The following is a 48,015-nucleotide window of genomic DNA, read 5'->3' on the forward strand; positions in this document are numbered from 1 at the left end:
CCCGGAACGGCGATGCCGCGTTCCGTCAGTCCGGCGATGAGCCCGAGCGCCATCTGGTCGTTCGCGACGACGACGCCCGTCGGCGCGGCGGGCGCGGCGAGCGCTGCCGAGATCTCCGCCGCGAGGGCGTGACCCGACGCGGCCGTCCAGTCCCCCTCCCACCGGGCGACGACAGCGACCCCCGACCGCTCGGCCGCCGCCGCGATCCCCTCACTCCGCACGGACGACTCGAGCCAATCGGATGGGCCGGCGATCTCGGCGATCCGCACGTGTCCGAGCTCCGCGAGGTGGGCGACGGCGAGACCCGCACCGTCCGCCTGGCGCGCCCCCGGCTCGGCGTGAAGCGAGACGATCGGGATCGTGATCGCCGCGCGTTCGACGGCGGCTCGCGTCCCCACGTGCGGGGCGACGAGGACGATGCCGTCGACGCCCTGGGCCAGCAGGTGGCCGACCGCGGCGAGCACCGAGTCCGCGTCGTCCGCGTCGGCGTAGGCGGTCGCGACCCAGCGCCCCCGCTCGCGAGCCGCAGCTTCGAGCGCGGCGATCCCGGCCGACGGCCCGTAGAGAGCGGTGTCCGACGCGACGACGCCGATGATGCGCGACCGCCGCGTGCCGAGCGCTCGCGCGGCGTTGTTCATCCGGTAGTCGAGCGCGGCGACGGCATCGAGAACGCGTTGCCGCGTCTCGTCGCGGATGCCCGGGTAGTCGTTGAGCACGCGCGACACCGTTTGCGTCGAGACGCCGGCGCGGCGCGCGACATCGCGGACGCCCACCGGCCGACGCGCTTCGCTCTCGCTCATCACCGCTCAGCGTAGCGGCGGGAATCCGGCACCCGATCCCCGGAGCGACGCGTCGTCCGCTCAGCGGTCCTTCGTCGAGAACGCCGCATCGAATGCGGCGGTCGGCGGTTGGATGGCGGCGAGCCTCTGCACGAACGCGAGCGCCTCTGGCGCACCGTCGAGCCGATCCATTCCGGCGTCCTCCCACTCGACGCTCGTGGGGCCGGCGTACCCGATCGAGTTGAGTGCACGGAAGAGCGGCTCCCACGGCACGGCGCCGTGCCCCGTGGACACGAACGTCCACCCACGGCGGGGATCGGCCCACGGCCGGTGCGAGCCGAGGATGCCGTTGCGGCCGTCGAGGTTCGTGACCGACTCCTTCACGTGCACGTGGAAGATGTGATCGGCGAAGTCGAGCACGAAGGCGATGGGGTCGAGCTGCTGCCACACGAAGTGCGACGGGTCGAAGTTGAACCCGAAGCTCTTCCGGTGGCCGATGGCCTGGAGCGTGTCCTTCGCCGTCCAGTAGTCGTAGGCGATCTCGCTCGGGTGCACCTCGAGCGCGAAACGCACGCCGACCTCCTCGAAGACGTCGAGGATCGGGTTCCAGCGGTCCGCGAAGTCCTGGTAGCCGCGCGCGATGAAATCGTCGGAGGCGGGAGGGAACATCGCGACGGCCTTCCAGATGGACGATCCGCTGAAGCCGTTGACGGTCGTCACACCGAGCTTCGCCGCGAACCGGGCCGTGTCCTTGAGATCCTCGGCCGCGCGCTGCCGCACACCCTCGGGATCGCCGTCGCCCCACACCCGGTCGGAGAGGATGTCGCGGTGGCGCTCGTCGATCGGGTCGTCGCACACGGCCTGGCCGGTGAGGTGGTTCGAGATCGCGAAGACCTCGAGCCCGTTGCGCTCGAGGATCTCGCGCCGCGAGCGGACGTACTCGGCGTCGTCCCATCGCGAGACGTCGATGTGGTCGCCCCAGCAGGCGATCTCGAGTCCGTCGTAGCCCCACTCGCCGGCGAGGCGGGCGACCTCTTCGAACGGGAGGTCGGCCCATTGGCCCGTGAACAGCGTGATCGGTCGTGCCATAGGAGTGCTCGCTTTCCGTCAGTGTGCGTCGTACGCGTGCTGGTGCTCGTGCGGGTCGTGCGGGTGGACGGGCGTCCAGACGCCGTCGGCGTTGGAACTGCGCCCGACGGCGTCGAGCACCCGTTGGACGTGGAGTCCGTCTCCGAAGGAGGGCGAGGCCTCGCCCGTGCCCGCGATGGCGTCGATGAGGTCGACGACCTGGTGGCTGAAGCCGTGCTCGTAACCGAGCATGTGACCGGCCGGCCACCACGGCGCGAGGTAGGGGTGCTCGGGCTCGGTGACGAAGATCGTGCGGAAGCCCTGCTCGGTCGCCGGGACCGTCGCATCGAAGAATTGCAGTTCGTTGAGCCGCTCGAGGTCGAAGGCGATCGCACCGGTCTCGCCGGAGATCTCGATCGTGAGCGCGTTCTTGCGCCCCGTCGCGAAGCGGGTGGCCTCGAACGAGCCGAGCGGGGCGAAACCACCACCATCGGGCGCGGTGAAGCGGCCCTGGAAGAGTGCGACGTCGTCGACCGTCACCTGGCCGCGCTCGGTCGACGCGGTCCCCGACAGCCCGATGCCCTCACCGAGCAACGGTCGCTCGGACACGATCGTCTCGAGGGTTCCGGCCACCCGCTCGAGCCGGAGTCCCGTGATGAACTCCGCGAGGTCGATCGCGTGTGCGCCGATGTCCCCGAGGGCGCCGGAACCGGCGCGTTCCTTGTCGAGGCGCCAGGTCATCGGCCCGTCGGAGTCGGCGAGCCAGTCCTGTCGATAGGCCGCCCGGATCTGTCGGATCGCGCCGAGCCGTCCCGCCGCGACGAGGTCGCGCGCGAACGTGGCGGCGGGCACACGGCGGTAGGTGAATCCCACCATCGCGACGACGCCGTTCGCCGCCGCCTGCTCGGCGGCGTCCGCCATGGCCTCGGCCTCGGCGACCGTGTTCGCGAGCGGCTTCTCGCAGAGGACGTGCTTGCCCGCCCTGAGTGCGGCGATCGCGATCTCCGCGTGCGAATCGCCGGGGGTGACGATGTCGATGATGTCGACGTCGTCGCGCTCCACCGTGGACCGCCAGTCGGTCGACGTCTCCGCCCACCCCCACTTCGACGCCGCGGCCTCCGCCCGACCGGCATCCCGGCCGACGAGCACCGCCATCTCCGGGGAACGTGGGAGATCGAAGAAGCGGGGCGCGACGCGCCACCCTTGCGAGTGCGCGGATCCCATGAATCCGGACCCGATCATGGCCACACGGAGGTTGTCGGTCATTCTGGTCGGCCCTTTCGCGGCTCGGGCGTATGGAGCGGACGGGTGGATCGGGGCGCCGGCCTCGACCGGCGCCCCGACTCGGCTTTCATGCGTGGGTGGGTGTGCGTACTCAGGAGGCGAACGCGAGATCGATGAACTCGGACACGTTGTCCTTCGTCACGACGGGCGCGTCGAGCACGATGCGGGTCGGGACGCTCGGCGTGATGAGGTCGCTCGCGGTCTTTTCCTGAGCGATGAGCCGCGCGAGCGCGATGCCGTCTGCCGCTTGCGTCGACGGGTAGATGATCGTCGCCTTGAGAACGGAGTCGTCGGCCTCGATGAGGTCCATGGCGTCGCGGCTGCCCGCGCCGCCGACCATGAAGAACTCGTCGCGACCGGCCGAGTTGATCGCCGCGAGGACGCCGGTGCCCTGGTCGTCATCGTGGTTCCAGATGGCGTCGATCTGCGGGTTGGCGGACAGCAGCTGCGATGCCGCGGACTCGCCTCCCGCGACGGTGAAGTCGGCGGCGACGCGAGCGGACACCTCGAGACCGCAGTCCTCGAGCGCATCGGCGAAGCCTTGCGAGCGGTCCTGCGTCAGCGGGAGCGAGTCGATACCGGCGATCTCCGCGACGACGGCGTCGGACTGGCCGTCGAGCTGCTCGCAGATGTACGTCCCCGCACTCACACCCATGCCGTAGTTGTCGCCGAGGATCGTGGTCCGCGCGGCGAAGGGGCTCGAGAACTCCCGGTCGACGTTGATCACCGGGATGCCCGCCTCCATGGCTTTGATGGCCACCTCGGTGAGAGCGGCTCCGTCGGTCGGAAGCAGGACGATCGCGTCGACCCCCTCGTTGATGAAGGTCTCGACGGCCGCGATCTGGGCGTTCGGGTCGTTCGTGCCCTCGGCGGTCTGGAGTTCGACGTCGGGGAAGCTCTCGGCGGCGTCGAGAGCGCCGGAGTTGATGGCGCCGAGCCAGCCGTGGTCCGATGCCGGGCCGGAGAAGCCGATCGTGACCGTGTCGCCCTCCGCCGCGTTCTCCTCGGTGGTCGTGCCCTGGTCGACGACGCTCTCCTCGTCCGCGCCGCTCCCGGTGCAGGCGGTGAGCAGGCCGAGGGCCACCACCGACGCGCCAGCGCCGGCGAGAGCCCGATGGAGAATGGTTCGCTTGCGTGCCATGAGATTCTCTCCTTTGAGATCCGTATGCGATCGGCGTCGTTTGTTGGTGCAGACAGCAAATGACGCGCTCGCAATCTAACAGGGCGTTCACAGGGCGCACCAGAGCTCTCGAGAAAACGATCTCGCCCCTGTTGTGGGGCGATCGAACGCTGGAGGCGACCGGCCATCGCGTCCCTCGTCGCATCGGCGGAACGCCTCGGGAACGGGGCCCGTAAGTCCCCTTCTTCACGGCGAGACCGTCTGATATGTTGCGCCCATGGTCAATGTCGACTCAGGGCTCCTTCTCGACGCCCGTGGACTCCAGAAGTCGTTCGCCGGTGTGCGGGCGCTCCGGGACGTCAGCCTCGAGGTCCGACCCGGCGAGGTGCACTGCGTCCTCGGTCAGAACGGCGCGGGGAAGAGCACGCTCATCAAGACGCTCGCCGGCGTGCATCGCCCCGATGCCGGTGAGATCGTGTGGCTCGGCGAGCGCGTGGAGATCGCCGACCCGCAAGCGGCGATCGAACTCGGTATCGCCACCATGTACCAGGAGCTCGACGTCGTCGACGGTCTCACGGTGGCCGAGAACATCTTCCTCGGCCACGAACTCGCAACGGGCGGTTTCACGCGACGGTCGGAGGCCGCGAAGCAGACCCGCGCGCTCATGGAACGCCTCGGTCACGCGTCGATCTCGCCGCACGCCGAGGTGGGTTCGCTGAGCGCCGCGAACAAGCAGATCGTGAGCATGGCGCGCGCGCTGTCCCACGACATCAGACTCGTGATCATGGACGAGCCGTCCGCCGTGCTCGACTCGGAGGAGGTGAAGAACCTCTTCGGCGTCGTCCGCGAGCTCACCTCGGAGGGCATCGCCGTCGTCTACATCACGCACCGATTGGAGGAGATCCGTCAGATCGGCGACCGTATCACCGTCATCAAGGATGGGCGCACGATGGCGTCGGGGGTGGCCCTCGCCGACGCTCCGACGTCTGAGCTCATCAAGCTCATGACCGGACGCGAGGTCGCGAGCGTCTTCCCACCGCCCGTGCCCGTTCCCGCGGATGGCGAACCGGTCCTCGAGGTCGAGGGGCTGTCGCTCCACGGGGTGTTCTCCGACGTGTCCTTCCGGGTCCGCGCCGGTGAGATCGTGGGACTCGCGGGACTCGTGGGTTCTGGCCGGTCCGAGATCCTCGAGACCGTCTACGGTGCGCGCAAGGCGTCGAGCGGCACGGTGAGCGTCTCGGGCAAGCGCCTGCCGCGAGGGTCCGTCACGGCGGCGGTGCGCGCGGGCGTCGGCCTCTCGCCGGAGGAGCGGAAGAGCCAGGGCCTCGTGCTCAGCGAGTCGATCTTCGTGAATGTGACGCTGTCGTCGATGGCGCGGTTCGCGCGCGGCGGTTGGTTGAACGAGCGTGGCGAGCGAGCGGCGGCCCGGGAGCAGATCGAGGCTCTCGACCTGCGCCCGTCCGACCCCGATCGCCCGGCTTCGACGCTCTCGGGGGGCAACCAGCAGAAGATCCTGCTCGCGCGCTGGCTCGTGCACGGAGCGGGTGTGCTCCTCCTCGACGAGCCGACGCGTGGCGTCGACGTCGGCGCCCGCGCGGAGATCTACGCCCTCATCCGCCGCCTCGCCGCGGCGGGCAACGCGATCGTCATCGTTTCGAGCGAGATCGAGGAGGTCCTCGGGCTCGCGGACGTCGTCCTCGTCGTCTCCGACGGCCGCATCCTCGCAACGCTCCCCGCCCACGACATCGACGAGCACGGTGTGCTCGAACTCGTCATGAAAGGAACTGCCGCATGAGCGAGCAGCAGAACACCCGGATCGGCGAGGCCCGGACGCCCGGTGAATCCCAGACTCCCGGCGGTCCTCGGACTCCCGGCGATCACCAGACGCCCGGCGGTTCTCCCGGTGCCCGCTCCAGCGGAGCGGACACCGCCGCGTCGCCGTCCCTCTGGCGGCGGATCCTCAGCGGATCCGCCGGCCGCAACGCCGGCCTCGTGATCGCGTTGCTCGTGATCGTGATCGTCGGTGCGGTGACGGCGGGCGACACCTTCACGTCGGTGCCGAACGTGCTCACGATCCTGCGGCAGGCGTCGATCATCGGCGTCATCAGCATCGGGATGACGCTCGTGATCATCGGCGGGGGGATCGACCTGTCGGTCGGTTCGGTCATGGGTCTCGCCTCCGTCGTGGCGACGCTCGCGGCGATCCAGGACCTCGCGAGCAGTCTGCACTGGAGCGTCATCGCGGTCATCGCGATCGCGGTGGGAGTGGCAGCGGGATTCGTGAACGGCATCGTGGTCGCCTACGGAAAGGTCGCGGCGTTCATGGCGACGCTCGCGATGCTCGTCGCGGCTCGCGGCCTCGCGGAGATCCTCGCCAACCGCCGGACACTGACCGTGAAGTCGCGCGATTTCGTCGACGCCCTCAACGCGGACATCCTCGGCGTCGACATCCTCATCTGGATCTTCATCCTCGTGGCCGTCGCCGGTTGGCTCGTGCTCAACCGGACGACTTTCGGCCGCCGCACGGTCGCGATCGGCGGCAACCGCGAGGCCTCGCGCCTCGCCGGCATCGACGTCCGCCGGCACACCATGTACCTCTACGCGATCACGGGCCTCACCGCCGGCATCGCCGCCGTGATGATCCTCGGACGCACGACGGCCGGCACCTCGACGCACGGTCAGCTGTACGAGCTCGACGCGATCGCGGCGGTCGTGGTCGGTGGCACGCTACTCGTCGGCGGTCGTGGAACCATCACCGGCACCGTCTTCGGCGTGCTGATCTTCGCGACGCTCACGAACGTGTTCGTGCAGAACGATCTGCTCTCGTCCGTCCAGGCGGTGACGAAGGGCGTCATCATCGTCGTGGCGGTGCTGCTCCAGCAGCGCTTCGCGGCCCCGACCTCGCGGTAGCGCGCCAGGGCGTTCGGAGCACACAGGGATAACCGGACTCATCCCGTCGCGGGGAGCGGGGGCCGCCACCTTCGGGCCTTCGTCACGTACGTCCACTCGTGATGGCCGGGCCCACGGACGTGCGGGACGCCCCCAGGCATGCTGATTCGCCACGGGCCCGAATCGATCTTCTGATGGTGACCCCAGCAGAGGAGCACTCCGTTGTCGACGTGGGTCGGCCCGCCGGCTCGATGCGGGATGACGTGATGGACCTCGCACCACCCGGCCGGGATGCCGCAGCCCGGGATGATGCAGCCACCGTCTCTCGCCGTGATGACGCGCCGCTGACTGGCGATGAAGCACCGCTGCACGGATCCCAGGGAGAGGATGCGGCCCGCGGGGCTCAGTGTCGCGATCTGATGGCCGCGCGTGTCCATGAGCCGCTCGATCGAGGCGACGGGTACGGGAGTCGCGAGACCGTCGATGACGCCGAAGCCGTTCGGCTCCTCGAGGGCCTCCGCGGTGACCGTGACGATGACGGCGGGAGCCGCTCCGCCGAGGTCGGGAGCGTCGACGGCGCGTGATGCCGCGCCGACGATCGCTGCGAGAGCATCGTGCCGCTTCTCGTCGAGCGTGCGCGGGTCGGCATCGACGGCGACATCGACGTCATCGGCGGCATCCGGATCGGCGAAGGTGGGTGAACGCCGGTGAGCGTCGACGAGGTTCTTCAACGTGATCCCGACCTCGCCGGCGAGGAGCCCGGACACCGGGATGAGGCCCTCGGACGTTTCGACGCCGAAGCGGAGCCGACGCTTCCGCCGCGCACGCTGTTCCTTCGGGCGGGCGCCGTCGGGATCGATCCGCGCGATGAAGACGCTCGCCTGCATCCGCACGAGGTCGACCCGGAGGGGTGGGTGCTCGTGCGTGCCCGCGGCGAGCAGGACGAGGCCCCGCTCCGCCTCGTCGAGGATCTCGGGCGAGACCCGGCGCGCGACCCCGTCGAGTTCGCGCACGAGGACTCCGGCGGCTTCGATGCCGAGAGCGCCGTCCTCGACCGCTGCCGCGATGTGGTGGTGGGGCGCCGGGGTCTCCGCCCCGGTGATGGTGAGGCTCGGCGTGACCGCCCGCCCGAGGTGGATGCGGCTCGTCGCCGACGCGACCGAGATGCCCGCGAGAGCGGCGAGCCCGTCTGCAGCGCTTGCATGACCGAGGGCACCGAACGTGTCGATCGGGCCGTCCGATCGCGACTCCGCGTCTCCCGCGAGGCGGAGACGGAGGGCATCGATGATGCGGCCGAGCGACTCCACCTCCTCGACGAGCTGAATGTAGTCGTCGCCTGAGAGACGGGCGGGAACGAGCGCGTGGAGGGGCGCGGCGAGGGCGTCGACCGCTCGTGCGATCGACGCCCGCAGCGCCACCTCGTGTTCCCCCATAGGAACAGTGAACACCATGCCACCGACATTACGACCGAGGCCAGGGTGAGCGTGAATACGCCGATGAGAGGAACATTGTGGACGACGGGTCTCGGACTATTCTGGTGTGCTGATTCACACGTGCGGCATGGCGGCGCGGCACGCGCCCCGAACTCGAGGTGATGCCCTTCGACACGCTCAGGGAGCGCGGGGATGAGTGGGGTGACGCACGACCCGGGCCCGCGTTGCACGCCGGCGACCTCGATCCCGTGCCGACCGTGGTGTCAGCAGGGTGTGGGACAGTCGAGGGGTGACCACGTCCCCGCCTCGCACCACGCTCATCGCCGGGTGCGGGCGACTCGGCACGGCGCTCGGCAAGCGGCTCGTCATGGCGGGTGGTCGCGTCGTGGCCCTGCGGCGTGACGTGAGCGTCCTGCCCGCAGCGTTCTCGTCGATCTCGCTCGATCTGACCGCACCGATGACCGCACCGCTCCCCCACGCCGACGCGCTCGTCGTCACGCTCACGCCGAGCGCCGTGAACGGCGACTACCGCACCGCGCTCACCAACGTCCTCCAGGCGCTCCCCGGCCCCCCTGCCCGGACCGTCTTCGTCTCGACCACGGGAGTTTTCGACGGCTGGCGCGGCGGGCAACCCATCACGGAGAGCGATCTCCCGACCGGGGAAACGGGGCGCGCGCGGATACTGCTCGACGCGGAGACCGTCGCCGTCGACCTCCTCGACGCGATCATCCTGCGCCCCGTCGGCATCTACGGGCCGGGGCGCGACTTCCTCATCCGGCAGACGCTCACGGCGACCTCGATCGACGGCGGACGGATGACCAACCGCATCCACGAGGCCGACCTCGCACGGGCTCTCGAGGCGCTGCTGACCTCCGCGGCCCCTCCGCCCGTCCTGCACGCGGTGGACGAGGAACCCACCCGGCTGCGCGCCGTCGTCGACCACATCGCGGCCCGACTCGGCGTCACGGCACCGCCGACCGCGGACGACAGCGCACCGAGCGGCAACACCTTCGACGGCTCGGTCCTGCTCGATCTGCTCGGCCACCTCGACTACCCGGACTACCGGGTCGGATATGACGAACTCGTCGCGGACGCTCACCCGTCAGCCTGAGGCGCCCGGCTGATCCGGGCCGCGGGCACGCCGATGGATCGCCTCGGCATCCCGTCTCCGCGTATACGAAGGACGACCGCGGGCGTGCTTTCACCCGCGGTCGTCCAGTGCGTTCGCCGTTGCCGAGACGGGAGGTCTCGGCCCGTCGACACTCAGCTCGCGGCGCCGCCGAGGCTCGTGGTGTCGATCACGAAGCGGTAGCGCACGTCGGAGCGGAGGACGCGCTCGTAGGCGTCGTTGATCTGGTCGGCCGAGATGACCTCGACCTCGGTCGCGATGCCGTTCTCCGCGCAGAAGTCGAGCATCTCCTGGGTCTCCGCGATGCTGCCGATACCGGAGCCGCCGAACGAACGGCGGTTGCCGAACAGCGTGAACACCTGGAAGCTCACGGGCTCGGCGGGAGCACCGACGTTGACGAAGGACCCGTCGAGGCGGAGGAGCGAAAGGTACGCGTCGAAGTCGAGTTCGGCGCTGCTCACGGTGTTGAGGATGAGGTCGAAGGTGTTCGCGAGCGTCTCGAACGTCTGCGGGTCGGACGTGGCGAAGTAGTCGTCGGCGCCGAAGCGCAGCCCGTCGTCCTTCTTGCCGAGCGTCTGCGACAGCACCGTCACGTGCGCGCCCATGGCGTGGGCGAGCTTGACGGCGAGGTGGCCGAGGCCGCCCATGCCGACGACGGCGACCTTCTTGCCGGGAGCGGCACCCCAGTGGCGCAGCGGCGAGTACGTCGTGATCCCGGCGCAGAGGAGCGGCGCGGCGGCCTCGTACGGGATCGACTCGGGCACGCGGAGCACGAAGTCCTCGTCCACCACGACGTGCGTCGAGTAGCCGCCCTGCGTGACCGTGCCGTCGCGGTCCGGAGTGCGCCCGCCGTCGCCGACGACGGGCGCGTAGAAGACGCGACCGAGGGCGTTCATGGCGAGGAGATCCTGGTGGGCGGTCTCGGCGTCGTCGAACTGCAGCGCGCGCGAGATGGCGTCGAGCACCGAGGAGGACGCACCAGAGATCGCGCCGCGCTCGAGACGGGAGTAGTACTCCACGCTCACTCCGGCGAGCATCGCGACCTCTGAGCGGCGGAGACCCGGCACGCGCCGGTTCGTCCCCGCGGGAAGCCCCGCCTCCGTCGGCGACGTCTTCGCGCGGCGCGACATGAGGAACTCCCGCACCTCGTCTCGATTGTCCATGTCGACAGGCTACGTCCGCCGCGCTCGGCGTGGGATGCCCTCTCGGTACACCCCTCGCGAGTGCCCCCCCCCCTGCGCCGGCTGCACCGTCGGCAGGAGCGCCGTCGGCAGGAGCGCCGTCGGCAGGAGCACCGTCGGCAGGAGCGTGGTCGGCAGGAGCGCCGTCGGCACAGCGCCACCGCTCGCTCCGGCGTGAGCCCACCTCCGTCAGGCGGACGCCGCCGCGGCGGCCCGATCGGCGAGCGCCGCGAACGCGGATCGCAGTTCCCGCGGCTGCACATCGGAGATCGGCGCGTCCCAGCGGGAGAACGCCGCCGCGAGGCTTCCCCACGACCATGAGCCGAGCCTCACGCGGGAGCGCTCGTCATCGAGCGCCTCGGCCGTGCCGTCGCCGAGGTACGGGGCGACCTCGGCGAGCGGCACCGGGAGCGTCGCCTCACCCCAACACGCCCAGGTGTCCTCGGTGTCCGAGCCCCGGAAGCGCGCGGAGAGGAAGCGGGCGGGGTCGCCGCCGGGAACCGTACGAGGTGTGAAGCGGCGTCCGTTGTGGCTGCGGGCATTGATGCGGTCGACGCGGTAGATGCGCCAGTCCTCCCTCACGGCGGAATAGCCGATCAGATACCAGCGGCCGGAATGCAGCAGCAGATGGTGGGGTTCCGTCCGCCGCCCCACCTCGCCGTCGGAGGTGTCGGCCGTCACGCTCGGCGACGCGTAGTCGAATCGCAGCTCCTCCTCCGCCCGGATCGCCTCGCCGATGCGAACGAGCAGACCGGGATCGACCGGGGCGGCCGCGGCACCGCCCGGCGCCGGGGAGACCGAGACCGGCGACAGGTTGGCGATCCGGTTCGCCAGGTGCGCCGGCATGAGTCGCGACAGCGTGCCGAGCGCCCTCTCGGCCGCCTCGTCGAGGTCGGCGCCGAGCCCGCCGGCCGTGCGGAGGGCGAGGGCGATCGCCACAGCCTGCTCGTCGTCGAAGCGGAGTGGCGGCAGGTGAGAGCCGGCTTGCAGTCGGTAGCCACCGTCCGGCCCCCGCGTCGAGTCGATCGTGTAGTCGAGCTCGCGCAAGCGGTCGATGTCGCGCCGGACGGTCCGCTCGCTCACCTCGAGTCGACGGGCGAGCACCGGCGCCGGCCAGTCCCGCCGCGCCTGGAGGAGCGAGAGCAGGGCGAGCAGTCGCTTCGAGGTCGACGGGGAGTCGGCGATGGGCATGCACCCATCATCGCGCGCATATAGGACGTTGCCTGACCGGAACTGCTGCGATCCTCTCCTCATCCCGAGAACGGGGCAGACGGAGCCCCGGCTCACCCACAGTAAGGAACGCTCATGACGCTCACCGCCACCACCCATCTCAACTTCCACGGCGAGGCACGCGACGCCCTCGCCTTCTACGCCACTGCCTTCGGCGGTCGATCGACGGTGACCACGTACGGCGACCTCGGTATGCCCGCGGGCCTCCCTGACAGCGACAAGGTCGTGTTCGGCGCGGCCTTCGCTCCGAACGGGTTCACGGTCATGGCGTACGACGTACCGGGGCGGACGGAACCGCGTACGCCCGGGAGCACGCGTCGCGAGAACGGCACGACCATCACCGACGAGCCGTTCTTCCTCGCGCTCGGCGGCGCCAGCCTCGAGGAGGTGACGGGTCCGTGGGAAGCGCTCTCGGACGGCGCGACGGTCATCGAGCCCCTCGCCGCCTCGGCCTGGTCGGCCGGCTTCGGTATGCTCACCGATCGCTTCGGCGTGACCTGGGCGGTGAGCGTCACCCCCGCTCAGGCCTGACGCTCGGATGGAACCGGTCGCTGAGCTTGTCGAAGCGCCCCACGCTATCGGGCGCGCGCCCCGTCGACAAGCTCAGGGACCGCGGGGGAGGGCGGCACGCTCGGGTAGCGTCGAAAGGGGCGACGGTCGCCGCACCTCTCGCCCGCCGCCGCACCTCTCGCCCATCGCCGCACCTCTCGACCGGGCTCCCCCGGCGCCAGCTCCGCTACCATTTCGGCATGACGAAGCGCACTCCGGTCGAGGACGTCCCGATCGGCGGCGAGACGATCCGCCTCGGTCAGTTCATCAAGTTCGCCGGCATCCTCGACTCCGGAGGTGAGGTGAAGGAGGTCGTCGCCGACGGGTTCGTCACCGTGAACGGCGAGGTCGACCGGCGCCGCGGCCGGCAACTCGCGGTCGGCGACGTCGTCGGCTTCGAGGGGCGGCGATTCCGCGTCGCGGAGTGACCCTCCATCCCTTGCCGGGTTCGGGTCCGATCCGTCCGGTCATGCGTGATTCTCCTCATCGCGGGACGTCGGCCCGCCGTCCTCCGTTGCGCTGACGATCGGGTCGTCGTCACCGTTACCGGTCTCGTCCCACCAGTCGAGCACGCGCGTGCCGATGAGCGTCAGCCACTTGGACGGCTCACCCTCCGGCACGTCGATGTCGACCCAGACGCGGCCGGGGAGTCGACCGGCCTGCAGCCACGTGCCGTCCGCCTGGCGAGCGGAGCGCACGAGTTCGACGGCGTCCGCCGCTCGCGGATCCGGGACCGTGCCCTCGAAGCGGGAGGCGTCGCGGAAGTGGTCGAGCGCGGCGAGCGCACTGTAGCGGTGCCGGTTGGGGTAGAGGAACTGGTCGACGAACCCGCCGACGCGTTCGCCCGTCGACAGTCGGTAGAGGAGGCGCCGTTCGAGGAGGTACTCCTCACCGCCGTGACGCGCGTCGCGGACGCTGTCGTCTCCGGTGATGCGCTCGTAGGCGAGCAGCCCGCGGATCGCGTTGAGAGTGGAGTGGAACGAGGAACGCGTCGAGGGCTCCTCACCCTCGCCCGGATCCTCCGCCGCGCAGTTCCAACCGCCGTCGCCGAGCCGGTGCTCGCGGAACCACGCGGCGAGCCCCGACATGTCGACGCCGAGCCACGCGCCGTTCGCGAGCGTGAAGGAATTGATGCAGACGTCGACCTCTCCGCCCCAGTAGGGCAGGTCGTCGTACTCCCACCGGCTGTTGGTGGCGAGCCGTTCCGCAGTGTCGCCGAGGACCGCTGCCTCGACCCCGAATTCGCGCAGGTCTTTGAGCGTCCAGGTCGTGGCGGTCCACGGCTGCCCCGGTTGCTCGGCCTCGGGACTGCCGAAGAAGCCCGCCGGGAAGTAGGCGCCGCCCGCCCACTGGCCGTCGGCGTCCTGCCGGGCGAGGAGCTCGGCGCCGAGCCCCTCCGTGGGCACGCGCGCCCGCGTCGCCTGCCACGCCCGGGGAGGCGCCCCCACAAGGTCTCGTTCGACCTGCCAGCGCAGGGCCGGGTCCGACTCCAGCAGCCAGTCGAGCACACGAGGATCGATCGCCATGCCCGCACGTTACTCGCGACCGCCGACACCGGGAAGATGCGAATTCACACCGGCGGCGCCATCGGCCGTGGCCGACGATGTTCGCAGAGCGCGGCATGGTAACCCCGGGTCACCGGAGGAGGTCAAGAGCTCGACGGGCGGTTGATGTCCTCCGTACCGTCGTATCGATGACTCGGTGACCGATGGAGGGGACGATTTGAATCACACGTTGATCCTGGGCGGACGATCATTCCCGCTCGACCCCTCTCTCGACCGCGAGCTCCTCGAGAGAGAGGTCGCGGAAGTCGCCCGGAACGGCGGCGGCTTCATCCCCATGAGGCTCGCCGACGGCGGTCGGCTCTCGTGCCTCGTGACCCCGGGGGTTCCCCTCGCGATCGAAGAGGCGAGCCCGATCGAGATCAGCGACGAGGTCGGCCATTCCCCCGCGTTGATCAGCCGACGTCTGCAGGCCGTCCCTCCGCCCTCATCCCACGCGGGCTGACGGCGACGGGATCGTCTCAGCCGCCGAGCACGAGTGACTGGATCGCGGAAGCCGCGGCGCCTCGTGCCCACTCGTCGAAGCCGGCGGCGTCGGCGATGATTCGTACCGGGCCGGCGAGCGGTCGGCGGTCGGCACGAAGGGCCCCGGCGACGTGATCCTGAGCGGCGGCGTACAGGGCGACACCGTCACCCGCGATCACGACGTCGCCGACCGCCGTCAGGTTGGCGACGAGGGCGAGCATCCGGCCGAGCGCCGACCCGGATGCGAGCACGACCGCCGTCGCCACCGGGTCTCCGCCGGCCGCGAGTTCGAGGAGCTCCGCGTATTCGACGTCGCGCTCGAGTCGATGGCTCGCCTCGCCGACGATCCCGGGGATCGTGAGCATGGCCGACGCGCAGCCCACATGGCCCTCCTCGCATTTCCAGCCCCCGGGGTCGAGCGGGAGGTGGCCCGCAAGACCGACGCCCGAATCGGGGCGGACCACGACGCGGTCGTCGAGGACGAGACCGTACCCGACGCCCATCCCGATCGTTACGACGGCCAGATCCCGGAGCCCGCGGGCGACGCCGAACCAGTGCACCCCGCGGGTGAGGGCGATGACGTCGTTCTCGATCACGAGGCGCGTGTCGTCGCCCAACCCGAGCAGGTCCCGCAGCGGCACGTCGGTCCAGTCGAGGAACGCCGCACGGCGGACGACGCCGCCGGCGTCGATGAGCCCTCCGAGACCGATCCCGACCGCGAGCACCCGATCCCCCGCGGAGATCTCCTCGATGACGTCCCGGAGAACCCGAGCGACAGCCCCCGGAGAACGGTCGTCGAGGTCACGCTCGATCTGCCGCAGGACGTGGGCCCGCAGGTCGGTCGCGACGACCGTGACGGCGTCGCCGGTCAGTTTCGCGCCGACGACGATCCCGAGGTCGAGTCGCACGTCGAGCGGTCGGACGGGGCGTCCGAGCGAGCGATCCGGCGGGCCGTCGGCCTCGACGACGAAGCCCGCATCGGCGAGCGTCTTCGTCAAGCGCGACAGGCTCGCGGCGGAGAGCCCGAGCGTTCGGCCGAGTTCCGCTCGCGAGACCGGACCGTGGATGAGGATCTGTCTGGCGAGCTCTCGAGCGGACGGGATGAGCCCGTCCGTGGCCATCCGTTCCATCGTGACGCCCCCGATCCCGCTTGACCACCATTTATTTCTACCGTAGAAATAATGCATGCACCGGCGCGACATGCTGCACTTGCGACACGACGGCACGAGCGTCGTCCTCGACCTCGGCTCCTCTCTGCCGACGATCCTGTGGTGGGGGGCGGACCTCGGAGAGGTCGACGACGCCGAGCTGCGCGACATCGCGACGGCGTCGATCCCGCAACGCGCGTCGGGCGGCCTCGACGATCATGCTCCGCTCACGCTGTTGCCCCAGCACGCCGACGGCTGGTTCGGCAGCCCCGGACTCCGCGGACATCGACCGAGCGGCCTCGCCTTCTCGCCGGCGCTCCGCACGACCGACGTGGAGACCACGAACGACGCGCACGGAGCCGGCGTCGTCGTGCGGGCCGCCGATCCTGCCGCCGCCCTCGCCGCGGAGATCCGGCTCGCGATCGGTGCCGGTGGCGTCGTCACGAGCACGATCGACCTCCGCAACGCGGGTGACGACGACTACACGCTCGACGCCCTCGCGGTGTCGCTGCCCCTCCCGCCATCGGCTCGCGAGATCCTCGACACGACCGGGCGTCACCTCCACGAGCGCTCCCCTCAGCGCCACGCCTTCACCATCGGCACGCACGAGCGGTCGAGCCACAAGGGCCGCCCGGGCGCCGACGCGACCCTGCTGCTCGTCGCGGGCGAGCCGGGCTTCGGATTCGAACGCGGCATGGCCCACGCGATGCACGTCGGCTGGAGCGGCGACCACGTCGTCCGCGCCGAGAAGCGCGTGACCGGCGAGACGCTGCTCATGGGCGGCGAGCTCCTCGGTTCGGGCGAGATCGTGCTCGCACCGGGAGAGTCGTACACGACACCGACCGTCTACGGGACGTGGGGCGACGGACTCAACGCCCTCTCCGCCCGGCTGCACGAGCACATCCGCGCGCGGCCGAGCCACCCCTCCCGGCCGCGCCCCGTGACCCTCAACACGTGGGAGGCCGTCTACTTCGATCAGAACTTCGCCGGACTCGCCGAGCTCGCGGCGGTCGCCGCCGACATGGGGGCAGAGCGATTCGTCCTCGACGACGGCTGGTTCCGCGGCCGCCGGGACGACACGACATCGCTCGGCGACTGGTACGTCGACGAAACCGTCTGGCCGGAGGGACTCCGTCCGCTCGCCGACCACGTCCGCTCCCTCGGACTCGAGTTCGGGTTGTGGTTCGAACCCGAGATGGTGAGCCTCGACAGCGACGTCGCACGCGCCCACCCCGACTGGATGCTCGCCGTGGCGGGCCGCACCCCCCTTCCGGGACGCCAGCAGTACGTCCTCGACGTCGCGAACCCGGCCGTCTCGGCGTACCTCCTCGAACGGATCGACTCGCTCGTCGAAGAGCTCGACATCGCCTACATCAAGTGGGACCACAACCGCGACGTGGTCGACGGCGCCTCGTCGACCACCGGCCGAGCTGGCGTGCACGCCGCGACCCGCGCCCTCTACGACCTGTTCGACGAGTTGCGCCGCCGCCACCCGGGCCTCGAGATCGAGTCGTGCGCTTCGGGCGGCGCTCGCGTCGACCTCGGGATCCTCGAGCGCACCGACCGGGTCTGGACGAGCGACTGCATCGACCCGATCGAGCGGCTCGACATCCAGCGCTACACGGGACTCCTCCTGCCGCCCGAACTCATGGGCGAGCACGTGAGCGGACCGACGTCACACTCGACGGGCCGCACGTTGGGCCTCGACCTCCGCGCCGCCGGTGCGGTCTTCGGGCATTTCGGCGTGGAGTGGGACGTTCGTGAGGCGTCCGCCGAGGAGCGCGCCCATCTCGGCGACTGGATCTCCGCCCACAAGCGGTGGCGCGACCGCCTCCACACCGCCCAGACGGTGCACGTCGACGTGACGGATCCGGCCGTGGACGTCCGCGGCGCCGTGAGCCCCGACGGCTCGTGGGGTCTCTTCGCACTCACCCAGGTCACGACGGGTGTCGGGCATCCTCCCGGCCGCTTCACGCTCGCGGGGCTCGACCCCGACCGCCGTTACACCGTGCGGGTACCCGAGCCCCTTCCCCGTGTGCTCGGCCCCGGCCAGTCGCCACTCCCGTGGGCGGAGTCGGGCGTGACGCTCACGGGACGCACGCTCATGTCCGTGGGGCTGCAGCGACCGATCCTCTTCCCGCAACACTCGATCCTCATCGAGCTCGCGACGGACTGAGGCGTCGGTCGCGCGGAAAACTCAGGCGGCGACGCGTGACACCACGAGGACCGTGATGTCGTCGGCGGGTTCTCCTCGGTGCGACGTTCGATGTGCGCGAAGAAGTCGTCGATGCTCGGGCTCGCGCGGAAGACGGCGGTGATCTCGTCGAGTGCGACCAGAGTTCCGTCGGAGAGGTCGAGGACTCCGTCGGACATCGAGACGAGACCATCACCCCTCGCGGCGACCTCGGTGTCATGACGTCCGTGATCGGACGATACACCGCACCTCCCCCACTTCGGGCGGGTCGAGGCACCGCCGACCGCGTGCTACGTTCCGTTGACGGAGTCTGTCGGCCACAGGGGACCGAGAGACGACGGTGAGGGAATCATGACGGTGAGGGAAGGCGACGCCGTGGGCCGGCGAGCTCGCAGGCACCGCGAGGATCGACACATGCTCCTCCTGCGGATCGTCGCCCTCGCCACCGTGATCCTCGGCGTCAACTACGTGGCGTGGCGCTGGCTCGAGTCGATCAACTGGGATGCCTGGTGGATCGCCGTCCCCCTCGTGATCGCGGAGACCTACAGCCTCATCGATGTCGCCCTCTTCGCCCTCACCATGTGGCGCGCCCGCGAGCGGCCCGCTCCACCACCACCCCTCGACGGCGTGACGGCCGACGTCTTCATCGCCACCTACAACGAGCCGGTCGATCTCGTCGCGACCACGGCTCGCGCCGCGCGCGACATCCGCTACCCCCACCAGACGTACATCCTCGACGACGGCGATCGGCCCGAGATGCGAGCTGCCGCCGCCGAGATCGGAGTGGGGTACATCACTCGTGGCCGCGAGTGGAAGAACCGGCCGCGGCACGCGAAGGCCGGCAACGTCAACAACGCTCTCATGCAGACGACGGGCGAGTTCCTCCTCATTCTCGACGCCGACATGATCCCGCGTCCCGAGATCCTCGACAACACGCTCGGCTACTTCCGCGACGAGGAGGTTGCCCTCGTCCAGACGCCCCAGGTCTTCAGCAACGTCGCGACGGGTGATCCGCTCGGCAGCCAGGCCCCGCTGTTCTACGGCCCCATCCAGGAGGGCAAGGACGGGTGGAACGCCGCGTTCTTCTGCGGGTCGAACGCCGTGCTGCGGCGCGAGGCGCTCATGCAGCTCGGCATCGTCGGGTACGTGCGGGAGACCGATCGTGCGGTCGCCGCGACCCTCCGCGACGCCACACGCATCGTGCGGCGGGCACGCCGGCGCGGCGGTGTCTCACCGGCGACGGCGGCCGCGCTCGATGAGACGGCCGCTGCACTCATCGAAGCTCGACGGCAGCTCGGCAACGGCGAGCCCCTCGGAGAGGTGACCTACACCGTGCAGAGACGCGTGCGGGCCGCCTCCGCCGGGCTCGTGAGCGATGACCTCGAGAACATCCGCGCAGACATCGAGGAGATCGAGCGTCTCGCGGGCGGCGAATCGCCCAGCGCGTCCTTCGGCCTGGACGCCGGCGACGGGGACGAGCTCATCGCCGCGCTCTCGACGCGTGAGCTGTCGCCGCTCAACGCCCTGGAGGCGGTCCAGCTGGCACTCCAGGCCGTCGACGTCGACCGGGGCGATGAGGCCCAGGCCGTCATGCCGCTCGCGACGATCTCCGTCACGGAGGACATGGCGACGTCGATGCGGCTGCACGCCCTCGGATGGAAGAGCGTCTTCCACAAGGAGCTGCTCGCCGACGGCCTCGCGCCGGAGGACCTCGGTACGGCGCTCACGCAGCGCTTGCGGTGGGCGCAAGGCACGATGCAGGTGTTCCTCCGGGAGAACCCGCTGTTCAGCACGGGGATGCGTCTCACGCAGCGACTCATGTACTTCTCCACGATGTGGAGCTACCTCGTCGGCTTCGCCACGATCGTCTACCTCGCGGCCCCAGTCGTCTTCCTCGTCTTCGGCGTGCTGCCCGTGACGAGCTGGGCTCCGGACTTCTTCTGGCACTTCCTCCCCTTCTTCATCGTCAATCAGATCCTGTTCCTCGTCGCCGCCCGCGGACTTCCGACGTGGCGCGGCCAGCAGTACAGCCTCGCGCTCTTCCCCGTCTGGATCCGCGCGTGCGTCACGGCCTTCAACAACGTGGTGCTGAAGCTCCCGCTCGACTTCGCCGTCACCCCCAAGACGAAGCAGGACGTGCGGAAGCGGCCGTGGGGAAAGATCACATGGCAGCTCATCGTCGCCGCCGTGCTCTTCGTCTCGGTCATCATCGGACTCGTCCGGGTCCTCATCCTCGGCGACGAAGTCATCGGAACGGTGGTCAACATCGTCTGGGTGGCCTACGATTTCGTCTGCCTGAGCGTGCTGATCGGAGCAGTCCGATTCAACGGTTTCCAGGGAGCGTCCGACACCGCGGACGACGAACGACAGCGGGTGTGACGCCGTCACGAAGATGACGGCGCACCAGGCGGAGGAGAGACATGCAGTTCACCACGGAGCACCTCGGGACCGACATCGCGGTCGTACGAGCGGATGGCCGCCTCAACATGGTCTCGGCGCCCGAGTTGCGCGAGACCGTCACGGTCGCCATCACGACCGGCCGCTCCCGCATCGTCGTGGACCTCGGCGCCACGAGCTTCATGGACTCGTCGGGGCTCGGCGCTCTCATCGGCTGCCTCAAGTCCGCTCGGCAAGCGGAGGGCGATCTGCGCATCGCCGCCCCCAACGACCAGGTCCGCATGGTGCTGAAGCTGTCGAACGTCGACCGGATCCTGCGGAGTTACGATTCCCCGGACGAGGCCTACCGTGACTGAGCTCGCCCGCCGGCTCACCACTCCGCCGGACACCGTCGACGCCGTTCACGATCTCCTCGACCGCTTGTGGGCGGTCGAGCCCACGATCACGGACGAGGACCGGATGCGGTTCGAGACGGCGCTCATCGAGCTCGCGAGCAACGTCGTCCAGCACGGCGACCGGGGCTCCGGAGTCGACTGGTCGGTCAACGTCACGTGCGACCCTTCCGTCCTCTCGGCGCAGCTCGTCGACTCCGCACCGCCCATCTCGCTCGACGTCGACGCCCGCCTGTCGATGCCGTCGGAGCTCGCGGAGGACGGCCGCGGCCTCGCCTTCGTCCGGCTCCTCGTCGACTCCGCGACGTTCGCGAACACGGCCGCCGGCAACGAGTGGCGCATCTCGAAGAACCGCGCCACCTAGAAACTCTCTCCCGCGTCAGACGGTGGGGGTCTCGGTCGGCTCGATCGTGTCTTCGACGGGGCGCTTCGTGACGAGCAGTTCCGAGATGCGCCGGCGGTCCATGGCCGTGACCTGGATGGTCGCGTCGTCGACCTCGACCGAGTCGCCGACGGCCGCGAGGCGGCCCAGCCGGTCGAGCACGAAGCCGGCGACCGTGTCCCACGTGCCGCGTGGGATCTGGAGGCCCGTCGCCTCCTCGAAGTCCTGGATGTTGAGGCGGCCGTCGACGAGCCCGCCCTCCGCGGTCAACTCGTCGGGAGCCATGTCGGTGTCGTACTCGTCGAAGATCTCGCCGACGACCTCCTCGACGAGGTCCTCGAGCGTCACGATGCCGTCGGTACCGCCATACTCGTCGACGACCACCGCGATCTGCTGGTTCTTCGCCCGCATGCCGGTGAGGGTCGGAAGGACCCGCGCCGTCGACGGCAGGTACGGGATGTCGCGCACGACCGTCGAGAGAGGCCGGGTGGCGTCCTCCGAGGCCGCGTCGAACAGGTCGCGGACGTGCACGAAGCCCGTGATGTCGTCGATCGACTGGTCGACGACGGGATAACGGGAGAAGGGCTGGTCCTGGACGCGCTCGACCGCCTCGGCGATCGTGCCGGCGCCGTCCAGGGAGACGACCTCCGGCCGCGGCCGCATGACCTCGCTGATCTGGCGGTCGCGCAGCGAGAGCACGTCATCGAGGATGCGCCGCTCGTCCTCCGGCAGGCCCTCGTGGCTCGACACGATGTCGCGCAGCTCCTCCTCCGTGAGCTCCTCCCCCGACTTGTTCGGGTCGCCGCCCAGGAGACGCACGACGGCGTTGGTCGAGATGGAGAGCAGCCAGATGACGGGCCGCATGAGGATCGCGAAGCCGTTGAGCACGGGAGCGACGGCGTAGGCGAAGGCCGCATTCCGCTGGATGGCGAGCCGCTTGGGGGCGAGCTCGCCGAGCACGAGCGAGAGGTAGGCGATGACGAGGGTGAGGGCGATGGTGGCGACGGTCGTCGCGACCTGCTCCGACAGACCGAGGGTCACGAACAACGGCGAGACCGACGGTGCGATCGACGACGCTCCGTAGGCCGCGGACGCGAAGCCGGCGACCGTCACTCCGATCTGCACGGCCGAGAGGAACGTGTTCGGGTTCCTCGCCAGATCGGCCACCTTCTCGCCGCGCTTGCCCCGCTGGGCGATCGCGTTGACCTGGCTCTCGCGCAACGTCACGAGGGCCATCTCCGTCGCGGCGAAGACGCCACCCACGAGGACGAACGCCACGACGAGGGCGATGTTGAGGAGGAGGTCGCCGTTCATCGGCCGACCTCCGTCCCGTGGAGCGCGCCCGGGGTCACCCGGGCGCGGGACCTATGGCAGTCGGACGAGGGGTCGACGGATCGTGTCATGCCCCCAGCGTAGGGAACGCTGCCGGGAGAACGCCGGGCTTACCTTCCGTCGAGACCGCTCGAGCTCTCAGCGATGGATGTGGTCGCGCCAGTCGTCGGGGACGCGGCCGGCCGGTCCGGGCACGCTCTGCTCCTCCGGGCGGTTGAGTGGCGGCGTGACGGGCACCGGGGCGGCTGCGGCGTTCGCCGCGTAGTCCCAGTACCAGTCCTCGCGCGGCTCGAACGAGCGGATGACGGGGTGCCCCGTCTCCCGGAAGTGCGCCGTCGCGTGCTGAGCGGGCGACGAGTCGCAGCAGCCGACGTGACCGCAGTCGACGCAACGACGGAGGTGCACCCACCACCCGCCGACGGCGTCGCAGTCGAGACAACCGGTGCCGCTCGGGGCGGGGGCCGTGGTGGAGGCGTCAGTCATGGGAGTCATTCTCGTGGACGGCACGGCCGCCCGACCAGTCCCCCCGCCCACGGCCCGCCGATGGAACCGTCAGTCGATGCCGACCACACCCGTCAGAGCGGATCCGTCGCCGTACTGCTCCGACGGGATCACGCTGAGCTTCCCGTTCGTCTCCAGGATCACCGCGGCCACGAGCGAGAGGTCCCCGACGCCGCTGCCGCGGACGGCCTGACGGAGCTCCTGCTCGGTGAGCCGGTGGGCCGCGAGGGCCGGCGCGTCGATCCGCCCATCGAGGAGGATCGCGGTCGGTCTGGCCTTGACGGCCTTCTCGGATCGCGGGAAGCGCGACGTCACCGACGCCACGAGGAACTGCATGCCGGCGAGAAGCGCGAGCGCTGCCGCGCCCTCGCTCCACGACACATCCGAGCTCAGGAGGATGGTCGCGAGCGTCGAACCGAGCGCGACCGTCACGATGAAGTCGAAGGCGTTGAGTTGACTCAGCGTCCGCTTACCGGACACGCGGAGGAGGACCACCAGGAAGACGTAGGCAGCGGCTCCCACGAGGACCACTCGCACGAGATCGGACCACGAATCGAACCACACGGCTGCTCCTCACGCTGAACGGACGACGACGGCAATCGACACCGTCAGTCAACACGACGGGGGAGCCGGGGGGCGACCGCTTGCGTTGCACGGGCCGGACGACGACGCGCCCGGCCGCTACGCTGCCAAGCACCGCCCGTCGACCGGAAGGTGCATCGTGCGATTCATCATCGTGGCCGTTCGCTCGGTGGCGCTGGTCACGACGATCTGGGCGCTGCTGTCGCGGACCAGTTGCTTCTACATCTACGGGACCTGCGTCGCCGTCAATGTGCTGAGCTACTTCACCATCCACAGCCACATCATCGCCGTGATCGCGCTGGCGATCGCCGTGGTGCTCGGACTCCGGGGACGACCGGCTCCGCAGTGGCTGACGGTGCTGCGGCTCCTCGCGACCACCTACGTCGTCGTCTCGGGAGGTGTCTTCGCGCTGCTCATCTTCAACGACGCTCTCGCCCCGTTCCTCCTCCAAGCCCCACTGTCATCGCGACTCCTGCACTTCGTACTGCCCGTGTACGCGGTCCTCGACTTCGTGCTCCTCAGTCCGCGTCGGGTTCCGCTGAAGGCCGCGTGGCTGTCGCTCGCGTTCCCCATCGCTTGGGCCGTCTACACGCTCGTCAGGGGACGGTCGGCGAACTGGTATCCGTACTTCTTCCTCAACCCGGACGCCGCCGGCGGTTACGGCATGATCAGCGTCTACGCTGCGGCCCTCTCAGCCGTCATCCTGGTCGTGACGGCCACCCTCACCCTCGCCCTCGAGGTCCGATTCCGTCGACGAGGGGCCGCGCCGTCGCCCTCCGCCTGACCTAAGCTGACTCGAGGTGAGCCGGGAAGCCTGGTCGGCATGTGATTCCCGCGCCCAGAAGGAGCCGACTCATGACATCTCCCTTCCGCCCCAGTTCGGCTGCGCCGCTCGGCACGGGTCTCTCGCGCTCCTTCGGACAACGCGTCGCGCTCTGGATCGGCGACGCCGCCAAGAAGACGCCCGCTCGGACGGCGGCTCTCGTCTTCATCCTCGCCGCGGTTCTCTTCACAATCCTCCTCTCCCTGCCGGCGGCGTCGGCCGACGGCCGGCCCACTCCCCTCCACGACGCCATGTTCACGGCGGTCTCCGCGGTCACCGTGACGGGCCTCGTGACCGTGGACACGGCCACGCACTGGTCGTTCTTCGGGCAGGCGATCATCCTCGTCGCGATCCAGACGGGCGGACTCGGCATCGTGACGATCGCGCTCCTCCTCGCGCGTGCGGTCAGCCGCCGCCTCGGCGTGAAGAGCAAGGTCTTCGCGCAGCAGAGCATCGGCTCGTCGGGTCTCGGCGAGGTGGGGAGCCTGCTCCGGATCGTCGTCCTCACAACACTGACGATCGAGGCGGCCCTCGCCGTGGTCCTGGTGCCCCGCTTCATGATCGTCGACGAGAAGTGGTGGGAGGGGCTCTGGCACGGCGTGTTCTACGCCGTCTCGGCGTTCAACAACGCGGGGTTCGCCTCGAACATCGGCGGGCTCGCCGCCTACGGCCCGGATCTCTGGACCCTCGTACCCATCATGATCGGCGTGTTCGTTGGGAGCTTCGGCTTCCCCGTCTTCCTCACGATCATCACGCACCGGTTCACCAGGGCGAGATGGACGCTGCACACCAAACTCACGCTCTCCGTCACGACGATGCTGCTCGTCGCGGGTGCCGTCGCGTGGGGAGCGCTCGAGTGGAACAACACCGGCACCGTCGGCGAGCTCGGCGTCGGTGACAAGATCTTCCACGCGCTCTTCTCGTCGGTCATGATGCGTTCAGGTGGTTTCGCGCTCACCGACACGGGCGAGTCGCTACCCGCGACGCTGCTCGCGACCGACGCGCTCATGTTCGTCGGCGGCGGTTCGGCTTCCACGGCCGGGGGCATCAAGGTCGCGACGATCGCCGTCCTGTTCCTGGCGATCGTCGCGGAGGCTCGCGGAGACAAGCACGTCCGAGCGGCGAATCGCACGATCCCCGATGCAACGCTGCGGCTCGCAATCAGCGTCACGTTCCTGGGTGCGACCCTCGTGCTGAGCGCGACAGCGCTGCTCATGCTCGTGACCGATGCGCCACTCGACCGCATCCTCTTCGAAGTCATCTCAGCCTTCGCGACATGCGGCCTCTCCGTCGGGCTGAGCGAAGAACTGCACCCGTTCGGAAAGTACGTCTTGAGCGCCCTCATGGTGGCGGGCCGCATCGGACCCGCCGGTCTCGCGGCCGCGCTCGCGGTTCGGCAGCGTACCCTCCTCTACGACGTCCCGGAGGAGCGACCGATCATCGGGTGAGCCTTCGCCGCCATCACGAACGGCTAACGACCGAGACCCTGTGACACCTCCACCATCGTCGCCGTTGTTAGGGTTGTTCGCCGTACGCAAACGCTCGACAGATACAGAACGCACGACGACATACGAAACGCGAGGACCGGATGGTCGACACTCGAAAACTCCCGGGCGCACCGAAGCCGAAACCCGATCCGGTGAAATCGGTTCTCCACGAGGTGAACGATCCGGGGATGATCCCGGTCCACCCCGCCCTCATCCCCGGCATCGGCGTCGAGAAGACCGGTCGGACCTTCCCGACGAATTGGGTCGTCCTCGCGATAGCGAGCGCACTCGTCCTCGCCGTCGTCATCTGGGGCTTCGCCGCTCCGGAGAGCATCAGTGCCGCGGGCGGAACATCGCTCGCGTGGGTCACCACGAACTTCGGCTGGCTCTTCTCGGCGCTCGCGATCGCGGTCATCGTCTTCATGCTGTGGGTGGGCTACAGCCGCACGGGCGGAATCCGGCTCGGCTCCGACGACGAGAAGCCCGAATACACGACGGTGTCGTGGATCGCGATGCTGTTCTCGGCGGGAATGGGTATCGGCCTGCTGTTCTGGGGACCCGCCGAGCCCCTCACGTTCTTCAACGCGCCACCACCGGGCACGACGGTCGAGGCCGGCACCGTGAACGCCATGAACACCGCTCTGGCGCAATCGTTCCTGCACTGGGGTCCGATGGCCTGGGGCTTCTACGCCCTCGTCGGCGGAGCCATCGCGTACGCCGCGTACCGCCGGGGCCGTTCGCCGCTGATCTCCGCGATCTTCATGCCGATCTTCGGCTCGCGCACGGAAGGACCCGTCGGCGCGGTCATCGACGTCTTCGCGATCATCGTGACCCTTTTCGGCACCGCCGTCACTCTCGGGATGGGAGCGCTGCAGATCGGGCGCGGCGTCGAGTACGTGAGCGGAATCGGTCCGCTCGGCAACGGATTCCTCGTCCTGACGATCACGATCCTGACCGCGCTCTTCGTGGTCTCCGCCGTCTCGGGGATCAAGCGAGGCATCCGACTCCTGTCGAACATCAACATGGTGCTGGCCGGGATCATCGGTGTCTTCATCTTCATCGCCGGCCCCACTCTGTTCCTCTTGAACCTCATCCCCGCCGCGATGATCGACTTCTTCCGGGAGCTCGGCACGATGCTCGTGCGGAACCCGACCCAGGGCGAGACGGCGTCGGCATTCATGTCGAGTTGGACGACCTACTACTGGGCCTGGTGGATCTCGTGGACGCCGTTCGTCGGCATGTTCATCGCGAAGATCTCGCGCGGGCGCACCCTGCGGGAGTTCGTGACCGTCGTGATCATGGTGCCGTCGCTCGTGTGCGTCGTCTGGTTCGGCATCATGGGCGGCACGACGATGTGGCTCGAGCAGGGCGGCGCGGCCATCAGCGACGCCGGCGGCTCGGACGCCGTGTTGTTCGCCGTCTTCGACCAGCTGCCGTTCGGCGCGATCGCCTCCGTCGTCGCCATGCTCTCCATCGTGATCTTCTTCGTGACGTCCGCTGATTCGGCCGCGATCGTCATGGGGTCGATGAGCCAGCGCGGTAAGCCGGAGCCCTCGACCTGGGTCACCATCGTGTGGGGTCTCCTCCTCGGGGCCGGAGCGCTCGCCTTGCTTCTCGCGGGAGGGGAGACAGCGCTCAGCGGGCTGCAATCGATCATGGTCGTGACGGCCCTCCCGTTCGCGTTCATCGTCATCGGGATCATGCTGGCGTGGGCGAAGGAATTGCGGACGGATCCGTATGTACTCCGTCAGCGCTTCGCCACGACGGCCATCTCGCAAGGCGTGAGGCGAGGGATCGAGGAACACGGCGACGACTTCGTCTTCGGCGTCAGCGAGGTGGAGGCGGACAAGGGCGCCGGTGCCTGGCTCGACACGGAGGACCCTGTTCTCAGCGACTGGTACACGTCGGCGACGACGGGCGCGATCGATCACGTGATCGTTCCGGACGGCACGACGATCCCGCCGAAGCAGACCGAGGACGGCGCACCCGATACGAAAACCACTCCCACCACAGGGGTCTGACCCGATCGAAAGAGAACGCCGCGGGCACATGTGCTCGCGGCGTTCTCGCGTTCCCGGCCTACTCGCCGCCGAGGTGCCCCGCGAGGCGACCGTGCATGCTCGCGCTCGCGTCGTTCATCCCCTCGATGACGACGCGCTTGCCGTGGCGTTCGTACTTCGTGACGATCGCGTCGAGCGCGGCGACCGTCGACGCGTCCCACACGTGCGAACCGGACAGGTCGATCACGACCCGCTCCGGATCCTCCGCGTAGGAGAACTGGGTCGTGAGGTCGTTGCTCGAGGCGAAGAACAGCTCCCCAGTGACCCGGTAGGACGCCGTCGGCACAGCACCATCTTCGTCGATGGTGCGCTCGACGGTCGCGAAGTGGGCGACGCGTCGCGCGAACACGACCATCGCCGCGACGACACCGATGATCACACCGATCGCGAGGTTGTGGGTGACGACCACGACGGCGACCGTCGCGACCATGACGACCGTCTCGCCGAGCGGCATGCGTCGCAGCGTGGACGGGCGGATGCTGTGCCAGTCGAACGTGCCGACCGACACCATGATCATGACCGCGACGAGAGCGGCCATCGGGATGATCGCGACGAGGTCGCCGAGCACGACGACGAGGATGAGGAGGAAGACTCCCGCGAGGAACGTGGAGATTCGGGTCCTGGCTCCCGAGACCTTCACGTTGATCATCGTCTGACCGATCATCGCGCAGCCGCCCATACCGCCGAACAGCCCGGACAGGACGTTCGCCGCTCCCTGCCCGAGCGACTCACGCGTCTTCCCCGAAGGGGTGTCCGTGATGTCGTCGACGAGCTTCGCCGTCATGAGCGACTCGAGCAGGCCGACGAGCGCCATCGCGAGCGCGAACGGCGCGATGATCGTGAACGTCTCCCACGTGAGCGGCACGTTCGGGATGAAGAGTTCGGGAAGGCTCCGGGGCAGCTCGCCCTGATCCCCGACCGTCGGCACGTTGATCGCCGTAACGACGACCGCGACGGTGATGAGCACGATCGCGACGAGCGGCGCCGGAACGGCCTTCGTGAGCCGCGGCATGAGCACCATGATGACGATGCCGATCGCGACGAGCGGGTAGACGAGCCACGGCACCCCGATGAGGTGCGGCAGCTGGGCCGAGAAGATGAGGATCGCGAGTGAGTTGACGAATCCGACCATGACGCTCCGCGGGATGAAGCGCATGAGCTTCGCGACGCCGAGGAGCCCGAGCACGAGCTGGAAGAGTCCAGCGAGGATCACGGTCGCGATGAAGTAGTCCATCCCGTACTCTCGCGCGACAGGCGCGATGACGAGCGCGACAGCTCCTGTCGCGGCCGAGATCATCGCGGGCCGTCCCCCGAGGAACGCGATCGTGACCGCCATGACGAACGACGAGAACAAGCCGACCCGCGGATCGACGCCCGCGATGATCGAGAACGAGATCGCCTCGGGGATGAGCGCGAGCGCGACCACGAGTCCAGCGAGCACCTCCCGCGTGAGGATGCGGGGGGTGCGCAGCGCGGTGAGGACGGACGGCTCCGCTCGGTACCGTTCGCGAGAGGTAGTCTTCGTGCCGATGGACATCAGGGGGCTCCAGTACGAGTCGGGTCCTCAGCGCGAGGACCGATGGGGAAGAGTGGGTCCGGCGCTTCGTCGCGCTATCGGCGCATGCACGAACAGCACGCGGCAAGATGGGGAGGTGCTCGGCTCGATCAGCCGGCACGCAGTACTCTACCCTAACGTAAGGGTTGACTTGAAGTGAGGCCAGGCGTGACCACCGAACCGACCACCATGCACATCGGCGAACTCGCCGAACGCACCGGCCTGTCTCTGCGCACCCTGCGGCACTACGACGAGGTCGGCCTCGTGAGTGCGTCCGGCCGCACCGAGGGCGGCTTCCGCCTCTACACGCAGGACGACTACGACCGGTTGATCCTGATCCGCCGCATGAAGCCCCTCGGCTTCACGCTCGAGGAGATGGCCGAGCTCCTCGACATCATCGACACGATGCGCGGAACACCCGATGCCGCGTCACGCGCCGCTCTCGAGCGCTTCGTCGCCGAGGCCGCCGACCGTCGCGCGAAGCTCCAGCAGCAGTTGGCGATGGCGGACGAGTTCATCGAACTGCTCGCATCGCACCGCTGAAATCGACGAGTGGCCATGAGAACCACCATGCCGTGACCCCGTCCGTTCATCGCGGCCTTCATCGGACGTGCCCTCGACTCCCCGGGAGCGGCGGACGCCGAGTCAGGCGGCGGGGGCCTCGCCTTGACCTGTCGTCCCGCGCCGACGCGGGCCCAGCACGCCCGCGAGGAAGAGCGTCACCACGCCGGCGAGCGGCACGAGGACGAGCCCGACGCGCAGGCTCGAGGCATCCGCGATGAGGCCGACGATGGGCGGCGAGAGCAGGAAGCCGAGCCGCATGAGCCACGACACGATCGTGAGCCCCGTGCCCGCGCGGAGCCCGGGGATCCCGTCCGCCTGGTGCATCGCCGCGGGGATGAGGGTCGCGACGCCGAAGCCCGCTGCGGCGAATCCGGCGATCGTGCCCGGAACGGACGGGAAGAGCAACGCCGAGCCCATCCCGACCGCGGCGATGACGCCGCCGACACGGGCGACCGCGACCTGGCCGAAGCGGTTGACGAACCCGTCGCCGAGAAGCCGGCCCACGAACTGCGCGCCGACGAGAGCGATGAATCCCCACGCGGCGACGGCGGAGGATGCGGCGAGGTCTCGGTCCAGGTAGAGCGTCGCCCACGAGAAGCCGGCATCCTCGACGACGATCCCGGAGATCGCGACGGCGACGAGTGCGAGCAGGAGGAGGACGGTGCGCGGCCTGAGCCCCGCGCGCGCTGCGGCACCCGGGGTCGTGTCGACCTCCGCGGCGTCGTCGGTGTCCGGCCCGGGGAGACAGAACCGGAGGGCGACGAGCGCGACGACGGCGAAGATCGCGGCCGAGATCGGCAGGTGCACCTGGCGGGGCACGCCGAGGGCGATGGCCCCGGCCGCCATGACGCCGCCGAGCACGGCACCGATGGACCACGTCGCATGGAAGGAGTTGAGGATCGACCGGCCGTACCGCCGCTGCACCCGCAACCCGTGGGAATTCTGTGCGACGTCGGTGATCGAGTCGAGAGCACCCGAGATCAGGAGCGCTGCGGCGAAGAGGGCGAGCGACGGCGCGAAGGCGACGACGACCGTCGCGAGGGCCGTGAGCATCGTTCCGGCGACGGCCGCGCGCGCGGAACCGAAGCGCCGGAGGACCGCCGCCGCACCGAGACCCGCGATGATCGCACCGGCAGCCGACGCGGCGATCGCGATGCCGTACGCAGCGTTGTCGACGCCGAGGTCGGCCTTGATCTCGGGGTAGCGCGGAACGACGTTCGCGATGAGTGCCCCGTTGGTGAGGAAGAGGGCGTTGACCGCGGCTCGAGCCCGGCGTTCCTGGCGAGACGGGCCGGGGGGAGGTGCAGCAGCCATATGTACGAGCGTACGGCGTGTCGGACGGCGCCGATCACGGCCCGGCCCCGAGCCCGTCGAATGGCAGCCGTGTCAGTCGGCGGCGGTGTACTGGGCGAGTTGGACGAGGTTGCCCACCGTGTCGTCGAGGACCGCGACGGTCACCGGCCCCATGTCGACGGGCTGCTGCGTGAACACGACGCCGAGCGCACTCAGCCGCTCGTACTCCGCATGGATGTCCTCGACCCCGAAGACGCAGAAGGGGATCCCGTCGGCGGCGAGCGCGTCCGTGAACGGGACGACGGCCGGGTGGTCCTTCGGCTCGAGCGAGATCTGCGTGCCCGCCGGGTCCTCCGGCGACACCACAGTGAGCCACCGGTGCTCGCCCATCGGGACGTCCGCAGCGGTCTGGAAACCGAGGACGCCTCCGTAGAAGTCGAGGGCCTTCTGCTGGTCGTCGACGAAGATGGATACGGCTTGGAGCTTCATTGCGGCGCCTCCTTGGCGGGCCACCGCTCGGCGATCTGCGCGAGCGGGCGGGTGTCGATCGTGTGGAACGTGTAGCGGCCGCGCTTCTCCCGACGCACGAGACCTGCGGCCTCGAGGACGTCGAGATGCTGCGACACCGCCTGCCGCGACGAGGTCACGGCGTGACGCATCGCGAGCCGGGAGCACAGCTCGAAGAGCGTCTGCTCGTCACGCTCGCTCAGCTCGTCGAGGATGGCCCGGCGCGTCTCGTCGGCGATCGCCTTGAAGACATCGGCCATGCGTCGAGTATAGGCAAGTGTCCACTTGCCTATCAAGGGATATCTCAGGGGGACGTCTCAGCAGGAGCCGAGGGGTGATCCACTCCGACGATGGTGGGCGTCGAGTGCGACGACAGCTTGCCGATCGTGGGCCTCAGCCGCTTCACTGGGGTGATGAAACCCACGAGCGTCTCCGTCGCCCTTCCCGTCCGCGACCTCGCTTCGGCCATCGCCTGGTATCGGCGGGCGTTCGCGATCGACGAGGACCCGGTGTCGCCGGCGCCCGGTCTCGCTGAATTCCTCGTCGGCCCGATCGAGTTGCAGCTGAGCGAGGAACCGACGGACCGCTCGGGGGCGGAGATCACGGTGCGGTTCGGCGTCACGGACGCCGCGGCAGAGCATTCCCGCTTGAGCACGCTCGGCATGGAGGTCGGGGAGCTGATCCACGTTCCCGGAGTCGTCGACGTCTTCGATTTCGCAGACCCGGACGGCAACGTCCTCAGTGTCTACTCGCTCGCCGACTGACCCCGTCACCGCGTCGGAGGTCGCCGCTCGTCTACGCAGGACACCCCCTGGAAGGAGCGGAGCGCGACGGCTCAACCGGCGTCCTACTGGTTGCGCTCCGATTGACGGTCGTGAACGCTGCCGCCGACTTCCTCGGGTAGCTCCTCCACCGGGACGACGACGACGTCCTGGAGCTTCCAGTCGAGATCGATGAGTCGGTCGCGGGCGCTCTCGAGATCGGTCAGCGAGACCTTGCCCCAACGCGACACCACGAAGGCCTCGGCGTGGAACACGTGGCCCTGATCGCGCAGTCGGACGCCCGCGTCCTCGACCCAGCGCAGGGTCCGCAACTCGTCGACGATGTGGCGGCCGAGCGGATGCGGCGCGCCGTCGTCGAACGTCGTCGCGCGCGAATCCATCAGGTCCGTGATCGCGGCGCGCACGTTCTTGACGCCGTCCCAGACGATGCTCGCGGCGATGAAGATCGCTGCGGCCGAGTCGGCCCACCAGAGGCCGACACCGATGCCCGCGACGCCCACGATCGAACCGACCGCCGTCTGCCAGTCGGCCTTGTTCATGTCCGCGTCGGCGTAGAGCACCTTGTCGTGCAGTTCCTTCGCGAGCGCCATCTTCTGGCGACCGAAGTAGATGGGCAGCGGGATCGTGAGCGCCATCACGCCCATCATGAGCCAGCCGAGCCAGACCACATGCCCGAAGAGCTCGACCGAGCCGATCGGCGGGTGTTCGGCCGCGATGAGACCGGACGCGGAGTCCGCGATGAGGTACGCGCCCATCGTGAAGAGGGCGACGCCCGCCACGAGATGCGCAATGCCGATCGAGCGGTGGAATCCGTACGGGTGCCGCATCGTCGGCGTCCTGTTGACGATCCGCACCGCGATGAGGAAGGCGAGCGGCGGCGCGAGCGACAGCATGTCCTCGATCCACGCGGCCTTCATCGCTTGCGAGTTGCCGAGCACCAGGTACACGAGCGCGATCGTGATCACGAGGAACACGAGGGTGGCCCACTCGATGCGGATGGAGGCCTTCAGGACCTCGGCCTGCCGGTCGGGCAACTCCGTCCGTCCGAAGCGCGGCTTCGCGGTCACTTCTGCTCCCCGTCCCCCTCGAGCAGGAACCGCTCGAGCCGCACGAGGAACGCGTTCTCTCCCATCGGGGCGAGCATCACGTGCTTCGCGGTCGTGCCCTCGTCGTTCGTCGATTCGGCGTACGGCTGAGTCATCGCCGCCTTCGACGTCCACGGCGTCGTGTCGGTGAAGCCGCCGATCACGAGGTCGAGTTCGCCGCGTTCGAGAGCGGAGACGAGGTCGGCCTCGCCGCCCTCCGTCCAGTCGACGTCGGCATGGAGGTTCTCCGCGAACTCCTCGACGAGGTCGACCTCGGTGCCGGTGGGCGCCCCGCTCCCCGCGGTCTCCGTCCAGGGCGCGCTCTCCGACACGCCGACGCGGAGTTCACCGCCCGTCACGCGGTCGAGGGTGCCGTCGGGGTCGTTAGGGATCGAGATGCCGCAACCGGCCAGGAGGGAGACCGCGACGATCGCGAGGGTCGTCGGCGTCGCCGAGCGGAGGAACATGCTCATGACCACGACCCTATCGAGGCATCGTCGACCGGGCACGCTGCTGGACTCTCTCCTCGGGGAGGAGGATCATTGGCCCCGATCGCGCGCCGCTTCCGGTGATCCCACCCCAGTCGATACGCTCGAACGGATGGGTGGCGCATGGCGATCAGACGACCAGACGGTACCCGCACGCGCGCTCGAGGAGTTCGCCGACTCGATGACCGCTCTCGGTTATCCCACCGCGACGTCTTGGGCGGACGGGTTCCGCTCGCTCGCGGAGCGATTGCGTGCGATGCCCGCCGCCGCCGATCGCCGAGCTCTCTATCGCCACGTCGGGCAGATGCTCCGTGGTGGAATGGGCAGCGTCAACGACCTCTACTCCCCCGAACCGGAGATCGACGCCGCGTACCGCCAGGCGCGGCACGCGGTCGGGCGGATCTTCGGGCTGAGTTTCGCGCGCTCGTTGCTCGACGACGCGTTCCTGGGGCGAGTGTCCTGGTACCGCTGATGTCCCTCTGCGATGCCGGCGGCGTGACCGGTGACCGGGACGCGGCCGACTCGTTCCACTCCCCCGGCGTCGACACCGTGCTCTCGGCGTCCCGCGCCCTCGCTTCCTGAGACGGACCGCCGACTCCACAACCCGACGCGTCACCGGGAGCGACTAGCGTCGTAGCGTGACCTCCCTCCTCGAACGCATGCCGTCGGCCGATGATCCGGACGCCGCGTACACCGCGTTCGCGGAGTGGGCCGAGGAGCGCGGCACGACCCTCTACCCCGCGCAGGAGGAGGCCGTCCTCGAGATCGTCACGGGAGCGAACGTCGTCCTCTCGACGCCGACCGGCACGGGCAAGTCGCTCGTCGCGATCGCCGCCCACGCCGTCGCGACCGCGCGCGGCGAGGTCAGCTACTACACAGCGCCGATCAAGGCCCTCGTGAGCGAGAAGTTCTTCCAGCTCGTGGACGTGTTCGGCGCTGAGAACGTCGGCATGGTCACGGGCGACACGTCGGTGAACTCGGACGCGCCGATCATCTGCTGCACGGCCGAGATCCTCGCGAACCTCGCCTTGCGTCACGGTGAGGAGGCCCTCGTCGACGTCGTCATCATGGACGAGTTCCACTACTACGCCGACGCCGACCGCGGTTGGGCGTGGCAGGTCCCCCTCCTCACGCTCCCCCGTGCGCGCTTCGTGCTCATGTCGGCGACGCTCGGCGACGTCACCGAGATCGCCGACGACCTCGAGGAACGGACCGGTCGGCCGGTCGCGAAGGTCACGGGCGTCGAACGGCCCGTTCCGCTCTTCCACTCCTACGAGCGCTCACCGATCCACGAGACGGTCGAGGAACTCCTTCACACCGACAAGGCGCCGGTCTACATCGTCCACTTCTCGCAAGCGGCCGCGATGGAGCGCGCTCAAGCGCTCATGAGCATCAAGATGCTCTCGCGAGAGGCGCGCGACGAGATCGCCGACGCCATCGGTGAGTTCCGGTTCACGACGGCGTTCGGCAAATCGCTCAGCCGCCTCGTGCGGTCCGGGATCGGCGTGCATCACGCGGGCATGCTGCCGAAGTACCGCCGCCTCGTCGAGCAGCTCGCGGGGCGCGGGCTGCTGCGGGTCATCTGCGGGACGGACACCCTCGGCGTCGGCATCAACGTCCCGATCCGCACCGTGCTCCTGACGGCGCTCACGAAGTTCGACGGCACGAAGATGCGGCAGCTCACGGCGCGCGAGTTCCACCAGCTCGCCGGGCGGGCCGGTCGCGCCGGGTACGACACCGCCGGCTACGTCGCCGTCGAGGCTCCCGAGCACGAGATCGAGAACGCGCGAGCGATCGAGAAGGCTGGGGACGATCCGAAGAAGAAGCGCAAGATCATCCGCAAGAAGGCGCCGGAGGGCTTCGTCTCGTGGGGAGAGGCGAGCTTCGAGAAGCTCCTCGCCGCCGAACCGGAACCGCTCACGAGCCGCATGCAGATGACGGCGTCGATGCTCATGAGCATCATCTCCCGCGGAAGCGACGCGCTCTCGGACGTGCGCGATCTCATCTTCTCGAGTCATGAACCGCGAGCCCGGAAGTACGCGCTCGCCCGCCGCGCGATCGAGATCTTCCGCACCCTCGTCACCGCGGAGGTCGTCGAGGTCGTCCGCGGCGAGGTCGCCGAGGACGGCACACCGCTCAAGCCGATCATCCGGTTGACGGCGCCGCTCCAGCACGACTTCGCGCTCAATCAGCCCCTCTCCCCGTTCGCGCTCGCGGCGCTCGATCTGCTCGACCCGGCGTCGCCCGAGTACGCGCTCGACGTCGTGAGCGTCATCGAAGCCACGCTCGACAACCCACGGCCGGTGCTGTCGCAGCAGGAGTACAAGGCGAGGGGTGAGGCCGTCGGCGCGATGAAGGCCGAGGGCATCGAGTACGAGGAGCGCATGGAGCTCCTCGAGGAGGTCACGTACCCGAAGCCGCTCGAGGAGTTGCTCACGTCCGCCTTCGACACGTTCGCCGAGACGCAGCCGTGGGTCCGCGACTACGAACTCAAGCCCAAGTCGGTCGTGCGCGACATGGCCGAGCGGGCGATGACGTTCGGCGAGTTCGTGTCGTTCTACGCGCTCGGCCGCAGCGAGGGGCTCGTCCTCCGCTACCTCGGCGACGCGTACCGCGCGTTGCGGCACTCGGTGCCGGAGGAGCTCAAGAGCGAGGAGCTGCTCGACATCGTCGAGTGGCTCGGCGAGCTCGTGCGACAGGTCGACTCGAGCCTGCTCGACGAGTGGGAGCGGCTCATCAATCCCACGATCGATCCAGAGGCACCCGTCGCGCCGCCTCCCCCGCCGAGCGTCCTGCGCAACCGGCGCGCGTTCACGGTGCTCGTCCGCAACGAGCTGTTCCGTCGCGTGCAGCTCATGGCCCTCGAGGACGAGCAGGGCCTCATGGAGCTCGACGGCCCGTCCGGTTTCGGACTCGCGCAGTGGGGCGACGCGCTCGACGCCTACTACGAGCAGCACGACTCCATCGGAACCGGGGCGGACGCCCGCAGCGCGCGGATGCTCTCGATCGAGGAGCGACCGGACGAGGGCGTCTGGCACGTCCAGCAGATCCTCGACGACCCGGAGGGCGACCACGACTGGCGCATCTTCGCCGATGTCGACCTCGCCGCCTCCGAGGCGGAGGGCGTCGCGATCGTGCGCGTCACGCGGGTCGCCGCGCTCTGAGGCGGAGGTCGGGCCACGCACCCGGCAGTGGCTCTTTCGCCTCGGCCTCGACGACGCCAGCATGGTGGGCGGCGGACGTGAGAGGACACGGGAATGAAGAGGATCGGGCTGCTGGGCGGGATGAGCTGGGAGTCGACGGCGGAGTACTACCGGCTCGCGAACGAGCTCGTGCGCGAACGTCTCGGCGACCTCCACTCCGCGGAGGTCGTCATGGTGTCCCTGGACTTCGCCGTCATCGAGCGATTGCAGGTCTCGGGTGATTGGGACGAGGCCGGTCGGCGGCTGGCGGACGAGGCCCTCCGTGTCGAGGCGGCGGGAGCCGACCTGCTCGTGCTGTGCACGAACACGATGCACAAGGTCGCCGAATCGATCGAGGCGGCGACGTCGATCCCGTTCCTCCACATCGCCGACACGACGGCGGCCGCCATCCGCCGCGAGGGGATCACGCGGATCGGACTGCTGGGTACGGCGTTCACGATGGAGCAGGACTTCTACCGCGATCGGCTCACGAGTCTCGGTCTCGAGGTGTTGATCCCCGACGCTCCCGACCGCGCGGAGGTGCATCGGATCATCTACGAGGAACTCGTACTCGGAGTCGTGACCGAGCCGTCCCGGGCGACCTATCGGGCGGTGATCGAGCGTCTCGTCGCCGCGGGCGCCGACGGCATCATCCTCGGGTGCACCGAGATCGAGCTCCTCGTGGGTCAGCAGGACTCGTCCGTGCCGGTCTTCCCGACGACGCGACTGCACGTCGAGGCCGCCGTCGACGCCGCGCTCGCGGAGGCCGTCGCGATCCCGTGACAGCGGCCGGGGCGCGGCGTACCGTTCCCACCGGTGATTCGCGGCGGTACGGTCGAAGAATGCGGCGGACCCTCGTGCTCACGATCGTCGCCGTCGTCGTGCTCACCGGGTGCTCCTCCAGCACAAGGAGCGTCGTTCAGTCCGGCGACGAACTCGACGTCGAGCCGTGCGCGACCGTCGAGGGCCAGATCATCGATGTCGAAAACCTCGAGGCGGAGACCCCGGTCTCGTGCGCCCTCCCCGCCGTCGTCCTCCGGTTCCCGGACGGTACGCAGCTCGAGGTCGCAGGCGGAAGCGGCTCGCTCGACGCGGGCGACGGTCGGCAGTACGGCTACGGGACGTTCGACATCTACGGCACCGCCGTCTACAGCGACATCCCGGGCGAGGGTCGGACCTGGTGGGGCACCCCCGAAGGCATCCGTCGGCTCCAGTACCTCGAGGGACTCGTCGACAGCTACCGCTGACGCCTCGGCGCACCCGCCACCCGCGATACACCAGGGCGGTGCCGAGCCACAACGCCCCCGCGTCGAGCGCCCGTTCGCGGAGCCTCGGCCTACGCTTGCGGCATGACGAGGCGACCCCCCGACCCCATCTACTCCGCGGCGATCGGCGCCGGCCGTGCACTGTTCGGCGCCTGGCGCCTCAAGCGTCGCGCGACGGGCCTCGAACACATCCCGAGGACCGGCGGTGCGGTGTTCGCGATGACGCACTTCGGTTACCTCGAGTTCGCCCTCGTCGAGTGGCAGACGTGGTTGCACACCCGCCGCCGGGTGCGCTTCATGGCCACGAAGCGGGCGTTCGACAAGCCCGTCGTCGGCTGGTTGCTGCGAGGGATGAAGCACATCGAGGTCGACATGGCTGCGGGAGCCTCGGCCTACGCCGAGGCGGTCGCGGCGCTGCGCCGCGGCGAGGTCATCGGCGTCTTCCCGGAAGCCGGTGTGAGCGCGTCGTTCACGGTCCGCGATTTGAAGTCGGGCGCTGTGAGGCTCGCCGCCGAGGCGGGTGTGCCGATCGTCCCCGTCGCGGTGTGGGGCGGTCAACGACTGCTCGCGAAGAACCGGAAGATCCGGTTGCGCGACCGCATCGGCGTCGAGGTCGACTTCGCGTACGGTTCACCGATCCTCGTCTCACCTGACGACGCGGTGCCCGAGAAGCTCGCCGAGTTGAAGTCGGAGCTCCAGCGCCTCACGGACACCCTGCAGACCGGTTACCGCCAGGACGGCACGGGGCAGTGGTGGCAGCCCCGGCACCTCGGCGGCACCGCTCCGACCCCCGAGGAGGCGGCGGCGGCCGACGCGGAACGCGACCGCCGCCGCGCCGAGAAGGCCGCCTCCGCCGGCGGCTGAACCCGACCACCTGGGCGTACGCCCTTCGACGAGCTCGGGGGACCGCCCTTCGACAAGCTCAGGGACCGACAGCCATCAGGCGAGGATCGCCCAGCCGTGGGGCGGGACGGCGCGGCCGTCGAGCGACCCCGCGACCACCGTCGCGGCGGCGTCCGCGCCCTCGACGCCGGACAGCTCGAGCGGGGAGTCGTCGAGGTTGAGGGCGACGACGAGCCGGTCATCGCCCGACCGCATCTCCAGCACGAGCGTCTCGTTCGTGAGGGCGAGCGTCCGACTCCGGGCGGTGTGCAGCCACGAATGACGCCGACGCACGGCGATCAGCTCCTGGTGCAGCGCGTACACCTCCCGCTTCCCGGGCAGGTCGGCCGGTGAAGCGGGGAACTCGGGCCGGATCGCGTCGTCGCCGCCGAACCGCTCCTCCTTGAGGCCTTCGAGCCCCCGCTCGTCCCCCGCGTAGACGGACGGCGTCCCGGCGAGCGTGAAGAGCAGCACGAGCGCGTGTGCGCGGTGGCGCTCGTCCGGAATGCGCGTCGCGAGACGCGTCACGTCGTGGTTCCCCACGAACGTGTAGGGGACGAAGGTGTCGAGCAGCTCGTTGTGCCGCGTCAGCGTCCAGTCGAGTTCGAAGAGGTTGACCTCGGCGATCGCGTGCCACGTCGACTGCCACAACTCGTACTGGGTGACGGCGTCCATCCCGGACTCGGAGACGATCGCGGCGTAGTCGCCGTGGAGCACCTCGCCGACGATGTACGCGTCGGGGTGGGCTTCGCGGACGCGCGGCAGCACGCGCGCCCAGAACGCCGGCGGCACCGAGTAAGCGGCGTCGAGGCGCCAGCCGTCCGCGCCGCGGTCGAGCCAGTGGATCATCACGCGCGCGACGAGATCGGCGACCGCCGGGTCGTCGTGGTCGAGTTCGACGAGCGCATCGTGCCCCTCGAACGTACCGCCGTCGCGCACGAGTGCGGTGTCCGGGAACTCCCGGCCCACGTGGTTGAACACGCCGTCGAGCAGCACGCGGATGCCGTGGTCGTGAGCCGCCGTGATGAGGGACGAGAAGTCGCCATCGTCACCGAGGCGCTCGTCGATCCGGAAGTAGTTGATCGTGTCGTAACCGTGGGTGGACGACGCGAAGACGGGTCCGAGCGCGATCCCGTTCGCCCCGAGCGCGATGACGTCGTCGAGCCAGCCCTCTATCCGTCGCAGCTCGTGCGTCGGCGTACGGTCCTGTCCCGTCGTGTCGGCGCCGACGAAGCCGAGCGGATAGACGTGCCACCAGATGACGTGTTCGGTCCATTCGCGCATGGGTTCGAGGCTAACCCGACACCTGCCCGCCCTCCGGGGGATTGCGCGGCGCCTCGATGCCCCACCCCTTCGGTCCGCGGTACGTGGGAGGTTCGACGATCATCGACGTGCGTGGACGTCCCTCAGGGGACCGGTCGACGCATCCGGCGGTGTGGGATCTCGTCCTCCACGAACGGCTCACCCTCGACGACGAAACCGAACCGGGCGTACCAGTCGACGAGGTGCGATTGCGCGTCGAGGAGGATCGGGGCCGTCGGCCGCATCTCGAGGCACCGCTCGACGGCGCGGCGCATGAGGTCCGCGGCGATGCCGCGCCCCCGGGCGCTGCGAGCCGTTGCGACACGGCCGATCCGGCTCGCGTCCGGCTCCTGCAGGATGCGCAGCGTCGCGAGGAGCTCCCCGCCGTCCTCCGCCCAGAGGAGCTCCGCTCCCGGTTCCGCGTCGCGACCGTCGATGTCGGCGTAGGCGGCCCTCTGCTCGACGACGAAGACGTCGATGCGCACCTGGAGGAGCCGGTAGAGGACGAGGGGATCCATCTCGCGGACCTCGGCCCGCCGCACGGTGTAGGCCACGGTCACTCGAGCCAGTCGAGGCGCTCGGGCAGACGGCCGGGCTCGTCGAGCCGAGCGGTCCGCAGTTCGACGCCGTGGGGGCCGAGGGCGAGGGCCGTGACCGAGAGCGAGGCGAGCACGAACCCGTCGTGCTCGTCCTGACGGACGATCGCCTCGTCGTGGTCCGGCGGCAGGTGCGAGCTCTCGCGCAGGACGTCGAGCCACGGCTCCCAGTCGGCACCGCCCGGAACACCCGTCGGTCGACCGGCGTCGATGAAGCGCGGACGCCACCGCGACACCCGCGGAACGTCGAACGTGTCCGGTCCCTCGTGCGTGATCATGTGGACGCCGGGGCCGAGGTCGACCGACTGCACGCGTGTGCCGTCCCAGCGCGTGAAGCGCACGCGATCCGCCGAGAGCTCGACGAGGTTGAAGGTGCGCGTGTGCGGGACGACGCGCGGGTCGAGCCCCGTCGTGACGGCGCCGAGCGGAACCACCCCGCGCGACGTCCAGCCGCCGGCCGGCTCGGGCAGCTCCTCACGGCGGTTGAGCACGACGGCTGCGCGCGCGGGCCCGTCGTTCGTCGCGAGCCACGCACCACCCGCCTCGCGGTCGTGCAGACCGCGGACATCGTCGCCGAGCTCAGGCCACCACGCTCCCGGCGGATCCCACGGCCGCCCCGGCGACTCGTCCCGAAGGCCGAGCATCGTGACGGGCCACGCGCTCCCCGGGTCGAAACCGACGACGACGGTGCACATGCGACCACCTCCTGGGCGACGACGGACGGACTACGTCAGACTAGACGAACGGCGGAGCGCATCCGCCTGGAGAGAGGTGGGCATGGCCGAGCGCTTGACGATCGTCGTGGGCATCACGGGCGGGATCGCGGCCTACAAGGCGGTCGGCGTCGCGCGGTTGTTCGTCAAGGCGGGTCACGACGTCCATATCGTTCCGACGGAGAACGCGCTGCGTTTCGTGGGCCTCCCCACTCTCGAGGCGATCAGCGGGAACCCCGTCACCACGTCGCTCTACGAGGGCGTCGACACCGTGCGGCACGTCGCCCTCGGGCAGTCGGCCGACCTCATCGTCATCGCCCCCGCGACGGCGAACACGCTCGCGAAGCTCGCCGGCGGCCTCGCCGACGATCTCCTCGGCACCACGGTCCTCGCGAGCCGTGCGCCCGTCGTGGTCGCCCCCGCCATGCACACGGAGATGTGGCAGCACCCCGCGACGGTCGCCAACGTCGAGACGCTCCGCGGCCGGGGCATCACGATCGTCGGTCCCGCGGTCGGACGGTTGACGGGACCGGACGAGGGACCGGGTCGGATGAGCGAACCCGACGAGATCGTCGAGGCGGCATTCGCCGTCCTCGCCGGAAGCACGGTTGACGCGCGGGCTCAGGACCTCTCGGGACGACACGTCATCGTGTCGGCCGGCGGCACACGTGAGCCGCTCGATCCGGTGCGGTTCATCGGGAACCGGTCGAGCGGCAAGCAGGGGCTCGCGATCGCGCGCGCCGCCGCCGCGCGCGGCGCGCGGGTGACCCTCGTGGCCGCCCACCTCGATGCCGAGGTGGGCGCCGAGGCGTCGGCGTCCCTCGGCGGGGACGTGGTCCGGGCGGAGACGGCGGAGGAGCTCGCTGCGGAGATGCGCGAGCGGGCACTGTCCGCCGACGTCGTGGTGATGGCCGCCGCCGTGGCCGACTACCGGCCGGCGACGGTGTCCGAGGCGAAGATCAAGAAGGACGACTCCGGCGACGCGCTCACGCTCGTGCTCGAGCGCACGCCCGACATCCTCGCCGGACTCGCGGCGGGCCGCTCCGATGGTCAGGTCGTCGTGGGCTTCGCCGCGGAGACGGCGCCGGACCGCGAGGCTCTCCTCGAACTCGGACGCACGAAGATGGCACGCAAGGGAGCCGATCTCCTCGCCCTCAATGTCGTCGGCTGGACCGCGGGCTTCGGCTCGGACGACAACGCCGTGGTCGTGATCGACCGCTCGGGCACGCCGGTCGGGGAAGCGGCGGGCACGAAGGAGGCCGTCGCGCACGCGCTGCTCGACGCCGTCGTCCCCCTCCTGCCCTGAACCCCCCTCCGGTTCCCTGAGCCCGCAGCTCCTGCGGCGCGCTTCGACGATCTCGCCGGCCGTGCGGTGGCGGACACCGGGTTCCGCGCCCGCCGCGAGCGGCGACTAGGAGCGGGCGGCGAGCGCCGCGTCGATGAGGACCGAGGCGGCGGCCCGGGCGTGGGTCGCCGCGATGGGGTTGCCGGAGATCGCAGCCGTCGTCTGGGCTCCCTCCGCGAGCAGCGCGAGCTGAGGAGCGAGCGACTCGTCGGCCCCCGCGCTCGTCACGAGCGACTCGACGTAGCTCTGGAAGGACTCCTTGTGATCGCGGGCGAGTTCCGCCACCGAGGGGAACACGGAACCGAGCTCTCCGAACGCGTTGATGAAACCGCAGCCTCGGAACGAGTCGTCCTGGAACCAGGACGCGAGGTAGTCGTACATCGCGAGGAGCTTCTCCCGCGGAGTCGTCGCCGCAGCGACGGCTTCGGCCACTCCCGTCTCCCACAGGGCGTGACGAACCCGCAGCACGGCGAGCACGAGGGCCTCCTTCGACGGGAACTGCTGGTAGAGCTTCTTGAGCGACACGCCGGCGGCCGTCCGGACCTCGTCCATCCCGACAGCCTGGAAGCCTCGCGTGTAGAAGAGCGCGTCGGCCGCGGAGACGATGCGGTCGGCGACGTCGTCGGTCAGTGTTCTCGATGCGGTCACGGTCATGTCATCCATTCTACTTGACTTTGAGAACGACCGTTCTCTAGAGTGGGGGACATCGGAGAACGCACGTTCTCCGACACAGGACCGCTTCGCGGAATCGCTCCTCGAGAACACACGTCGAAAGGGAACAGACCATGGGTTACATCACCGTCGGAACCGAGAACAGCACCGACATCGAGCTCTACTACGAGGACCACGGCACAGGTCAGGCCGTCCTTCTCATCCACGGCTACCCGCTCGACGGCGCCTCGTGGGAGAAGCAGACCGCGGCGCTCCTGTCCGCGGGCTACCGCGTCATCACCTACGACCGCCGCGGATTCGGCAAGTCGAGCAAGGTCACGACCGGCTACGACTACGACACCTTCGCCGCCGACCTCGACACGGTCCTCACGACGCTCGACCTCCAGGACGTCGTGCTCGTCGGCTTCTCGATGGGAACCGGCGAGCTCGGCCGCTATCTCGGCACCTACGGCTCGGAGCGCATCGCCAAGGCCGCGTTCCTCGGATCACTCGAGCCGTTCCTCCTCAAGACGGACGACAACCCGACGGGCGTGCCCCAGGAGGTCTTCGACGGCCTGCTCGAAGCGGCGACGGCCGACCGTTACGCGTTCTTCACGGATTTCTTCACGAACTTCTACAACGAGGACGAGAACATCCCGTCGCGCTTGAGCGACGAGGCGTCGCACGCCAGCTGGATCACCGCCATCGGGTCGTCCCCGTTCGCCGCGACGGCCGCGCAGCCCACGTGGCTCACGGACTTCCGGGCCGACGTCGCCAAGATCGACATTCCGACGCTCATCGTGCACGGCACGGCCGACCGGATCCTCCCGATCGACTCGACGGGACGGGTCTTCGCGAAGCTCGTGCCGAGCGCGGACTACGTCGAGATCGAGGGTGCCCCGCACGGCATGCTCTGGACTCACGGCGCCGAGGTCAACGAAGCGCTCCTCGCCTTCCTCGCGAAGTAGGACCCCACACCGCACAACGGGTAGGGCGGGTCCGGTTCACCGGACCCGCCCTACCCCGCATCCTGAATCTCTCGTTGCCTCCTGTTGAGTCTCCTGTTGAGTCTCCTGTTGAGTCTCCTGTTGAGTCTCCTGTTGAGTCTCCTGTTGAGCGCTGTGGTATTAAGATAGATACCCTACGGTGATGACCCACCAGCTCGTTTCCAGAGACCGCACCGAGAGGGAGCCGTGTTCACCAACTTCTCGCTCGTCAATCTGATCGTCACGATCGCGGCCGTCGTGATCATCATTTCGGCTGTCGTGTTCTGGATCCGATCGTCGCGACGACATCGGTGAGCACGAGAATCCTGTTCACGAGCGACCGTCGGCCCTCGAGGCATCGACGGGACGGCCACCGGCCCCGACGAGGGACAATGGGGACGTGAAGCGCAGCGCCGGAATCCTCCCCTACCGCCACACCGACGAGAGCGTGGAGGTCTGGCTCACCCACCCCGGCGGTCCGTTCTGGGCGAAGAAGGACACCCGCGGCTGGGGTGTCGTGAAGGGCGAGTACGGCGATGACGAAACGCCGGAGCTCGCGGCGCGTCGCGAGTTCGCCGAGGAGACCGGGGTGCCCGCTCCGGAGGGTGAGTACGTCCCCCTCGGCGAGTTCCGGCAGTCCTCTGGCAAGGTCATCACGGTCTTCGCTGTCGAGCACGACCTCGGCGACCTCGCCGTGCAGAGCAACACGATCGCGATCGAGGTGCCGAAGGGGTCGGGGCGTTTCGTGGAATTCCCGGAGATCGACGACGCCCGCTGGTACGACCTACTCACCGCGGCGGACAAGATCCACGCGGGTCAGCTTCCCGTTCTCGCGGCGCTCGTCGAGCACCTGAAGACCCAGCCCTAGACCATCCGCGGTCCCTGACCCGTCGACAATCTCAGGGACCGAGATGGGACCGAGGGTGGAGGTTCCCACTCGGAGAGCGGGCGGCGATCCAACCGAATGCGCGATGCCCCGGCCGATCGGGATCCGATCGGCCGGGGCATGGTCTAGGGAATCGACGACGGGACGCCGCTGGCGGTGGACCCGCTAGAGCGCTCTGTCCTCCGCGTCCCTTTCCGCGACCTCACCGGCGGTCTCACGGCGACGGCGTACGACCAGCAGCAGGCCTCCGAGGACGAGCGCGAGGAGACCGGCGACGATCGCACCGACGCCGATCGTGCCGCCCGTGATCGCGAGCGGCGGCGGCGCCTGAATCGGGTTCGTCGTGCAGAGCGCACTCCCCTCCGGGCAGATCCCCGTCGGGGTCTGGTTGCTCAACCCGAGATAGTTCGCCAGAACGTGATTGCCCTGACGGTCATAGGCCATCACCGTCACCGAGTAGTTCACCGTCGCGGTCTCGCCGGCGCCGAGCCGTCCACCGATCGACAGGACGTCGCCGGACTGCTCGAGATCGAACGTGTCGACCGAGGCCGACGCGTGCCGCGTGAGCGTCGCATCGTCGAGCACATCGCCCATCCGGTCCACGTAGTCGACCGTGGCCGCACCGGCACCGGTGTTGTGGAACGTGAGCGTGTACGTCAGGACATCGCCCTGCTCCACCGCCGTCGTCGACGCCGGGTCCACCGACTTCGTCGCCGCGATCTCACCGATCGGGTGGACCGTGCAGTCAGCGTCCTCACCCTCGACCGGCTCACACGTCGCCGGCGGCTCCTCACCCGCACGGACGAGGACGTTCCCGAGCACGTGGTCACCCTGCTGCGCGAACGGACGGACGAGGACCGAGTACGACACCGTCGCCGACTCGCCCGGTTCCAGCGAGCCCGTCACGACCAGGCGGTCGCCGACGAGTTCCACCACGATGTCGCCGTCGCCGTCCACGAGGGGATCGCCCACGAGATCGGCATCGTCGAGAACACCCGTCAGCACGTCGTCCCGGACGAAGGCTCCTGCCGCCGCTCCGTCGTTACGGAACGACAGGGTGTATGTGATGGTCTGGCCGGCGACGACCGGGGATCCGGATGCCGGGTCCGCCGACTTCGCGTCCACGATCTCGGGCACCGGGTTGACTGTGCAATCGACGTCCCCGTCCACGCACTGGGTCGGCGGAACCGCATCGCCGCGCACGAGGTAGTTCCCGAGCACGTCGTCGCCGCGCTGCCCGTCCGGTGCCACCGTCACGGTGTACGAGACGGTGACCGTCTGCGCGGGCGCGAGCGTGCCCGACACCACGACGCGCTCGTTCGTGACCGCACTCGCCGTGACTGAAGCATGGGAGGAGACCGGCTGCGCGGTGATCGTCGCATCATCGAGCACGTCTGCGAGGTGGTCGGTGAAGTCGACGGCGCCGACGGCGTTGCCGCTGTTGGTGAAGGTGAGCGTGTAGGTGAGCTCATCGCCCTCCACGACCGTCGTGCCCGACGCGGGGTCCACGGACTTCGAGGACGTGACGTTCGGCAGGTCCGTCGAGGTGCATTCGAGGTTGCCCGGCTCGCACGTCGCGGGCGGCGGCGTCGACGGGTCGTCGACGAGGAAGTTCGTCGCCCGGTCGTCGCCGCGCTCGTCCTCCTCGTTCACCGTGACCGTGTAGGTCACCGTCTCCGTCTGCCCGGCGGCCAGTTCACCCGTGATGGTGAAGACGCCGCCGTCGACCGCCGACACCACGAGGGCGTCGTCCGAGGCGACCGGTGCGCTTGTGAGCGTGGCGTCGTCGAGCACGCCCGTGAGGTTGTCCGACTTGTCCACGGAGACCGGACCCTGGCCCTGGTTGTCGAACGTGATCGTGTACGTCAACGTCGTGCCCGGGACGATCGGATCGGCCGAGGCCTCGACCGACTTCGAGACGAGCAGACGCCCGATCGGCGTGAGCG

General features: G+C 69.4%; 46 protein-coding genes (1 of these 46 running past the window's edge). 23 read left to right on the plus strand and 23 right to left on the minus strand.

The genetic code is table 11. From position 1 onward, the window contains the following. The 4 genes from ELQ90_RS10230 to ELQ90_RS10245 form a co-directional block, all read right to left on the minus strand. Positions 1 to 800, minus strand: the 5' portion of a protein-coding gene (locus tag ELQ90_RS10230) for a LacI family DNA-binding transcriptional regulator (protein WP_128495143.1). Its footprint begins 190 nt before the window's first position; only the first 800 of its 990 coding nucleotides appear in the window; the start codon lies at positions 798 to 800; the stop codon falls past the left edge of the window. Between the two features lie 60 nt (positions 801 to 860). Then, a complete protein-coding gene (locus ELQ90_RS10235) occupies positions 861 to 1,868 on the minus strand; it encodes a sugar phosphate isomerase/epimerase family protein (protein WP_128495144.1) in 1,008 nt (335 codons plus the stop codon). A gap of 18 nt (positions 1,869 to 1,886) precedes the next feature. Next, positions 1,887 to 3,113 carry a Gfo/Idh/MocA family protein gene (locus tag ELQ90_RS10240; RefSeq protein ID WP_208020623.1) on the minus strand — a complete coding sequence of 409 codons (1,227 nt, stop codon included), beginning with the start codon at positions 3,111 to 3,113 and terminating at the stop codon, positions 1,887 to 1,889. Positions 3,114 to 3,222: 109 nt separating this feature from the next. Next, positions 3,223 to 4,272, minus strand: coding sequence for a substrate-binding domain-containing protein (locus tag ELQ90_RS10245; RefSeq protein ID WP_128495145.1), 1,050 nt, complete (start codon positions 4,270 to 4,272; stop codon positions 3,223 to 3,225). A gap of 256 nt (positions 4,273 to 4,528) precedes the next feature. On the opposite strand from ELQ90_RS10245, the gene ELQ90_RS10250 reads away from it, so the two are divergent. Further along, a complete protein-coding gene (locus tag ELQ90_RS10250) occupies positions 4,529 to 6,046 on the plus strand; it encodes a sugar ABC transporter ATP-binding protein (RefSeq protein WP_128495146.1) in 1,518 nt (505 codons plus the stop codon). After that, a complete protein-coding gene (locus ELQ90_RS10255) occupies positions 6,043 to 7,161 on the plus strand; it encodes an ABC transporter permease (protein WP_128495147.1) in 1,119 nt (372 codons plus the stop codon). The genes ELQ90_RS10250 and ELQ90_RS10255 overlap by 4 nt, the downstream gene beginning before the upstream one ends. Positions 7,162 to 7,199: 38 nt before the next feature. Here the strand turns inward: ELQ90_RS10255 and ELQ90_RS10260 are convergent, their stop codons facing one another. Further along, positions 7,200 to 8,573 carry an HNH endonuclease signature motif containing protein gene (locus ELQ90_RS10260; protein ID WP_166408984.1) on the minus strand — a complete coding sequence of 458 codons (1,374 nt, stop codon included), beginning with the start codon at positions 8,571 to 8,573 and terminating at the stop codon, positions 7,200 to 7,202. Between the two features lie 289 nt (positions 8,574 to 8,862). Here ELQ90_RS10260 and ELQ90_RS10265 point away from each other — a divergent pair, with 289 nt between their 5' ends. Next, positions 8,863 to 9,684 carry a Rossmann-fold NAD(P)-binding domain-containing protein gene (locus ELQ90_RS10265; RefSeq protein ID WP_243696115.1) on the plus strand — a complete coding sequence of 274 codons (822 nt, stop codon included), beginning with the start codon at positions 8,863 to 8,865 and terminating at the stop codon, positions 9,682 to 9,684. Positions 9,685 to 9,836: 152 nt separating this feature from the next. On the opposite strand, the gene ELQ90_RS10270 is transcribed toward ELQ90_RS10265, so the two are convergent. After that, the gene (locus ELQ90_RS10270; protein WP_128495149.1) at positions 9,837 to 10,865 is read right to left on the minus strand and encodes a zinc-binding dehydrogenase; all 1,029 of its coding nucleotides are present in this window, start codon (positions 10,863 to 10,865) and stop codon (positions 9,837 to 9,839) included. 207 nt (positions 10,866 to 11,072) lie between these two features. Then, the gene (locus ELQ90_RS10275) at positions 11,073 to 12,074 is read right to left on the minus strand and encodes a helix-turn-helix transcriptional regulator (protein WP_128495150.1); all 1,002 of its coding nucleotides are present in this window, start codon (positions 12,072 to 12,074) and stop codon (positions 11,073 to 11,075) included. Between the two features lie 114 nt (positions 12,075 to 12,188). Between ELQ90_RS10275 and ELQ90_RS10280 the strand changes: the two genes are divergently transcribed. Together ELQ90_RS10280 and ELQ90_RS10285 are read left to right on the plus strand one after the other, a co-directional pair. Beyond that, entirely contained in the window at positions 12,189 to 12,644 is a 456-nt protein-coding gene (locus tag ELQ90_RS10280; protein WP_128495151.1) for a VOC family protein, read from the plus strand. A gap of 218 nt (positions 12,645 to 12,862) precedes the next feature. Beyond that, complete coding sequence (locus ELQ90_RS10285) at positions 12,863 to 13,090, plus strand: RNA-binding S4 domain-containing protein (protein ID WP_128495152.1); 228 nt, start codon at positions 12,863 to 12,865, stop codon at positions 13,088 to 13,090. A gap of 39 nt (positions 13,091 to 13,129) precedes the next feature. Here ELQ90_RS10285 and ELQ90_RS10290 read toward each other — a convergent pair whose 3' ends face one another. Beyond that, positions 13,130 to 14,188 carry a squalene cyclase gene (locus ELQ90_RS10290; RefSeq protein WP_243696116.1) on the minus strand — a complete coding sequence of 353 codons (1,059 nt, stop codon included), beginning with the start codon at positions 14,186 to 14,188 and terminating at the stop codon, positions 13,130 to 13,132. A gap of 196 nt (positions 14,189 to 14,384) precedes the next feature. On the opposite strand from ELQ90_RS10290, the gene ELQ90_RS10295 reads away from it, so the two are divergent. Next, positions 14,385 to 14,669 (plus strand): hypothetical protein, encoded by a 285-nt coding sequence (locus tag ELQ90_RS10295; RefSeq protein ID WP_128495153.1) that lies wholly within the window; start codon positions 14,385 to 14,387, stop codon positions 14,667 to 14,669. 16 nt (positions 14,670 to 14,685) lie between these two features. Here ELQ90_RS10295 and ELQ90_RS10300 read toward each other — a convergent pair whose 3' ends face one another. Then, entirely contained in the window at positions 14,686 to 15,810 is a 1,125-nt protein-coding gene (locus tag ELQ90_RS10300) for an ROK family transcriptional regulator (RefSeq protein WP_243696117.1), read from the minus strand. A gap of 64 nt (positions 15,811 to 15,874) precedes the next feature. Between ELQ90_RS10300 and ELQ90_RS10305 the strand changes: the two genes are divergently transcribed. The 4 genes from ELQ90_RS10305 to ELQ90_RS10320 all read left to right on the plus strand — a co-directional run bounded on the left by ELQ90_RS10305 (position 15,875) and on the right by ELQ90_RS10320 (position 21,184). After that, positions 15,875 to 18,013: an alpha-galactosidase gene (locus ELQ90_RS10305; protein ID WP_243696118.1), complete on the plus strand. Its 2,139-nt coding sequence runs from the start codon at positions 15,875 to 15,877 to the stop codon at positions 18,011 to 18,013. Between the two features lie 432 nt (positions 18,014 to 18,445). Then, complete coding sequence (locus tag ELQ90_RS10310) at positions 18,446 to 20,410, plus strand: glycosyltransferase (protein ID WP_128495155.1); 1,965 nt, start codon at positions 18,446 to 18,448, stop codon at positions 20,408 to 20,410. Between the two features lie 41 nt (positions 20,411 to 20,451). Then, a complete protein-coding gene (locus ELQ90_RS10315; RefSeq protein ID WP_128495156.1) occupies positions 20,452 to 20,784 on the plus strand; it encodes an STAS domain-containing protein in 333 nt (110 codons plus the stop codon). After that, entirely contained in the window at positions 20,777 to 21,184 is a 408-nt protein-coding gene (locus tag ELQ90_RS10320; protein ID WP_166408986.1) for an ATP-binding protein, read from the plus strand. Before ELQ90_RS10315 ends, ELQ90_RS10320 begins: the two co-directional genes overlap by 8 nt. A gap of 15 nt (positions 21,185 to 21,199) precedes the next feature. Here ELQ90_RS10320 and ELQ90_RS10325 read toward each other — a convergent pair whose 3' ends face one another. The 3 genes from ELQ90_RS10325 to ELQ90_RS10335 all read right to left on the minus strand — a co-directional run bounded on the left by ELQ90_RS10325 (position 21,200) and on the right by ELQ90_RS10335 (position 23,599). Next, positions 21,200 to 22,516: a hemolysin family protein gene (locus ELQ90_RS10325; RefSeq protein WP_128495158.1), complete on the minus strand. Its 1,317-nt coding sequence runs from the start codon at positions 22,514 to 22,516 to the stop codon at positions 21,200 to 21,202. A 156-nt stretch (positions 22,517 to 22,672) separates the two neighbouring features. After that, positions 22,673 to 23,017 carry a UBP-type zinc finger domain-containing protein gene (locus ELQ90_RS10330; RefSeq protein ID WP_128495159.1) on the minus strand — a complete coding sequence of 115 codons (345 nt, stop codon included), beginning with the start codon at positions 23,015 to 23,017 and terminating at the stop codon, positions 22,673 to 22,675. A 69-nt stretch (positions 23,018 to 23,086) separates the two neighbouring features. After that, the gene (locus tag ELQ90_RS10335; protein ID WP_128495160.1) at positions 23,087 to 23,599 is read right to left on the minus strand and encodes a DUF421 domain-containing protein; all 513 of its coding nucleotides are present in this window, start codon (positions 23,597 to 23,599) and stop codon (positions 23,087 to 23,089) included. Positions 23,600 to 23,756: 157 nt separating this feature from the next. On the opposite strand from ELQ90_RS10335, the gene ELQ90_RS10340 reads away from it, so the two are divergent. The 3 genes from ELQ90_RS10340 to ELQ90_RS10350 all read left to right on the plus strand — a co-directional run bounded on the left by ELQ90_RS10340 (position 23,757) and on the right by ELQ90_RS10350 (position 27,948). After that, positions 23,757 to 24,401 (plus strand): Pr6Pr family membrane protein, encoded by a 645-nt coding sequence (locus ELQ90_RS10340; protein ID WP_128495161.1) that lies wholly within the window; start codon positions 23,757 to 23,759, stop codon positions 24,399 to 24,401. Positions 24,402 to 24,472: 71 nt separating this feature from the next. Next, positions 24,473 to 25,888: a TrkH family potassium uptake protein gene (locus ELQ90_RS10345; protein WP_128495162.1), complete on the plus strand. Its 1,416-nt coding sequence runs from the start codon at positions 24,473 to 24,475 to the stop codon at positions 25,886 to 25,888. Between the two features lie 227 nt (positions 25,889 to 26,115). Further along, entirely contained in the window at positions 26,116 to 27,948 is a 1,833-nt protein-coding gene (locus ELQ90_RS10350) for a BCCT family transporter (protein ID WP_243696119.1), read from the plus strand. 58 nt (positions 27,949 to 28,006) lie between these two features. Here the strand turns inward: ELQ90_RS10350 and ELQ90_RS10355 are convergent, their stop codons facing one another. Then, positions 28,007 to 29,524, minus strand: a complete 1,518-nt coding sequence (locus ELQ90_RS10355) for a SulP family inorganic anion transporter (RefSeq protein ID WP_128495164.1) — start codon at positions 29,522 to 29,524, stop codon at positions 28,007 to 28,009. Between the two features lie 207 nt (positions 29,525 to 29,731). On the opposite strand from ELQ90_RS10355, the gene ELQ90_RS10360 reads away from it, so the two are divergent. Further along, on the plus strand, positions 29,732 to 30,085 hold the full coding sequence (locus tag ELQ90_RS10360) for a MerR family transcriptional regulator (RefSeq protein WP_128495236.1): 354 nt from the start codon (positions 29,732 to 29,734) through the stop codon (positions 30,083 to 30,085). A 102-nt stretch (positions 30,086 to 30,187) separates the two neighbouring features. On the opposite strand, the gene ELQ90_RS10365 is transcribed toward ELQ90_RS10360, so the two are convergent. The 3 genes from ELQ90_RS10365 to ELQ90_RS10375 all read right to left on the minus strand — a co-directional run bounded on the left by ELQ90_RS10365 (position 30,188) and on the right by ELQ90_RS10375 (position 32,166). Further along, complete coding sequence (locus tag ELQ90_RS10365; protein ID WP_128495165.1) at positions 30,188 to 31,420, minus strand: MFS transporter; 1,233 nt, start codon at positions 31,418 to 31,420, stop codon at positions 30,188 to 30,190. Positions 31,421 to 31,492: 72 nt separating this feature from the next. Then, positions 31,493 to 31,888 (minus strand): VOC family protein, encoded by a 396-nt coding sequence (locus ELQ90_RS10370; RefSeq protein WP_128495166.1) that lies wholly within the window; start codon positions 31,886 to 31,888, stop codon positions 31,493 to 31,495. Continuing rightward, complete coding sequence (locus tag ELQ90_RS10375; RefSeq protein ID WP_128495167.1) at positions 31,885 to 32,166, minus strand: ArsR/SmtB family transcription factor; 282 nt, start codon at positions 32,164 to 32,166, stop codon at positions 31,885 to 31,887. Before ELQ90_RS10375 ends, ELQ90_RS10370 begins: the two co-directional genes overlap by 4 nt. Before the next feature lie 153 nt (positions 32,167 to 32,319). Between ELQ90_RS10375 and ELQ90_RS10380 the strand changes: the two genes are divergently transcribed. Continuing rightward, positions 32,320 to 32,670, plus strand: coding sequence for a VOC family protein (locus ELQ90_RS10380; RefSeq protein ID WP_128495168.1), 351 nt, complete (start codon positions 32,320 to 32,322; stop codon positions 32,668 to 32,670). 83 nt (positions 32,671 to 32,753) lie between these two features. On the opposite strand, the gene ELQ90_RS10385 is transcribed toward ELQ90_RS10380, so the two are convergent. Both ELQ90_RS10385 and ELQ90_RS10390 read right to left on the minus strand, forming a co-directional pair. Next, the gene (locus ELQ90_RS10385) at positions 32,754 to 33,755 is read right to left on the minus strand and encodes a cation efflux transmembrane domain-containing protein (RefSeq protein ID WP_128495169.1); all 1,002 of its coding nucleotides are present in this window, start codon (positions 33,753 to 33,755) and stop codon (positions 32,754 to 32,756) included. Continuing rightward, positions 33,752 to 34,246 carry a substrate-binding periplasmic protein gene (locus ELQ90_RS10390; protein WP_243696120.1) on the minus strand — a complete coding sequence of 165 codons (495 nt, stop codon included), beginning with the start codon at positions 34,244 to 34,246 and terminating at the stop codon, positions 33,752 to 33,754. The genes ELQ90_RS10385 and ELQ90_RS10390 overlap by 4 nt, the downstream gene beginning before the upstream one ends. A 127-nt stretch (positions 34,247 to 34,373) precedes the next feature. On the opposite strand from ELQ90_RS10390, the gene ELQ90_RS10395 reads away from it, so the two are divergent. The 5 genes from ELQ90_RS10395 to ELQ90_RS10415 all read left to right on the plus strand — a co-directional run bounded on the left by ELQ90_RS10395 (position 34,374) and on the right by ELQ90_RS10415 (position 39,572). Then, the gene (locus tag ELQ90_RS10395) at positions 34,374 to 34,733 is read left to right on the plus strand and encodes a DUF6966 domain-containing protein (RefSeq protein ID WP_128495170.1); all 360 of its coding nucleotides are present in this window, start codon (positions 34,374 to 34,376) and stop codon (positions 34,731 to 34,733) included. Between the two features lie 187 nt (positions 34,734 to 34,920). Then, a complete protein-coding gene (locus ELQ90_RS10400) occupies positions 34,921 to 37,425 on the plus strand; it encodes a DEAD/DEAH box helicase (RefSeq protein ID WP_128495238.1) in 2,505 nt (834 codons plus the stop codon). Between the two features lie 93 nt (positions 37,426 to 37,518). Further along, positions 37,519 to 38,226, plus strand: coding sequence for an aspartate/glutamate racemase family protein (locus tag ELQ90_RS10405; RefSeq protein ID WP_128495171.1), 708 nt, complete (start codon positions 37,519 to 37,521; stop codon positions 38,224 to 38,226). A gap of 59 nt (positions 38,227 to 38,285) precedes the next feature. Further along, positions 38,286 to 38,690, plus strand: a complete 405-nt coding sequence (locus tag ELQ90_RS10410; RefSeq protein WP_128495172.1) for a lipoprotein — start codon at positions 38,286 to 38,288, stop codon at positions 38,688 to 38,690. A 102-nt stretch (positions 38,691 to 38,792) separates the two neighbouring features. Beyond that, the gene (locus ELQ90_RS10415; RefSeq protein ID WP_128495173.1) at positions 38,793 to 39,572 is read left to right on the plus strand and encodes a lysophospholipid acyltransferase family protein; all 780 of its coding nucleotides are present in this window, start codon (positions 38,793 to 38,795) and stop codon (positions 39,570 to 39,572) included. A gap of 75 nt (positions 39,573 to 39,647) precedes the next feature. On the opposite strand, the gene ELQ90_RS10420 is transcribed toward ELQ90_RS10415, so the two are convergent. The 3 genes from ELQ90_RS10420 to ELQ90_RS10430 form a co-directional block, all read right to left on the minus strand. Then, the gene (locus tag ELQ90_RS10420) at positions 39,648 to 40,874 is read right to left on the minus strand and encodes an alpha-amylase family glycosyl hydrolase (protein WP_128495174.1); all 1,227 of its coding nucleotides are present in this window, start codon (positions 40,872 to 40,874) and stop codon (positions 39,648 to 39,650) included. A gap of 122 nt (positions 40,875 to 40,996) precedes the next feature. Then, the gene (locus tag ELQ90_RS10425) at positions 40,997 to 41,452 is read right to left on the minus strand and encodes a GNAT family N-acetyltransferase (protein ID WP_243696121.1); all 456 of its coding nucleotides are present in this window, start codon (positions 41,450 to 41,452) and stop codon (positions 40,997 to 40,999) included. Continuing rightward, entirely contained in the window at positions 41,449 to 42,183 is a 735-nt protein-coding gene (locus ELQ90_RS10430; RefSeq protein WP_128495175.1) for an NRDE family protein, read from the minus strand. Before ELQ90_RS10430 ends, ELQ90_RS10425 begins: the two co-directional genes overlap by 4 nt. 82 nt (positions 42,184 to 42,265) lie before the next feature. Between ELQ90_RS10430 and coaBC the strand changes: the two genes are divergently transcribed. Next, positions 42,266 to 43,507, plus strand: a complete 1,242-nt coding sequence (gene coaBC / locus ELQ90_RS10435) for a bifunctional phosphopantothenoylcysteine decarboxylase/phosphopantothenate--cysteine ligase CoaBC (RefSeq protein WP_243696122.1) — start codon at positions 42,266 to 42,268, stop codon at positions 43,505 to 43,507. A gap of 105 nt (positions 43,508 to 43,612) precedes the next feature. On the opposite strand, the gene ELQ90_RS10440 is transcribed toward coaBC, so the two are convergent. Next, complete coding sequence (locus ELQ90_RS10440; RefSeq protein ID WP_424980810.1) at positions 43,613 to 44,209, minus strand: TetR/AcrR family transcriptional regulator; 597 nt, start codon at positions 44,207 to 44,209, stop codon at positions 43,613 to 43,615. A 122-nt stretch (positions 44,210 to 44,331) separates the two neighbouring features. On the opposite strand from ELQ90_RS10440, the gene ELQ90_RS10445 reads away from it, so the two are divergent. Both ELQ90_RS10445 and ELQ90_RS10450 read left to right on the plus strand, forming a co-directional pair. Then, entirely contained in the window at positions 44,332 to 45,165 is an 834-nt protein-coding gene (locus ELQ90_RS10445; RefSeq protein ID WP_128495177.1) for an alpha/beta fold hydrolase, read from the plus strand. A 418-nt stretch (positions 45,166 to 45,583) separates the two neighbouring features. Then, a complete protein-coding gene (locus ELQ90_RS10450) occupies positions 45,584 to 46,051 on the plus strand; it encodes an NUDIX hydrolase (RefSeq protein ID WP_128495178.1) in 468 nt (155 codons plus the stop codon). A gap of 183 nt (positions 46,052 to 46,234) precedes the next feature. Here the strand turns inward: ELQ90_RS10450 and ELQ90_RS10455 are convergent. Beyond that, the coding region (locus ELQ90_RS10455; protein WP_133425021.1) for a DUF7927 domain-containing protein at positions 46,235 to 48,015 on the minus strand (1,781 nt) is incomplete at its 5' end.

The sequence above is a fragment of the Labedella phragmitis genome (genome assembly GCF_004078635.1).
Classification (GTDB): Bacteria; Actinomycetota; Actinomycetes; order Actinomycetales; family Microbacteriaceae; genus Labedella; species Labedella phragmitis.

Bases quoted from the DNA above. Each gene is read 5' to 3' on its own strand.
- ELQ90_RS10420 (WP_128495174.1), bottom strand. From the start codon at position 40,874: ATGCGCGAATGGACCGAACACGTCATCTGGTGGCACGTCTATCCGCTC.
- ELQ90_RS10355 (WP_128495164.1), bottom strand. From the start codon at position 29,524: ATGTCCATCGGCACGAAGACTACCTCTCGCGAACGGTACCGAGCGGAG.
- ELQ90_RS10310 (WP_128495155.1), top strand. From the start codon at position 18,446: ATGCTCCTCCTGCGGATCGTCGCCCTCGCCACCGTGATCCTCGGCGTC.
- ELQ90_RS10235 (WP_128495144.1), bottom strand. From the start codon at position 1,868: ATGGCACGACCGATCACGCTGTTCACGGGCCAATGGGCCGACCTCCCG.
- coaBC (WP_243696122.1), top strand. From the start codon at position 42,266: ATGGCCGAGCGCTTGACGATCGTCGTGGGCATCACGGGCGGGATCGCG.
- ELQ90_RS10325 (WP_128495158.1), bottom strand. From the start codon at position 22,516: ATGAACGGCGACCTCCTCCTCAACATCGCCCTCGTCGTGGCGTTCGTC.
- ELQ90_RS10350 (WP_243696119.1), top strand. From the start codon at position 26,116: ATGATCCCGGTCCACCCCGCCCTCATCCCCGGCATCGGCGTCGAGAAG.
- ELQ90_RS10415 (WP_128495173.1), top strand. From the start codon at position 38,793: ATGACGAGGCGACCCCCCGACCCCATCTACTCCGCGGCGATCGGCGCC.
- ELQ90_RS10285 (WP_128495152.1), top strand. From the start codon at position 12,863: ATGACGAAGCGCACTCCGGTCGAGGACGTCCCGATCGGCGGCGAGACG.
- ELQ90_RS10275 (WP_128495150.1), bottom strand. From the start codon at position 12,074: ATGCCCATCGCCGACTCCCCGTCGACCTCGAAGCGACTGCTCGCCCTG.
- ELQ90_RS10300 (WP_243696117.1), bottom strand. From the start codon at position 15,810: ATGGCCACGGACGGGCTCATCCCGTCCGCTCGAGAGCTCGCCAGACAG.
- ELQ90_RS10270 (WP_128495149.1), bottom strand. From the start codon at position 10,865: ATGGACAATCGAGACGAGGTGCGGGAGTTCCTCATGTCGCGCCGCGCG.
- ELQ90_RS10410 (WP_128495172.1), top strand. From the start codon at position 38,286: ATGCGGCGGACCCTCGTGCTCACGATCGTCGCCGTCGTCGTGCTCACC.
- ELQ90_RS10400 (WP_128495238.1), top strand. From the start codon at position 34,921: ATGCCGTCGGCCGATGATCCGGACGCCGCGTACACCGCGTTCGCGGAG.
- ELQ90_RS10395 (WP_128495170.1), top strand. From the start codon at position 34,374: ATGGGTGGCGCATGGCGATCAGACGACCAGACGGTACCCGCACGCGCG.
- ELQ90_RS10365 (WP_128495165.1), bottom strand. From the start codon at position 31,420: ATGGCTGCTGCACCTCCCCCCGGCCCGTCTCGCCAGGAACGCCGGGCT.
- ELQ90_RS10380 (WP_128495168.1), top strand. From the start codon at position 32,320: ATGAAACCCACGAGCGTCTCCGTCGCCCTTCCCGTCCGCGACCTCGCT.
- ELQ90_RS10260 (WP_166408984.1), bottom strand. From the start codon at position 8,573: ATGGGGGAACACGAGGTGGCGCTGCGGGCGTCGATCGCACGAGCGGTC.
- ELQ90_RS10245 (WP_128495145.1), bottom strand. From the start codon at position 4,272: ATGGCACGCAAGCGAACCATTCTCCATCGGGCTCTCGCCGGCGCTGGC.
- ELQ90_RS10390 (WP_243696120.1), bottom strand. From the start codon at position 34,246: ATGAGCATGTTCCTCCGCTCGGCGACGCCGACGACCCTCGCGATCGTC.
- ELQ90_RS10255 (WP_128495147.1), top strand. From the start codon at position 6,043: ATGAGCGAGCAGCAGAACACCCGGATCGGCGAGGCCCGGACGCCCGGT.
- ELQ90_RS10240 (WP_208020623.1), bottom strand. From the start codon at position 3,113: ATGACCGACAACCTCCGTGTGGCCATGATCGGGTCCGGATTCATGGGA.
- ELQ90_RS10290 (WP_243696116.1), bottom strand. From the start codon at position 14,188: ATGGCGATCGATCCTCGTGTGCTCGACTGGCTGCTGGAGTCGGACCCG.
- ELQ90_RS10280 (WP_128495151.1), top strand. From the start codon at position 12,189: ATGACGCTCACCGCCACCACCCATCTCAACTTCCACGGCGAGGCACGC.
- ELQ90_RS10330 (WP_128495159.1), bottom strand. From the start codon at position 23,017: ATGACTGACGCCTCCACCACGGCCCCCGCCCCGAGCGGCACCGGTTGT.
- ELQ90_RS10315 (WP_128495156.1), top strand. From the start codon at position 20,452: ATGCAGTTCACCACGGAGCACCTCGGGACCGACATCGCGGTCGTACGA.
- ELQ90_RS10360 (WP_128495236.1), top strand. From the start codon at position 29,732: ATGCACATCGGCGAACTCGCCGAACGCACCGGCCTGTCTCTGCGCACC.
- ELQ90_RS10345 (WP_128495162.1), top strand. From the start codon at position 24,473: ATGACATCTCCCTTCCGCCCCAGTTCGGCTGCGCCGCTCGGCACGGGT.
- ELQ90_RS10440 (WP_424980810.1), bottom strand. From the start codon at position 44,209: ATGGATGACATGACCGTGACCGCATCGAGAACACTGACCGACGACGTC.
- ELQ90_RS10405 (WP_128495171.1), top strand. From the start codon at position 37,519: ATGAAGAGGATCGGGCTGCTGGGCGGGATGAGCTGGGAGTCGACGGCG.
- ELQ90_RS10250 (WP_128495146.1), top strand. From the start codon at position 4,529: ATGGTCAATGTCGACTCAGGGCTCCTTCTCGACGCCCGTGGACTCCAG.
- ELQ90_RS10430 (WP_128495175.1), bottom strand. From the start codon at position 42,183: ATGTGCACCGTCGTCGTCGGTTTCGACCCGGGGAGCGCGTGGCCCGTC.
- ELQ90_RS10370 (WP_128495166.1), bottom strand. From the start codon at position 31,888: ATGAAGCTCCAAGCCGTATCCATCTTCGTCGACGACCAGCAGAAGGCC.
- ELQ90_RS10375 (WP_128495167.1), bottom strand. From the start codon at position 32,166: ATGGCCGATGTCTTCAAGGCGATCGCCGACGAGACGCGCCGGGCCATC.
- ELQ90_RS10305 (WP_243696118.1), top strand. From the start codon at position 15,875: ATGCACCGGCGCGACATGCTGCACTTGCGACACGACGGCACGAGCGTC.
- ELQ90_RS10445 (WP_128495177.1), top strand. From the start codon at position 44,332: ATGGGTTACATCACCGTCGGAACCGAGAACAGCACCGACATCGAGCTC.